This window comes from Pseudomonas sp. GW821-FHT07E12 (genome assembly GCF_058986605.1).
Window position 1 is genome coordinate 1 of sequence record NZ_JBYSVX010000027.1, and the last position, 57671, is coordinate 57671.

Consider the following 57671-nt stretch of genomic DNA (forward strand, 5'->3'; position numbering starts at 1 on the left):
GGCTTCAGCCGCGATGAGGCGTTCTCGGGAAAGCCTCATCGCGGCTGAAGCCGCTCCTACGGGGCACGGGGGCTGCAACGCAGAAGGCCGCCCGGAGGCGGCCTTCTGTGTGGGCGCGGACCGAAGCCGAAGCCCAGTCTCGCGTGCCAGGAGCTCTTAGCCGGCCTTCGCGGCCTGGCGAGCAGCCTTGGCCTGTGCGGCGGCGGCCAGGTCTTCCTTGATGCGGGCAGCCTTGCCTTCCAGACCACGCAGGTAGTACAGCTTGCCACCGCGAACCTTGCCGCGACGCTTGACTTCGACCGACTCGATGATCGCGCTGTGGGTCTGGAACACGCGCTCCACGCCGTAGCCGTGCGAGATCTTGCGCACGGTGAACGAGGAGTTCAGGCCGGCGTTCTTGGTGCCGATCACGACGCCTTCGTAGGCCTGCACGCGCTCGCGGTTGCCTTCCTTGACCTTGACGTTGACCACGACGGTGTCACCCTGGCTGAACTGCGGCAGTTCGCGGGCGATCTGGGCGGACTCGAATTCCGCGATGATGGACTTGTTCAGCTTGCTCATGGGTTATACCGATTCGTTCGGGGTGGGCGTGTCGTTTCGACAGCTCGGGCCAATGCAGTCACAGGATTGCGCTGCACGTTATTGTTGTGGGATTCGCCGGACCCAGTCGGGTCATACGAAGCCGCATATTCTAGCCGATTTCGTCAGCCCGATGCTAGGGGGCCGACGACCCGCCGTCCTCGGCCTGCCGGATCTCGTCCAGCAGCTTGCGATCGACCTTGGACAATGCCCCCTCATCCAGCAGGTCCGGGCGTCGCAGCCAGGTCCGCAGCAGCGATTGCTGCCGGCGCCAGCGCGCGATCGCGGCATGGTTGCCCGAGCGCAGGATGTCCGGCACATCGCCCCACGCATGCGCCGCCGGGTGGCTGTAATGCGGGCAGTCCAGCAACCCGCCCGGCCCCTCGAAGCTGTCCTGGGCGGCGGATTCGGCATCATTGAGCACCCCCTCCTGCAGCCGGGTCACCGCATCGACGATCACCGCCGCGCCCAGCTCGCCGCCGGACAGCACGTAGTCGCCGATCGAGATCTCCTCGTCCACCTCGGCGGCCAGGAAACGCTCGTCCACACCCTCGTAGCGGCCACACAGCAGCACCAGCCGCGGCAACGCCGCCAGCTCGCGAACCTTGGCCTGGGTCAGCGGCCGGCCCTGCGGACTGAGATAGATCACCGGTGCCGGCTGCGGATCGGCCGCGCGCACCGCATCCAGGCAGGCGCGCAGCGGCTCGATCAACATCACCATGCCGGGGCCGCCACCGAAGGGGCGGTCATCCACGCGCCGGTAGTTGCCCTCGGCGTAGTCGCGCGGATTCCAGCCATGCAGCTCCAGCAGTTCGCGCTCCTGCGCACGCCCCACCACGCCGAACGCGGCGGATTGAGCGATGAACTCGGGGAACAGGCTGATGACGTCGATGCGCATGGGGCAGGAATTGGGGATTCAGGATGATCAGCCTACGGCTGCTATGGAGCGTGTCGGGATGGAGGGCGAGGCTAACAGACGGGCTTTTCGCCTTTGCGAACCCCACCCCCGATCACCAATCCCGACCTTCAGAACTCCGGATCCCAATCGACCACAATCCGATTGGCCTCGAAATCCACGGACTTGACGAAATCCGGCTGCACGAACGGAATCAGCCGCTCGCGGTCGCCGCGCACGGCCAGCACGTCATTGGCACCGGTGGAGAACAGGTGTGAGACCTGGCCGAGTGCAACGCCCTCGACGGTCTGCACATCCAGCCCTTCCAGATCGACCCAGTAGTATTCGTCGGGCTTGGGCGGCGGCAGCGTACTGCGCAGCACGTAAACCTCGGTACCGCGCATCGCCTCGACCACGTCGCGATCGTCGACGCCCGGAAAGCTCGCCACCAGGTGCTTGCCGGTATCGCGGCCACGCGCACCGGTCAGCGTGGATTCCTGACCATTCGGCGCGCGCAGGATCCAGGGCTGGTATTTGAAGATGGCCAGCCGCGGCTCGGTCCAGGACTCGAGCTTCAGTTCGCCGCGCACACCAAAAGCGCCGGCAACCCTGCCCAGCAGGATCCGGCGCTCGGTATCTTTCATCGGATTGCGATCAATGGGCCGCACCAAGGCACGGCCCTTCAGGATCAGGCCGCGACGGCCTGAGCCTTGTTCGCTTCCTTCAGCAGGTTGCGAACCTTGTCGGTCAGCTGGGCGCCGTTCTTGACCCAATGGTCAACACGGGCCACGTCCAGCACGACGCGCTGCTCGGCACCCTGGGCGACCGGGTTGTAGTAACCCACGCGCTCAATGTTGCGGCCGTCGCGCGCACTGCGCACGTCGGTGACGATGATGTGGTAGAACGGACGCTTCTTGGCGCCGCCACGGGTCAGGCGAATCTTGACCATTGCTTTGCTTCCTGTGTTGCCCAGTCGCCAGGATGGCGAGGTAAGCCGGTGATTATAACGGGCAGGCTTGGGGATTCCAAGCGCAGCTCCCGGTGGGCTCAGTGCGCGGTCAGGCCAAACCCGCTCGGTTGAAGCATTCCCGGCACGGCCCCAGCCGAGACCTGAAAAGGGATGCAAGCACAGGCTCGGCTCTACAGGGGGTGCGAGGCTTGAGTCTGCAGAGCCTGTTCCAGCAGTTCCAGCTTGTCGCTCAAGCCGAATCCGGTCGCACCGATAGCCGAGATTGCCTGCTGGCCACGTGAGTTGCAGGCAAACGCGGCGATGAACATATCGAGTTCATCGTGATGAACCACCCTTGTCTGCTGCGGCACGCCGAGCCGATCGAGGCCGGCGCGGAGCAGGTGCTCCTGGGTGCCGCGCAGCGCCGGCGCCTGCGGCCAGGTGACGCCCTGCCCGTCCCACAGGCCCAGGTTCCAGACCGTGCCTTCGACCAGATGACCGGTTGCCGACACGAACAGCGCGTCGTCGAAGCCGGCCGCCATCGCCTCGCGCCGCAGGTGGAACAGCGGGAACGTGCCGACATGCTTGATCTGCGGCAGTTCGCGCACGAAGGTGACCGGACGCACCCGTAGCGCGGCCGCTGGCAACTGCGAGGGTGGCGATACCGAGATCAGAACGTCCGGTGCTACTTCGCGCAGGGGATCGCGGAAGTCGAACGCGCGCGCGAACACGGTCACGCGCAGCGATGCGTCGTGCTGGCCGAAGGCATCGAGTGCGGCGGCCAGCTCGGCACGCAGCTGAGTCTCGTCGAGCCGGCTGCCGAACAGCGTGGCGGTCGCGTGCTGCAGGCGCTGGAAGTGCAGGTCCAGACCACGTACTGCGCCACCGCGCACCTGCATCGAGGTGAAGTGTCCGTAATTGACCAGCGCCAAGGCCGCCAGCGTCGCCGCGTCGGCAGGTTGTCCTTGATGGAAGACCAGACTCACAGCAGCGCCTGCGCCTGCGACCACCATGCCTGCACCAGTTCGGCGGCGGGCCGCACCTGTGCCAGCGCGGCCGATTGCCCGGCCCAGGCCTGCATCGCGCCCAACCGGTTCCCGCGTGCGGCCTGCTGGCGCATGGGCGCAGTCAGGCCACGCTGCACCGGATAGGGTTGCGGATGTGGCGCTGCCGGATCGGCGGCGGCACGTACGTAATCGGTGGCGAGGGCGCGACCAAGACGCCCGGAAAAAGCGCGGGTCGGCCAGGTCGCTTCGGGTTCGGCGACGGCGAGCGCATCGGCCCAGGCCGACGGCAGTGCGGCCTCCGGCGTGCGCAGCAGGCCGGTACCGATCTGCACCGCGCTGGCACCGAGCAGCAGCGCGGCGGCGATACCGCGTCCATCGCTGATGCCACCAGCGGCGATCACCGGCACCTGCAGGCGGTCGGCCAGACGCGGCAGCAAGGCGAACAGGCCCACCAGTTGGCGCTCGGCCGCATCCGGGTCGAACGCGCCGCGATGGCCGCCTGCCTCGAAGCCCTGCGCAACCACCGCGTCGGCGCCGGCCCGCTCGGCCTCAAGCGCCTCCGTCAGCGTTGTGGCGCAGGCGAACCAGGCGATGCCGGCATCCTTCAGCCGCCGCACCTGATCCGGGCGGAATACGCCCATGATCGAAGAGGCTACGGCCGGGCGGGCCTCCAACAACGCTTCGAACTGTGTATCGAAATCGGCCGGACCCGCATCGCCCGCCTCGACCGGAACCTCCGGCCCCCACTGCGCCAGAAAGGCGCGGGTGGCCGCCTCCGCTGTGGCGTCACGTGTGGGCGGCGGATCGGGAATCCATAGATTGACCTGGGTCGGGCCATCGCTGCCGGCACGGAATTCGCCCATCCAGCGTCCGATGTCTTCCGGTGCCGAAAGCACCGCACCCATCGCGCCCATGCCGCCGGCATTGGCGACGGCAATCGAGAGCGGCGCCGGGCAGGCACCGGCCATCGGTCCGAGCAGGATGGGGAGGCGCAGGTTGAAGCGTTGGCAGAAGTCACTGATGCGCTTCTGAATTTCCTTGTTCATTGCTCTCCCCGTTGCCGGCTTTCCCGGAGCGCTTTTTTTGCAGAGGCGACTTCAGTCGCGACGGGGCTTTGCCGGTAAAGCCCTGTCGCGACTGAAGTCGCTCCTACAGGGGGCATATCGCTGGGCTCAGCGGAACGGCAAGCCGCCACGCCCCCCCATTCCGCCCATGCCACCCATCATGCCTTTCATGCCGCGCATCAGGCCCTTCATGCCGCCGCCGGAGAGCTTGGACATCATCTTCTCCATCTGCTGGTACTGCTTCATCAGCTTGTTGACGTCGGAAGGCTGCAGGCCGGCACCCTTGGCGATGCGCACGCGGCGCGAGCCGTTGAGAAGCGCCGGGTTGCGACGCTCCTTCTTGGTCATCGAGTTGATGATCGCGATCATGCGCGGCACTTCCTTGCCGGTGACCTGGTCCTTGAGGTGGTCCGGGATCTTGCCGACGCCCGGCAGCTTGTCCATCAGGCCGCTGATGCCGCCCATGTTCTGCATCTGCTCGAGCTGTTCGCGCATGTCGTTGAGGTCGAACTTCTTGCCCTTGGCGACCTTGGCGGCGAGCTTGGCGGCCTTTTCCTGGTCCACGCCCTGCTGGACCTGTTCGACCAGCGACAGCACGTCGCCCATGTCGAGGATGCGGCTGGCGACGCGGTCGGGATGGAACACGTCCAGGCCGTCGACCTTCTCGCCGGTACCGACGAACTTGATCGGCTTGCCGGTGATGTAGCGCACCGAGAGCGCAGCGCCGCCACGGGCGTCACCATCGGTCTTGGTCAGCACCACGCCGGTCAGCGGCAGTGCCTCGCCGAAGGCCTTGGCGGTGTTGGCGGCGTCCTGGCCGGTCATCGAATCGACCACAAACAGGGTTTCGGCCGGATTGACCGCGGCGTGCAGCGCCTTGATCTCGGCCATCATCGCTTCGTCGATGGCGAGACGGCCGGCGGTGTCGACCAGCAGCACGTCGACGAACGACTTGCGCGCATCCGAGATCGCGGCGCGCACGATATCGACCGGCTTCTGGTCGGCGCTGGACGCGAAGAACAGCACGCCGACCTGCTCGGCCAGGGTCTTGAGCTGTTCGATCGCGGCCGGACGGTAGACGTCGGCCGAGACCACCATCACCTTCTTCTTGCGCTTTTCCTTCAGGTGCTTGGCGAGCTTGCCGACCGTGGTGGTCTTGCCCGCGCCCTGCAGGCCGGCCATCAGGATGATCGCCGGCGCCGGCACGTTGAGGTTCAGGTCGGCGGCGGCCGCGCCCATCACCGCGGTCAGCTCGTCGCGCACGACCTTGATCAGCGCCTGGCCTGGGGTCAGCGACTTGAGCACTTCCTGGCCGACCGCACGCACCTTGATCCGCTCGATCAGCGCCTGCACCACCGGCAACGCGACATCGGCCTCCAGCAGGGCGATGCGGACCTCGCGGGTGGCCTCGCGGATGTTCTCCTCGGTCAGGCGGCCGCGGCCGCGCAGGCGCTCGATGGTGCCGGAGAGTCGCTGGGTGAGGGATTCGAACATGCGAGAACAACCGCGAAGGGAAACGGACGGCGATTATAGCGGCAGGCGATCCCCTACCCCGCCACCCCGCTGCCGGCCCGCCCGCCGGTGTGAGAAACTTCCACGATGACAATCGTTCTCATCTCTCTCGCCTTGTATCTGATCGCTGCGGCCCTGCTGGTCCGTGGCGTGGCGCGGGAGGGTGCCGCGCCGGACAAGGGCTGGCTGTTGGCGGCGCTGCCGGCGCTTGCGCTGCACGCCGGCTACCACACGCTGGTGGCGATGCGCACCGCGGGTGGGCCGGACATGCACTTCTTCGCCGCGCTGTCGCTGGTCAGCCTGGGCATGGCCGCGCTGACCACGCTGGTCGGTGCGCGCGGCCGGATGTCAGCACTGGGTGTGGTGGTGTTTCCGCTGGCAGCGCTGATGCTGGTCAGTTATCACGCCTACGGTCACGAGCCGAGCCCCACGCTCGGCTGGCAGTTGGAGACGCATGCGTGGCTGGCGCTGCTGGCCTACGCCACGCTCGGCATCTCGGCGCTGCTGGCGATCATGCTGTGGCTGCAGGAACGGGCGCTGCGCCGGCGCGATTTCCACACCTGGCTGCGGGCGCTGCCGCCGTTGACCGAACTGGAAACCCTGCTGTTCCGCACGATCGCGGTCGGTTTCGCGCTGTTGACGCTGACGCTGCTGACCGGGCTGCTGTTCGTCGGAGACTTTCTGGCGCAGCGGTTGCTGCAGAAGACGGTGCTGAGCGTGCTGTCGTGGATCGTGTTCGGCGCGCTGCTGGTCGGACGCTGGCGTTATGGCTGGCGCGGGATCAAGGCGGTGCACTGGACGCTCACCGCGATGGCGCTGTTGCTGCTGGCGTTCTTCGGCAGCAAGTTCGTGATCGAGCTGGTGCAGGGGCCGACGGCGTTCTGAAGCACCGCAGTCGCAGTGCGTTGCCGACCACGAACATCCACCCCGCCATACCGCGCGAATCGAGACCAGCACCGATGAAGGCGCGATCCGTCGCGCCGCAATCAATGCCGGGTATCCACCAAACGACTGGGGCACGGCCCCACCCAAAGAGGGGCGCTTGCGCGCCCCGAAACGGGTGGGAGGAACCCGTCAAAAAAATGCGCTATGGAAGGCCCGAAATCTGTTCCGGGGTCAATGCGCCGGCGTAAATGCGGAATTCGTCGACCGCTCCGTTCAGATAGGGGTCGGCACTGAAGGCCGAGCGGCCGATGTAATTGGCCGAGGTTATGCCCAAGTTGGTCGGCCTCAACGTCATGTTGGTATGGGTACCCACCGCCACCTTGTCCACGTAGAGCGTGGCCACCGTACCCGAGAGCGTCACCGCCACGTGATGCCAGCCTCCCGTTGGCAAGGCGGCCGTGCCGTTGATGCCCTGCTCGTTGTTGTAGCCCTGGATGGTGATGGCGAAGCGCACGGCCGAGCCGTTGCTCGTCGTCAGATACATATAGCTGCCGGCACCGGCCGATGGCGTGCCGCGACTGAAGTCGAAGATGCGGCCGTAGTTGGCGGCGGCGTTCAAGTTCACCCAGGCGGCGATGGTGTAGTCGCCGGTAAGCGCCTTGGAATTGAGCGCCAGATCGACGTACTGGCCGGAACCGCTCAGCTTCACGGCTTTGCCATGCGTACTGGAAGTCCGGGTCGCGCCGCCACTGAGCGTGCCGTTCCAGCCGTTGCCGGTTGAATCGGCCGCCAAGGTGCCGCTGGCCTCATCGAACTTCAGATAGGCCACCAGCGGCGGAATCGCCACGTCGGTTATCTTCAGGACTGCCACCGCGGTATGCGTCAGGCCACCGCCGGTACCGGTGAAGGTCAGCGTATAGCTGCCTGCCGGAGTCGCGCTGCTGGTCATGATGGTCAGCGCCGCCGTACCCGAGGTGTTGATGGTGGAGGTATCGAACGCCGCCGTGGCCCCTCCAGGCAATCCACTCACGCTGAGATCCACCATGCCGGTGAAGTTGGCCAGCGCAGCGACGTTGGCATAGACCATCGCCGTGTCGCCGGGATTGATCGATTGCGTGGCAGGCGTCGCCGTCAAGCTGAAGTTGGGCTTCGTCACCACCAGGTTGGCCGTGCCTATACGCACCTGGTTGCCGTGCTTGCCGACGACGTTCAACGGATAAGTGCCCTCCTTCGTCGCGACATTGGTGGCGATATCCAAGGTGACCTCTGCGGAGCCCTTGGCCATGTTGCTGCTCAGCCTGCCGGTCACGCCGAGGGGGAAGCCGCGGGATTCCAGCTTCACGTTGCCGTCGAATCCATACAAGCCGGTGACGGCGAAGGTGTAGCGGGTGCTCTGGCCGGGATTGACCATCTGCAATACCGGCGAAGGCGAGATCGTGTAGTCCGGACGCGGCAGTGCCGAACCCACGAAGTCAAAGGTGCTGGTTTCGGTGCGGAACTGGGTCGCGTCCGCCGAGGAAGCCGCCAGCCCGACGTAGTAGGTCGTCGCCATCGGGATTTCAGTCGTCGCCACCACATGCCAGTCCAGACCATCGTTGGACTGGTAGGCAGTGAAGACGTTGCCCGCGCGGGTCAGTTTGTACCAGGCGAAAGGACGCCACGTGTATTGGTTGCCCGTATCCCAGACCATCTGCGCGCCTGCGCTGGCGCGTGCGCCGTACCAGGTGTAACGCCAGCCGATGTCGCCATTGGTCACGGTCACCGCCGGCGCATTGTCGGCCAGGCTCTCGCGCATCATCAGGCCGGTCTTGCTCAGCACACCGCCGACGTCGGTCAACCGGGCGATGAAGGTGAAATCGCCGGTCACTTGCCGGTAAGCGTAGTGGAACGAATCGTTGGTTCCGCCGATGCCACGCCCCTGGCCGGTGACGACGAAGGTGTTGTTACCGGCCGGCGAATAGGCGGTGCTGCCGGCGGCATCGACCGTACCCACGTCCGCACTGGCCCAGCCTGTGGGCAAGACGCTGGTAGCGGCCAGTGGCGTGGCAACGTCGGATGCGGCGGATTCGGTACTCAATCCGGCCTGGTTTTCCGCCAGTACCCGGTAGTAATACGAAGTACCGTTGCTGACGCTGTAATCGGTGTACTGGTGCCAGGTCGTCTGCGACATCGCCACGATGGTCGTGTATGGCCCATCGACCGCCGTGGCGCGCTGCACCCGGTAGCCGGTCGCAGTTGGCACCGGGTTCCAGTCCAGCCACACCCTTCCCGAACCCGCCATCGCGACCACGCCGGTCGGCGCAATCGGCACAGGCGCGACCGGCCACGGCGATTTGTCCGCATCCAGGGTGAAAGTCAATGTGCCATAGCCCAAGTGATCGATGCTGCCGTGTTCGGGCCGCATCAACTCGGCCATGGCTTTCGTATTCGGAGTCGCCAGCCCCTGGCGCACGCCATAGTGGTTGTAGAGCAGTTCCCACACTGGGCGATCGTCAAGACGGCCGCGACCATTGATGGCCGGAAACATGTTCCGCACGTTGTCGCAGTTGTTGTACTCGGTGTACGGAACGTCCTTGGCCTGGTTGTAGCGCGCGACGTACTCCGCACCGGCCAGCAAGCGGTTGTTGTCGTGGCCGAACAGGTCGATACCCTGGTTCCAGGCCACCTGCGCGGCGTAACCCAGCAGGCCCACGCCAAGCTGCGCGTGCTCCTGGTCGCGGCCGGATTCCTGCCACTGGCCCAGTTCACCGTTCACACCATAGCGATAGGCCACCGCATTCTTGATCGAACCATTGCCGGCCCCGTCGTAGAAATAGGCCACACCCTCGGTGAACCAGTCGACGTTGTCGTTGAACACCCCCATTGCGATCAGCGCGCCGATGTTGGCCGCATCCCAGTTGGCCCAGTAATGGCTGATGCAATCGCCGCCATCGGTGCTGCGGTGATTGACCAGGAAATCGTGCACAACCGGATAGAGGTAATGGGTGTTCATGTCCTTGAAGCGCTGCTGATCCGCTGCGCTCCATCCTGGATAGATGCGCAGGACTTCCGCCGCCAGCGCGAAATCCTGGATCGGAATGCCACTCAGACCCGGGATATCGGTGCCGGTGGGCACCTGATTCACCGCTGCAGACCAGCCGTTGAGGATCGCCACCGCGTTGTCCGCGTAGCGGGTATCGCCGGAGATGTACCAGCGAATGGCGTTCAGGTACGCCGCATGCGCGTCTGCGTCCGCACGCTGGCGACTGGCTCCCAGATTGGCGCGCGGCGCCGCGGTGTAGGTGCTCTGCGCCTGCGAATCGGCAATGAGCAGGTTCCAGTCATCGATCCAGGGGCTCTCGCCGGCCGCAACCTTGGCCTTCATACGATCGAGATCGGCCTGCGTGTGCAGGCCACCTGGGTGAACGAACTGCGCGTGTGCCATCTGGCTGGCGAGGCCCGTCAGCAGTAACAGCGTCAGCGCGCAAAGAAACTTCACGAACTTGCCGATGCCAAACATGTTTTTGCTCTCCATGGAGCGAGGGACGAGCCTGAGAACTACAGGCCATGGTGTTCAGGCGTGACGGACCCGGCACGGGCCCACGACAAGGTCCTCCCCGGATCGGCTGATCAGAGAAAACACTGCCTGTTCCTGGCCACGGGAAAACCCGGACCCGATCCGGATTTCCCGTGGCATTGACGCAATCCTCAGTCGAACTTGAGGCGCAGGCTGAGCCCGAAACTCCGACCGTTCATGTAGTTCTGGATCGAGAAGTCCGAGGCATACCCCCCCGGTTCGCCCGCGTAGCGGTCCGGCGACTTGTTCAACAGATTCGAGGCGTTGAAGGTGACCGACAACACATCGTTGACGTTGTAGCCAAGCGAGCCATCCAGCACGCCATAGCCCTTCACGTAACGGCCCCAGCTCGGCCATGCATCGATGTTGAACAGAATGAAGTCGTCACGATAGGTGTAGACCAGACGCGCGGAGAATTTGTCGTCCTCGTACAGGCCGGTCAGGCTGTAGCTGTACTTGGACTGGAACGGCATCGGCGTATTGACCACCGGTCCGTCGCTGGTGAACCTCACCGGATTTTCGGTCTCCAAGTACGTGTACGAGGCAGACATGCCCAGATTGGACCAGTTGCCGGGCAAGAAAGTGAGGAAGGTCTGCCCCGCCAGTTCCACGCCCTTGGCGCTGCCTTTTTCAGCGGCCGCCTGGATCGACACTTCGTACTGGTTCGGGTCGCTGCAGTTGGTGGTCGTCGGCGTGGGCGCAAAATCCACATTCATGCACTGCGTACGCGCGAACGGGAAGCCGCTGATCTTCTTGTAGAACACCGCCGCCGACACGTAGCTGACCGGCGAGATGTAGTGCTCGAGCGAAAGATCGAAGCTGTCGGCCTTCAGCGGCGCCAGATTGGGGTTTCCACCCGAGCCGGTACCGGTGGCCGGATTGACCGAGATTGCCGGGTTCAACGAGGCCAGCGACGGACGGGTGATCGCTTTGGCATAGCCAAAGCGCAGCAGGGTATTCTCCTGCTCGCCGAAGAACTTGGTCACGTTAAGCGATGGCAGCACGTTGGTATACGTACGCGATTCATCATTCGCCACGATCGGGCCGTTCACGTAGCCGGTACCGCTGGAGTCCAGGACCAGACTCTGCACCATGCCTTGGGCGAACTGATCGGTCTTGACCACGCGCACGCCGATGTTGCCCTTGATCGAATCGCCGATGGCGAAATCACCAACGACGTAACCCGCAAACGTGGATTCCTGCGAATAGCGCCGCGCCAACAGGTTTTCCGGTACCGCCCCGGTCACCGGCACGCCGGCGAGTGGATAATGCCCGGCAATGTATTCGCGACTCAGGCCGGACGGGCTGTACACCACGTAGCCGCCACTGTAGCCGGCATCACCATCCATCCAGTTGTTGGGCGCGATTTGGTAATAGGCATTGGACAGCAGAATGCCGTTGGACTGGTCTGCGGCCAGCGCCTTGCCATCAGTCGTCAGATACTTCCCGCCGAAGCTGTAGCTGTTGAAGCGCGAGTTCTGCTTGGCATAGCGCGTGCCGAACTTGATGTCGCGCAGGAAACCCTCGTCGCTGACGTCATACTTGAACGACAACGCAGCGGCGTAGCCATCGTCGTCGTATACGTTGTATGTGCCGTTGTTGTAGGTCTGCAGCACGAAGTTGGAAGGATCGGACAGACTCGGGCCGGAAAGGCCCAACTGGTGCACGGTGCTGCCGGTGTCGCGCGAGATATCCCAGGTCAAGCCGTTACGCGAGGTGAAGTTCACCGAACGGTTGTCCTGGGTCTGATCGGCCTTGATGTAGGACAGATCCAGGTTGGCATGCAGTCGATCGTTGACCTGCCAGTTCGCCCCTATCGCCGCCGTCCAGGTCTGATATGGACGCTGCTCGGTGCCGCCGATACCGTTAACGGTGGACCCCAGATAGGTACCGCTGGTCATACGCTGTCCAGCCACCAGCTCGTTGCTGCCGCCGTTCGAGTTGCGGTTGAGAAAATTCTCGTCGAACGTATATGCCTCGGTCGTCAGGTTCTGCACCGAGTTGCTGTTGTTGAAGGTCAGGAAACGATAGTCCTGGTCGTACAGGTAATAGTTGTAGTTGCCTTCGGCGTACAGCTCCAAGCTGTCGTTGGGCTTCCACTGCCAGCTGCCGGACAGGCCCTTGCGCACGCGGTGGATGGTTTCCTGGAACACGTTCTTCTCGACGCCCAGCGCGCTGATCAGTGAGGAACGATCGGTGTAGTTGGTGTAGGCGGTGTCGCCCAGACGCTGCAGGTACCAAACGTCCGAACGGCCGGCGTAGGCCTGGTTGGCTCCGGCAGTCGTGGCATATTCGGCGCTATCGGCACGAATCGCATTACGCAGCTGCGGACCACGGCTGGCGGCTGGATCGGAGTCGGAGCGATTATAGGTTTCCTGATAGTTGGCCGACAGCAGCACACCCATCTCGCCATCGCCAACCTTCCACCTGTTGGTGAACATGCCAAAGATATCCGGCGCGATCTCGCCCACCATCTCGTTCTGGCGCCCGCCCAACGTCACGCTGGTGGTCATCTTCTCGAAATCCAGCGGCTTGCGCGTACGCACGTTGATCACGCCACCGATGCCGCCTTCGATGTGCTCGGCCGATGGGTTCTTGTACACGTCGATGCCCGCGATCATTCCGGGAATGGCAGCTTCGATGTTGAATTCGCGGCCACCGGCAGTGAAGTACGCACGGCCGTCCACGCGCGAAGCCGTCTGCCCGGACAGACCTCGGATGGTGAGGCCACTGCCTTCGCCGACCGGCGAAGCGCCTTCGCCGCCGTAGCGGTAGCCCTGCACACCGGGGATGCGGGTCAACGTCTCGGCGACGTTGGGGTCGGGCAGCTTGCCGATGTCCTCGGCGGTGATGGAATCCATGATTTCCATGGTTTCCTTCTTACGAGCCACCGAAGTACGCAGGCTTCCGCGAATACCGGTCACGGTAATCGCGTCCAGCGTGGTCGCCTTGGTCGAAGCCTCGGCGTCGGTCTTGACTTCGCTTTCCTGCGCCGGCGTGGCGGCGGCCTGGCTTGCGACACCGGTGTCACCAATTGCCGCATGAGCCTGCAAGACGAAACCAATCGCTAATGCCAGGCCGGTCACCGTAATGCTCTTGGCTGCTGTTGCGTGCTGCATCCTCTTCTCCCTAAAAGAATATTCGGCCTGTGCCGCCGAAGCTGATGGCTAAAAAGCTCATATGCGCAAGCACGGCAACGCAAGCGGCATTACCGTCATGAAGACTTCCCCACGAATCGGATACCGATTCCATTGATTCCAAATGAATCAATTGCCGCAAGTAAAACAATCGACATCCGGTTCGAGAAGAAACCCCATGAGTCCAGGCAATTCGCGCAATGACGCTCCTACATTGTGCGCACTTATCATATTTGTCTTACAAATGATCACAAGCTGCGCTGCAACATGCCTTTCCGGCGCAATAACGATGGAAATAGAAAATCTTTCTCAGGCCAAGACACCGTCGTGAATGCAGGCGCACAAATAGATGCCCCGGCGAATTTCGCCGGAACTTGCTGCGCCAAAGCACCGGGGGTCTGAATATCCTGCGCGTGGGAGCTCCCCCGATGCAGCGCGTCACCTGAAACAATGCGGGAGCCATTGCTCCTCTTCAAACGGCGGTGCGCTCCATCCTGCTTGCACGCAATGGATTACTTGACGATCAACCCGTCCACGAAAGAACCCACATCGATATCGGAGCGCTGCAGGCGCTTGCCGCCCACACTCACGTTCTCGATGGTCACGTTACGCACGCGACGCTCCTGCGAATACCCGCCAATCACCGGACGATTGATGTCGCCCCCCTTGAAACTGACATTCTTCAAGGTCACATCTTCGATGCCGCGCCCTGGCGCATGACTGTACTTCTCGTTGTACACCACACGGAAATTGAACAGCGAACCTTCCTCGATGTCGTCGATTCGAATGTCTTCGAACGACACGTTCCGCACCAGATTGTCATCTCCGTTTGTGATAGCCATCACGCCCTGGTAGTTGCGATCATCCTCGTCGTGGCCCAAAACGTCGATATTGCGGAAGCGAATGTTTTCCAGCATTTCTTTTCCGCCTTTGCTCCCGTGCAGCCCGATATTGATCGGATGGGCGACATCGGCCCAAAGCGTGGAATTGGCCACGGACACGTTACGCGAGTCGCCGCTGTACTCCCAGCGTCCTCCGTACACGGCGATGGTGTCGTCGGAATTTCGCATGAACACGCCATCGACCTCTACGTCCGAGCAACTCATCATGTCGATGCCATCGGACCAGCTGGACGCGCTGAACGACTTGATGTTGCGGATCTTCACGCCCGAAGACTGCCCACACAGCACGGTGTAGTGCTTAGGATTGCGGAAGATCGGGCCATCGATGCTGACATTGCGCGAGCGTTCCACCAGGATGCCGCGTTCGGCCCCATCGATGATGCCGTGACCGATGATGTGCACGTTCTCCGCGTCGCTCACCTTCAGCGTGCCCTGCACCAGCGCTCCGCCATCGATGACCACTACGGTATTCGATGGAATGCGAAAGCCATCCTCGCCTTCGGGCGGCAAGTGCACGCCGGGGCCGAAACGGATCACGCCAGGCCCCTGCTCCGGATATTGCGGCTCCATCGCGTTCGCGAAAAGATGCAGGTTGTGCAGGCGGTCACCATCGAACTCGACCGAAATGTTCACGGGTTTGTCCAAACGAAAGCGCGCGGTATTGCCATCCAGCACGGCACGAACGCCAGCCGAATCCGGACGCACCTGCACGCGACGCACATCGCCATTGTTCTTCTTCACCGACACTTCGACCGGACCGGCAATGTCGAAGAACACCATCGATGCATTCTGCGGACGGTCCAGGTCGACCATGACGTCGTATTCGTAAAGGTCACGCCACTCTCCCCCGGGCGTACGCACGCGCACGGTGAAATCGTCGTTCAACGACGTCCAGAACGCCTTTCCGGCCGGTGGCGCATGGATATGTAGCGTGTCTCCGGCCGCCCTCGCTACTGAGGAGAAGCCAGCCAACACGATGAGCACGCACACACATCCCGAAAACATTCGGATTCTGGCCATCGCTCTTCACCGCGAGAAAATTTTTTGCCCCGATGCAGCAGCGACCGGTGATGCCTCATAAGCGCCGTCGCCGCCCATTAATCATATTTGTCTTACAATTCGCCGCACGCCGCACCGCAACATGGGACTTGTGAGAGCGGCGCAGGCCAGAAGCGGCCCCTTCGCAGGAATGCCTTGTTGCAACTCCGGCCACGCCCGAGGAAAAAACGCATCGTCGGCGCCTAGCGGGTAATGCGGAACCAATCGAATTCGGCGTATCCGACCGTCGTGGCAATGCTCGCCGGAGTGCCATCCTGGGCCTGAGCGAACAGTCCGATCTGCGCGCCGACCCAGCGCCCTGGCAGACTTTGCATGGCGCTACCCAGTGCGTGGAAATGTTCTCCATCCAGGCTATAGGAGAAATGTATGCGTGCATGGGTTTCGCGCAGCATCGAGGGCCAGTACGGAGTGAAGTCGGGAGGATCGACCTGCACGGTGACCGGCTGCACCTCCATCCGCAGCCACACCGGTGTGTCGGCGACGATCTCCACGCCCTCGCTGCGCTGCTCGGGCGCAGCGGGCTCGACGCCTTCACGCATGCCTTGCACGACGAACAGTTTTTCGCCGCGTCGCTCCACGCCAATCCACCCATAACGCTGCCCAAGCATCGCCAATCCAGCACGCTCGCCCGAACGTAGCGACCGCAGGCGCATGCGCGTGGTTGCGGTGAAGGCCTGCGCCGGCAGCTTCTGCGACAACAGATTGCCCGCTTCGTAAAGGTTTCGCGAACCACTGATCGACTTCAGCCGCAGCCAGCCATCGGCCAGCGATAGCCAGTCTTCATCCGGATTGCTGTTCCACTGCCAAGCCAGCGACAAGGCATCATCGAACTCGTCGTCCGCCATGGGTGCGGTGCGCAGCGATGCAGGCAATCCGGGCTTGCGATAACCCAACACCGGTTCGCCACGACCATCACCATCGGTATCGATGCCGATCACCGGCCAGCCATCGCGCCAATGCATCGGTTGCAGATGGACGATGCGGCCGTAGCTGTCGCGATCCTGGAAATGCAGGAACCAGTCTTCTCCACGCGCCGTCGTCACCCATGCCCCCTGGTGCGGCCCGTTGACGTCGGTATGGCCCTGGTCCAGCACGTCGCGACCTTCATATGGCCCATCGATGCGTCGGCTGCGGAACACGCCCTGCCAGCCCCCCTTGACACTGCCACTGGGGGCGAACACGTAGTACCAACCATCCCGCTTGTACAGCTTTGGTCCTTCGGTGGTTTGCCACGGACGCGGACCAAGACTGGTCATCACCGGCGACAACGCATTGCCATCGATGATCGTGATGGCGTCGCCGATCGTTTCCGTGCCGTCGTCATTCATGCGCTTCAGTACGACGATATTGTTCTTGCCAGCACGACTGGCGGCGAACGCATGGACCAGCCAGGCCTTGCCATCGTCGTCCCAGAAGGGCGCGGGATCAATCGCCCCCTTTGTCGCATCGACCCGTTGTGGTCGCGACCACGGCCCGCGCGGATCGATGGCGCTCAGCACGAAAATACCGAAATCCGGATCGGCGTAATAGATCAGGAAACGGCCGCCGCGATGGCGAATCGTTGGCGCCCATACGCCACCGCCGCGCCGCGGCGTGCCGTAGTGCGCATCTGGCGGCAACGTCGGCAAAGCGTGACCGATGATCGTCCAGTTGACCAGATCGCGCGAATGCAGGATCGGCAGGCCCGGTACGTTGGCGAACGATGAGGCCGTCAGATAGAAATCGTCGCCGACGCGGACCACGTCCGGGTCCGAGTAATCACCCATCAGTACCGGATTGCGATAGGTGCCGTCACCCTGATCGGGAAACCAGCGCCCGTCAGTGGCCCGCACGCTCCCTGCCGCCAGCACCAACGCCAACAGCACCAGCCAGACATCGATCCGTTTGTTGCAATGCACCGACATGCGCTCGTTCTGATTTGTATGATTAATCATCCAATGAAGAATAATGCTTGCTGCACCGCACATGTTGCGGCCGCAGGCGAAAGAACGAGGTGGAGATGCCGATCAGCCGTCGCAGCATGATGTCAGCCACGCTCGCCGCCGCCGCGATGAGCGCTTGCAGGACCATGCCGCGCACGCGCGCCGCAGACGCCGACGCGTGGAAGGTGCGCTCGCCCGATGGCCGACTGATCGTCACGCTGACACCGCCGCAAGCCGGCACGCCGCCATGCTGGTCAGCGCAGCTCGAAGGCCGCCCCATTCTGGAAACCTCACGATTGGGCCTGCTGCTGGAGAATGGCAAAATCCTCGGCCCAGGTGCGCGCCTGCTCAACGCACGCACGCATGTACACACAGGACGCTGGCGACCGGCCTATGGCATCGCCCAGTTGTACGACAGCACCTACAACGAATTGGAAGCGCGCTTTGAAGACATCGCGCACGGCATTGAATTCGCCATCCGCATCGTCGCGCATGACGATGGCATCGCCGTTCGCTACACGCTCCTGCGCACGCCAGGCGGCACACTGCGCTTGTTTGGCGAAACCACGCACTTGCGTTTCCCCGATGGCTCGCGCGTATGGAGCAGCCGCGACGAGGGCGAGTACGCGGTATCGTCGCCAGGCGAACTGCAGCCGGTTCCGGATCCCGACCTGACCCAAAGCACCGACTCCGGCCCGCTGGCCGATCCACCGCTGTACGTAGCGACGCCACAAGGCATCGCGCTGGCCGTCTGCGAATCCGACCGTCTCCACTACCCGCGCATGATGCTACGCAGTGACGATGACGGCGACATCGTCACGTACTTGATGCACTACCCTGGCCGCGCAACCGGATATTCGGGGCCTGGAGACACGCACGCCGCGCCGACATTCACGGTCGAAGCTCCCTTCTCCACACCTTGGCGCCTGCTGCTGGTATCTCGCGAACCGGCGAAACTGCTGGAGAAAGCCGGGCTGGTGCAGACGCTGGCGACGCCGAACCGATTGGGCAACACGTCATGGATACGCCCCGGCCGCGCGATTCGCATTCGAAAACCCTACACCACCGAGCGCGCACTGGCCTGCGTGGAATTTGCGGCGAATCGGCGAATGGATTTTGTCGAATTCGATGCGCACTGGTACGGCGACGGTACCGACCCGAGCGACGCCACCGTGCCGATAGCCGGACTGGATATGGCGCGGATCATCGCCGCTGCAGGATCCAAAGGCATCGGCATGATCCTCTACGTCGATCGAGTACCGGCAATGCGCCAGCTCGAAGCCATCGTGCGGACATACCGGACGTGGGGGGTGGCCGGGATCAAATTCGGCTTCGTCTGGGAAGGCCGCCAGGAAGACACCGACTTCATCTACGGCCTCATCGAGCAATGCGGCCGCCATCGCCTGATGGTCAATCTCCACGACAACCTGCGGCCTGCCGGGCTGGAGCGCACGCTACCCAACTACATCGCGCTGGAAGGCGTGCGCGGCAACGAACACTTTCCCACCGCGCGCCACAACGTCACGCTGCCGTTTACCCGGGCACTGAGCGGGCCGATCGACTACACCATCTGCTACGCCCATGAACGCAACCAGACCACCAATGCGCACCAATTGGCAATGGCGGCGGTGTACTACAACCCGATGATCTTTTTGTACTGGTACGACGAACCGGCCAAGTACGCGGGCCGCGCCTGGCCGGAACTGAGCTGGTTCGACCAGTGTCCGACGACCTGGGACGAAACCGTCGCGCTGGGCGGCGCGATTGGCGAATACATCGCCGTTGCGCGTCGACACGGCAAGCGCTGGTTCCTCGGCGCGATGACCAACGAGCAAGGCCGAAACGTATCGGTGCCACTGAGTTTCCTGGGTACGGGCACATGGCTGGCGACGCTCTACGCCGATGGGGAACCGGCAACGCCCGCGAACCGCACGCCTGTGACCCTCGATCATCGCCGCCTGTATGCGCGGGATCGGCTGGAACTGGTGCTTGCACCGAGCGGCGGGCAGGCCGTGCTGTTCGAGATGGCCTGATTTTATTTGTAATACAATTGATAGAGACGCCACCGGAGGGAACCGGCTGTCATGACCGCAACAAAGCGCAACTACACCGCACTGAGCGCCTTTGTTTTCTGCTTCTTCTTCGCCCAGGCGATGGCGATGTCGCTGCTGTCAATCTGGCTGACCCGCTCGCTGGGCCTCAACGGCACTCAGGCCGGCACGGTGTTCGCGGCCAACTTCATTGGAGCGATGTGCGCGCAGCCACTCTACGGCTACCTGTCCGACCGCATGGGGCTGCGCAAGGCCGTACCCGCCGGCATCGCCGTGCTGGTCGTGCTGTCCGGATTCTTCTTCAGCTTCGTGTACGCGCCGCTGCTCAAGTGGAATCTCGTGGCTGGCGCCATCGTCGGCGGCATCTACCTGGGCATCACCTTCATCGCCGGCAGCTACGCGTTGGAAAGCTACGTGGATCGCGTCGGGCGGAAGTACGGTTTCGAATACAGCCGCGTGCGCCTGTGGGGTTCGCTCGGCTTTGCCGCCGCCGCCTTCTTCTCCGGCCGTTTGTACAACATCGATCCCGGCATCAATTTTTACCTGGCCAGCATCGCCGGCCTGTTGCTGCTGCCGATCCTCGCCGTGGCGCGCATCGAAGCGAGTACCGCACAGCAAACCGCATCGCGACCGCTTACCCCGCGCGACTCCGCCGCGGTTCTGATGCAGCCGAGGTTCTGGGGCTTCATGGTGCTGATTCTGGGGGTGACCAACTTATACCTGGTCTACGACCAGCAGTTCCCTACCTATTTCTCTTCGCTGTTCCCCACGCAGGAAGCAGGCAACACGATGTTCGGCTACCTGAATTCGGCGCAGATATTCGTCGAAGCAGGCGGCATGTTCCTGGCACCGGCACTGGTACGCCGCATCGGCGCCACGCGCGGGCTGATGCTGGCCACGGGCATCATGATCGTGCGCATAGCGACTTCCGGAATGGCCATCGGGCCGCTGACCATTTCCGCGTGCAAGATGCTACACGCGGTCGAACTGCCGATTCTGGTGGTTTCCATCTTCCGCTACATCGCCCACCACTTCGAAGCGCGGCATGCGGCCGTCGTCTATATGGTCGGCGTCAGCTTCGGACATTCGATAGGGCTGGCCATCCTGTCGCCATTGGTCGGCATGAGCTATGACCTGATCGGCTTCCAGCACACCTACTTCCTCATCGCCGCGTTCGCGCTGGTGTTCTGGATCGCCTCGTGGTTCGCACTTTCTCCGACGCCTGCCGAATCCAGTGCCGCCCCACCCAGCACAGGCAACGCAAAAACGCTGGAATCAGAAGCCGCATGAATACTCCTGCCAATGGAATGTCTCACCTGCCGCAACAAGCGGAACTCGATGCGCTGCTCGCACGGGCACTGGCACGCCTGGATCGCGCCATGCCGCAATTCATCGATGCGTTTCCCGCGCCATCCAGCGAAGGCGGCGTCTACGCGCCGATCGGCAACATTGAATGGACCAACGGCTTCTGGACCGGAATGCTTTGGCTGGCCTGGGAGCTTACCGGCAAGGATACCTACCGCGCGGCGGCCGAGCGCGATATGCCATCGTTCCGCGATCGCCTGCAACATCGCATCGCCGTCGATCATCACGACCTCGGCTTCCTCTACTCCTTATCTGCTTGCGCCGCGTATCGACTGACCGGCAGCGAAGTCGATCGCGTTGCAGGGCTCGAAGCAGCGCAACTACTGTTGCAGCGCTATGACCCGATCGCCGAAGTGATCCAGGCCTGGGGCGACATGCGCGACCCGGCGCAACGCGGGCGCATGATCATCGACTGCAACCTCAACCTGCCGCTGCTGTTCTGGGCCAGCCGGGAAACCGGCGACCGGGCTTACTCGAATGCCGCTACGCGCCACCTGCGCCAGGCCGCGCGCCATCTTGTCCGTCCGGACGCGACGACTTTCCACACCTTCTACATCGACACCGCCACCGGACAGCCACTCCACGGTTCCACCCACCAGGGCCACGCCGACGACAGTTGCTGGGCGCGTGGGCAGGCCTGGGGTATCTACGGTTTCGCACTGGGTGCGCTGCACACCGGCGATGATGGGTATATCGAGCTGGCCGCACGGCTGGCCGACTATTTCCTCGACCACCTGCCGGCGGACGGGATCTGTTGCTGGGATCTGGTCTTCGCCGATAGCACCGTTCCGCGTGACAGCTCCGCCTCGGCGATCACCGCTTGCGGCCTGCTGGAATTGGCCAAGCTGTTGCCCCTCTCGGATCCACGCCGCGAGAAGTACAGTACCGCCGCGTGGCGCATGGTGCGCGAACTCGACGCGAATTACCTGGCCCCGCTGGAAGGATCCAACGCACTGTTGCTGCACGCGGTTTACCACATGCCCAATGGCATCGGCGTGGACGAGGCATGCATCTGGGGAGACTACTTCTATCTGGAAGCGCTGATGCGCCTCAGACGATTCTGGACCTCATACTGGAGCTAGCACGCTCCACGCGATGTCGAACGCCGCTGCCTTCAGGTTTTTTTGCGTCGATCGCGTTTCGATGTCGGCTTCAGCTCACCTTTGGCGATCAGTTTCAGGATGTCGTTGATCACCGCGGACATCGCGGCATGCGCGCCTGAATCGTCGCCTTTCCTGATCGCGTCGAGCACTTTGCGGTGCGCCGGGATGCTGGCCGTGTGCCCGCCGATCCTGTTGGTGAACTTGATCGAGAAGCTGAGTACCGTGTTGATCAGTTCATGCAACTGGATATAGAACGGGTTGCCGGTCGCGTCCAGGATGGCCACATGGAAGGCGACGTCGGATGCCAGGCTGTCATCGTCCCCGCTCTCGGCCGCGATCATGCGCTGCAGGCCACGCTCTATCCCCGCGATGGTATCAGGCGTCGCATTACGCGCTGCCAGCATCGCCGCGGTGGGTTCAATGCCCAGGCGCATTTCGGTCAGCGACTGGAACAACTCCAGTGAGAACTTGCGCTCCAGCAGCCAACGCAGCACATCCGCATCCAACATGCTCCAGTTGCGCTCCGGCTGCACAACGATGCCGCTGCGCGGACGTGCCGAGATCATGCCCTTTGCCGCCAGCATTTTGGTCGCCTCGCGGGTGATGCTGCGGCTGGTCCGGTACATCACGGAGATTTCAGCTTCGGTGGGGAAGTGCCCGGAACCGTACTTCCCGACCACGATCTCGCGTCCCAGCGCATCCAGCAATTGCCGCGTGAGCGTGCCATGAGCGGCCATCTGCAGTCGTTTGTTGGGTTCGCCTGTACTGATCAATCCGGTGCTCCGCAATTCATCGGGCAACGATAGCACAGCGTCTTTTGCCGCAATCCGGCACCCTGCCGAGACCGCAAGGTCGCGGGCCGCAACGAAACTGGCTGCCTCAGCTGGCTGTTCTGCTCACTCCGCCCGCACCGATCCGGCACCGATCGACCGGCTTCGCATCAGCGGGTGATTGTGGAAGGGACTTCCGTCCCGACAGGGCTCTACCGGCCAAGCGTCGGGACGGAAGCCCGTCCCACAACGATGCGCTTCAAATTGCGCCTATCTGCTGGCCCTGGCCGAGAGGAAATGGCTGACCCGGTTGCTGAAATTTCCGTGGAACACCCATGGCAATCCGTTGCAGCGGCTTCACCCAAGTGAAGCGATCGCCTGTTCCCAATCGCTGCCCGGGGCGACCGTGGCAAACCGGTAGGCGATGTGGCGTTCGAAGCGCCGGCCGGGGCGCAGGAAAGTGTCGGGAAAATTCACGCGATTGGGGGCATCGGGATAGCCCTGCGGTTCCAGGCACAGACCATGGCCCAAACCCGGATGATGCGCTTCGATGATCTGGCCGCCAAAGAAAATCACCGCCGGCGCATTGCTGTCGATGCGCATGACCACACCGCTGTGAGGCGAGTACAGCTCGGCGACGCGATCGGCGCCTTCGGCGAGTACCAGGCAGTGATCGTAACCACCGGCGGTAACGATCTGCTCATGTGCCGGATCGATGTTGCGCAACGGCGTCACCGCCTGGCGGAAGTCGAATGGCGTGTCCTGAACCGCAGCGATGCCGCCAAGCGGCAGCAGTTCGGCGTCCACCGGCAGATAACGGTCGGCCGCTACCCGCAGCCATTGTTCCGATGCGGGAATGGATGGATCACCGGACAGGTTGAAGTACGGGTGGTGGGTCGGATTGAATGGCGTGTCGGCATCACTGGTGGCGCTGAAATTCACATGCAGGGTGCGCCCCTGCACGCGGAGATCGGCGAACACTTCGACTCGGCCTGGATAACCGTTGTCGCCGTCTTCGGACACAAGGGTCAGCAGCACGCGGTCCGTGTCCTGTTCCAGTACCGTCCACAAACTCCAGCCAAAGCCCTCCTTGCCGCCGTGCAGATGGTTTTTTCCATCGTTGATGTCGAGCTGCTGTGTCTTGCCTTCGTGCGTGTATCGTCCGTTCGCGATCCGGCCGCCGAAACGCCCCACCAACACGCCCAGGCTGATCCGGTCGGCCAGATAGGCGGGCAGGTCTTGCAAGCCCAGCACCAGCGGTACGCAGCGGCCATCGACGTCCAGTCGCAACGAGCGAAGGATGCCGCCGTAGGTCAGTACTTCGGCTTCCAGCCCCGCATCACCGCGCAGGGTGAGCAGGTGTACGTCGCGGCCGTCGGGCAATTGGCCGAAAGGAACTTTCATCGGGTTTTCGATCATCTTTCCATATCTGATCAAGGGCGCGAATCTCGACTGCTTAAACTGCGAAAGCGGCCAAGTCAAGGCGCTGGGGGTCCGTCTCCACTTTCGTGCGAGTTCGTGATCGCGCTGGTGCCGGGCGCTTCGGCGGACTGAGGTTCACCCACCAACGGGGGCACGGTCGAGCGCGTCCGCCACTTCGTCCCAGCCCGCGTTGCGGCCGAGCACGCCGAAGCGGTATTCGATGCGGTGCAGGTAATCCTCGCCGGGACGCAGGATGGTGTTCGGGAATTCGGCGTGGTTGGGCGCGTCCGGGAACTGCTGTGGCTCCAGGCATACCCCGCGCCCGAGTTCGGGATGGCTGTTGTCGAGCATCTGCCCTTCGTACAGCTGCACCGCCGGCATCGAGCTGGTGAGCCGCATCGCCACGCCGCTGTGCGCTGAATACAGCTCAGCGGTGCAGGCTGCATATTCGGGATTGAGCACGAGACAGTGGTCGTAGCCCTTGCCCAGTGCGAGCTGCGGATCGTCGGCCATCCGCTTCGCATCCAGCGTGCGCGGGATGCGGAAATCGAACGGCGTGGCGTACACGTCGGCGATCTGACCGGTCGGAATAAGCGCCGCGTCCACCGGCAGGTAATGGTCGGCCTGTATGCGCAGCACCTGCGCGGCCGCCGGCACGAGCCTGTCCCCGGCCAGGTTGAAGTAGGGATGGTGGGTCAGGTTGATCGGGGTGGAAGCATCGGTGCGTGCCCGGTAGATCAGCTCCAGACGCTGGCCCTGCAGCCGGAACTCGGCAGTGACTTCGAGCGTGCCCGGATAACCCTCTTCGCCCGCCGGCGATACATAGCCGAGCAGCACGCGGTCGCGCGCCTGCTCCTGTACCTGCCACACCCTGTGCCCGAAGCCGCGAATGCCGCCATGCAGGTGGTTGGCGCCTTCGTTGCGACTCAATTGATGCTCGACACCATCGAGTACGAAGCGACCGCCGGCAATGCGGTTGCCGAAACGACCGACGAGGATGCCGAGGCTGTCGTGGTCGTCGAGGTAGGCAGGCAGATCCGGCAATCCGAGCACCACATCGAGATGCGCATCGCCGACCGGTATCTGCAACCGGCGCAGGATGCCGCCGTAGGTCAGCACCTCGGCGCGTAATCCATGGTCGTTTTCCAGCGTGATCGCATGGATCTGGGTGCCGTCCGGCAGTGTTCCGAAGTTACGCAGCATGGTTCCCGGCAGAGGTCTGTTCGCAACCACGCAGCATAGCCAGCCTGGCCGCCCCCATGCCATCCCAATGCGCGTATCGCGCGGCGACGAAAGTGCATCGCGAAGCGTGTCGAGGCGATGCGTCTGCGGACAAGAACATGGCGCATTGCACCATTGCAATACACATATGCATTGCCTGATTTAAATCATTAGTCGGTTATCTGTGCCTCCACTATTCTCCGTCCGCCGTCACATGACGGCCGTGGCAAACGGAAACACAAACCGGCCGTCCAGTGCGCCAACTCCGCACGGATACACAGACCGGCCCCGGATGCCGTGCGGCCGGCGCACCCCGCGCCGTTCCAGGCAACACAGCGGCCCGAGCAATTGCGCCCTGGCATCAACGAGACTCTGGGAGGGGTTCTACGCGATGAATATCGTGAGCAACAAGCGGCATGCGCCGCGCCTGATCGTGGCCGCCCTGCCGGCCGCCCTTGCCTTGGCACTGTCGCCCGGCGCATTCGCACAGCAGGCCGCCACATCCAGCAACGACGCCCGCTGCGCCGATGCGGGCAACACCGATCCCACGTGCCAGGCGCAGGCCGCCCAGCAATTGGACACGGTGGAAGTGCGCGGCGTGCGCGCCAGCATCGCCAGCGCGATCGCACTCAAGCAGAACAACCTCCAGATCACGGATTCGATCGTCGCCGAGGATATCGGCAAGCTGCCGGACAACAGCGTGGCGGCGGCCCTGCAGCGCGTCACCGGCGTGCAGGTCGCACGCGGTGCCGGCGAGGTCAACACGGTGCTGGTGCGCGGCCTGCCGGACGTGGTCACCACGCTCAACGGCCGCAACGTGTTCACCACCACCGGCCGCAGCATGGCGTTGGCGGACATCCCCGCCGACCTGCTGCAACGCGTGGACGTCTACAAGACCAGCGGTGCGGACAACATCGAAGGCGGCATCGGCGGGTTGATCGACGTGCGCCTGCGCCGCCCGTTCGACTTCGATGACGATTGGACCCTGGCCGGCAGCGCACGCGCGATCTACAGCCGCAACTCGGGCAAGTCCGATCCCAACGGCAGCCTCACCGGCAACAAGATCTGGAACACCGACGCCGGCAAGTTCGGGGTGATGGCGAGCGTGTCCTACCAGTCGCAGCGGTATCAGGAAAGCAATACGTTCGACGGCATCTACACACTGAAGGACAACCCGCTCGGCACCGGCGACCAGGTCTACATCCCCGACACGATCGGCTCGATCTACACCATCGGCGATCGCGACCGCCGCTCGGCGAACCTGACCTTCCAGTGGGCGCCGAACGAGAACACCGAGCTGTACTTCGAGAATTTCTACGTCGGCTACCGCAACGACAACCAGGTCAACTTCTGGATCCCGCTGCCGGTGCTGGTGAACTCCGACAACGTGGTCAGCCTGACCACCAAGCCGGGCACCAACGTCGCGCAGAGCATCGTCGCGCGCGATCTGTTCACGCTGACCAGCAACCAGGCCTACCGCAACACCTCGGATACCTACCAGAGCGCGATCGGCGGTAGCTGGAAGGGCGAACGGGTCAAGCTGTCCACCGACCTGGCCTACACCTACAGCAAGGCCTACACCCGCTATTTCATCCTCGACACTGCGTTCATCGCGCCGTTGACGACGATGACGTTCGACAACAACGGCTCCTCCAATGCCTCGGTGACGAACTACGACGGCAGCGCGTTCGACGTCGGCGATTCGTCCAAGTACTGGCTGCATCAGTACTACGACGGCTGGAGCCGCCAGGTCGGCAAGGACTGGTCGTGGAAGGGCGATGCCAACATCCAGGTCGATGCCGGTCCGTTCACCTTCATCGACGCGGGCTTCCGTGCGAGCCGGCGTGAAGCGGAGAACATTGCCGCCGATACCGGCGGGCGCACCAACATCAGCGGCACCACCGCGTTCGTCGATGACTTCCCCGGGCTGGCTTCGCTGACGCCCAACAATTTCCTCAACGGCAACCGCGCCACCTCGACCAACCAGTGGATGGTGGCCGATCGCGGCTACCTGCTCGCCAACTCGGCGGCGATCCGCGCGGCGATGGGCTATGACCCGGCTGAGCCGGCCGCCAACCCGACCTTGTACTTCAACGACAAGGAAGACACCTACGCCGCCTATCTGCAGGGCCGCTACTCGCTGCACATCGGCGACATGCCGCTGGACGGCGCGATCGGCGTGCGCGCGGTGAAGCTGGATTCCAAGCTGGCGGGCACCGAGGTGCTGGATGGCGTGCAGTCGCCGGTCAACATCGACAAGAGCGACAACGAGCTGCTGCCGAGCTTCAGCGCCAACCTCGGCATCCGCGACGATCTGCTGCTGCGGCTGTCCTACGGCAAGTCGATCACGCGTCCCGCGTTCGCCGCGCTCAATCCGCAGCTGACGCTGTTCCAGGCCACCGCGACAGTGGCGGCCAACGGCAGCGGCGGCAATCCGAACCTGGACTCGGTCAAGTCGGACAACGCGGACCTGTCTCTGGAGTGGTACTTCCACCCCGGTTCGCTGCTGTCGCTGGCGGCGTTCCATCGCAGCATCGACGGCTACATCCAGACCTACGCCAGTGACGAGGTCATCGATGGCGTGACCTATTCGGTCAGCCGCCCGCGCAACACCGGTCACGGCAAGCTCAAGGGCGTGGAAGTGGCCTACACCCAGTTCTATGACTTCCTGCCCGGCTGGCTGTCCGGTTTCGGCACGCAGCTCAACGCCACCTTCATCGATGCGGCCACGCAATCGCCGACCGGCGAGATGCAGGATCTGGTCAACGTGTCCAAGCGTGCCTACAACGCGGTGCTGATCTATCAGAACGGCCCGTTCTCCAGCCGCCTGGCCTACAACTGGCGCAGCAAGTACGCGCTCAGCTACACCGCCAGCGGTGACCAGCCGCAATCGATCTACGTCGCGCCGATCGATTCGCTCGATTTCGCGATGAGCTACGACCTCGACAGGAACCTGACGGTTTCGGTGGAAGCCACCAACCTGCTCGACACCGTCACCCGCAATTATTTCGGCAATCAATCGCTGTTCCCGCGCGATGTCGGGGTCATGGAACGGACGTTCTCGATCGGTCTGCGGTTCCGCTTCTGATACCAGGGTGGCCGGCCACAGCGCCGGCCACCGGTAGCCACCACACATCCCCCGCACCACGCTTGCTGCTCGACACCCAGGAGAGAGGGTTTGACGCAATGAAGAGTGCATCACCGGCGCACCCGCGCCTTTCGCGCGCCGTGCTTCCCGCGGCGCTGGCCATCGCACTGGCCGCTTCCGCCTCCATCGCCCATGCACAACAGGCCTCCACGAGCGACGAAGCGCTGATCTGTCCCACCACCGAAAATCCGCAGGCGCCTTGCCCCGCCAAACCCGCCGAGGATGCGGTCGAGCTGGACAAGGTCGAGGTCCGTGGCGTGCGCGGCAGCCTGATCAGCGCGCAGGCGATCAAGCAGAGCACACGCCAGGTGGTCGACGCGATCGTCGCCGAAGACATCGGCAAGTTCCCGGACAACAATGTGGTCGAGGCCCTGCAGCGCGTCACCGGCGTGCAGACCACCGGCCGTGGCGGCGGCGAGGTATCCACGGTCACGATCCGTGGCCTCGGCGATGTGTCCACCACCATCAACGGCCGCCAGATGTTCACCTCGACCGGGCGTTCGGTGGCACTGGCGGACATTCCCGCCACGCTGCTGTCGGAAGTCATCGTCTACAAGACCCGTTCGGCCGATCTGGTCGAAGGCGGCATCGCCGGGCAGATCGATGTGCGCACCCATCGCCCGTTCGATTTCGAGGGCGCCAAGGTGTCGGTGGCGGCGCGTGGCATCTACGCCACCCATGCCGAGAAGACCGATCCGAATCTCAGCGCCTTGTTCAGTGACCGCTGGAACACCGATGCCGGCGAGTTCGGCGCGCTGCTCAACGTGTCGTGGGCCAAGACCCACTATCGCGACGAGAACATCTGGAACGGCTCGTCCGATCCGTACTACGCCAGCAACTACCAGCGCATCCCGGAGTTCAACGCCGATGGCAGCGTGATCGTCGATCGCGGCACGCCGATTTCCACTGCCGCCGGATCGACGGTGAACGTCGGCGGCGTGCCGACCGAGTACGTGCTGCTGCGCGATGCGATGGGCGGCTGGAACCGCTTCGGCGTGCGTGAGCGGCCGGCCGCGAACCTGGCCCTGCAGTTCCGTCCCAACGACTGGTCGGAGTATTTCTTCGAGGCGTTCTACAACGGCTATCGCAACACCGACTCCAACTCGCTGCTGTTCGCCTTCGTCAACAATCCGGACCGCTACCAGGACTCGGTGCTGTATCCAGGCACCAACGTGGTGAAGGAAAACTACGTCAACAACCCGTACATCTTCTCCAGCACCCAGGCGCGTACCGGCAAGACAGATACCTTCCATTACGCGCTGGGCGGCAAGTGGCAGTTCACCGATCGTTTCAAGGTGAACTCGGAAGTGGTGTACCAGACCTCCAAGTACGAGTGGTTCAACCAGATCCAGGACATGGGCAGCGTGCGCTACCGGTTGGCGGTGGATTTCAACCACAACGGCACCGGTACGCCGTCGCTGCTGTTCCCGGACAATCCGGCCACCGCCGACATCGACGAGAGCGACCTGACCAACCCGCAGGGCTGGAATCTGGCATGGCACTTCGACCAGCACGGCGTGGACAAGGGGGATGCGCTGACCTGGCAGACCGATGCGGAATACTCGCTCGACAGCGGCTTCTTCGAGAACCTGAAGTTCGGCATCCGCCTGGATCGGCGCACCGCCACCTCGCAAGCCGGCGACCGCTCCGCCGATTGCTTCGCGGTACCGAGCTGCGCGGCCAGTGCGGCGGTGTCCGATCACAGCGAGCTGTATCGCACCACGCCGTTCCAGTTCTTCAGCGGCAATGCGACCTTCCCGCGCCAGTGGATCGTCGCCGACTACGACTACCTGTTGTCGCATCCGGATGAAATGCGGGCGCTGTACGGCTTCTCCTCCGGCATGCCGGCCTACGATCCGGCACGCTACTTCGATATCGAGGAGCGTACCTACGCCGGTTATCTGCAGACCGATTTCAGCCAGGATCTGCCGGTCGGCACGCTCGACGGCCAGGTCGGTGTGCGCGTGGTGCGCACCGAAACCGAACTCGGCTACAACACGCTGGTGACCGACTGGCAGGCCAGCAACCTGAGCAAATCGCGTACCGACGTGCTGCCCAGTGCGGTGGTGCGCTGGCATCCCAACGACAAGCTGATGCTGCGCCTGGCCTATGGCGAGACCATCAGCCGCCCGTCGTTCGGCCAGCTCAATCCTGCGATGGTGCTGACCCCGCCCTCCTCCACCAACGCCACCTTCGGCTACGCCAGCAGCGGCAACCCGAACCTGAAACCGGTGGAAGCCAAGACGCTGGATCTGGCGCTGGAGTACTACTTCAACGAGAGCAACAGCATCTACGGCGTGGTGTTCAAGCGCGACGTGGACGGTTTCATCTTCAATGCCGACCGCACTATCCAGGTCACCGACCGCACGCCGGCGCTCAACGGCAACTACGTGCTGACCTCGCCGCAGAACGCGGGTTCGGGCCAGTTGAACGGCGTGGAGCTGGGCTTCCAGTATTTCCTCGGCGATACGCTGCCGGACTGGATGCATGGCTTCGGCATCCAGGGCAACTACACCTGGATCGATGCCGACTCCAAGGACCCGATCTACGACGAAGCCGACTCCACCCGGTTGCTTGGCTACCGCACCAATCCGGTGGTGGGCGTGTCCGACTGGTCCTACAGCGTGGTGCTGATGTACGAACGCGGCAAGTTCGGTTCGCGGCTGTCGTATGTCGATCGCGACAAGTTCCTGACCGGCTACAACTATTGCTGCTCGATGCCGACCCAGGTGTGGTCGCGCGGCGAGGCCTCGATGGATTTCCAGCTCAGCTATCAAGTGACGCCGTCGTTGATGCTGACCTTCGATGCCACCAACATCACCAACGAGAAATACCAGGACTACTACGGCAATTCGACGTTGTTCAACCTCGGCACCAATATCTACAGCCGTACCTACGCGCTCGGATTGCGCTACCAGTTCTGATCCGGCACGGTGGCGGTCCCGGCCGCCACGCTTTCCAGCCTTCGCTAACGGCGGGCCACCACCCGCCACGCATTTACAGGAGACATGCGCATGCACCTTCCAGGACAGACACTTCTTCGCAAACCCCGACGACTGTCGCTGCTGCTGAGCGCCCTGGCCCTGGCCAGCGGCGTGGCTTCCGCCGCCGACGTCAGCGTGCAAGGCACGCTGCGTGCCGATCAGCCCGGCCCTGAGGTATCGCGCCAGTTGTTCGGCCAGTTCGCCGAGCATCTGGGCACCGGCATCTATGGCGGTGTCTGGGTCGGCCCGGATTCGAAGATCCCCAACACACGTGGCTACCGCAACGACGTGGTGGCCGCACTGAAGGCGATCGCGGTGCCCAACGTGCGCTGGCCCGGCGGCTGCTTCGCCGATGAATACCACTGGCGCGACGGCATCGGCCCGCGCGAGCAGCGCCCGACCAGCGTCAACACGCACTGGGGCGGCGTTGAGGAACCCAACAGCTTCGGCACGAATGAGTTCATGGATTTCACCGAGCTGCTCGGCACCGATGCGTATGTAGCCGGCAACGTGGGCGACGCCTCGCCGGACGAGATGGCGCAGTGGGTCGAGTACATGACCGCGCCGACCCGTTCGACCCTCGCCAACGAGCGTCGCAAGAACGGACGCCAACAGCCGTGGAAGGTGCCGTACTTCGGCGTCGGCAACGAGCTGTGGGGCTGCGGCGGCAACATGCGCCCGGAATACGCTGCGGACCTGTACCGCCGCTACCAGACCTTCGTGAAGGCACCGGCCGACCAGAAGATCCTCAAGATCGCGCCCGGCGCCAACAGCGACGACTACAACTGGACCGAAGTGATGATGCGCGAGGCCGGCAAGTACATGGACGGCCTGAGCATGCATTACTACACCGTCCCGGGTGGTTGGCCGCCGAAGGCGTCCTCGACCGATTTCGACGAGGCCGCGTGGATCCAGACGCTCTCCGGTGCACTGCATATGGATGAGCTGATCCGCAAGCACAGCGCGATCATGGACAAGTACGACCCGGACAAGAAGGTCGCACTGGTGGTCGACGAATGGGGCACCTGGTACGGCGGTCTGCCGGGGGTGAATCCGGGCTTCCTGCACCAGCAGAACACGCTGCGCGACGCGCTGGTGGCCTCGCTGACGCTGGATGTGTTCGTCCAGCATGCCGATCGCGTGCGCATGGCCAACATCGCGCAGATGGTCAACGTGCTGCAGGCCATGATCCTGACCGATGGGTCAAAGATGCTGTTGACGCCGACCTATCACGTGTTTGCGATGTACAAGCCGTTCCAGGATGCGACCTTCCTGCCGTTGCAGATCCAGTCACCCGAGTATCGGCACGCCGACCTCACGGTGCCGGCGGTGCATGGCTCAGCGGTGAAGGCCAAGGACGGGCACGTCTATGTCGCGCTGACCAACCTCGACCCGAATCGCTCCGCACAGGTGAAGGTCAAGGTGGACGGCGACGGCCAGGCGCGCAGCGTCAGCGGCCAGATCCTGACCGCACCGGCGATCACCTCGCTCAACACCTACGACAAGCCCGATGCCGTGAAGCCGCAGCCGTTCAGCGGTGCCACGCTCAACGGCGGCACGCTGCAGGTCGCGTTGCCGGCCAAGGCGATCGTGGTGTTGCAACTGCAATAACGCCACAGGACCGGGCGCCGCACGCGGCGGTGCCCGGTCCCCAGGCGGTGCGGCTTCTGCAATGGACGCCGCACACTGTTTCGCTCCTCCCCCTGTCATCGCCGCGTAGATCGTTACCTGTGTGCCCTGCTTGGGCGCCACACTCCGGGAGAGAGCCACCTTGTCCAGATCCGTCCTCGCGATCGGCGCTGCTGCGCTGTTCGCGTTCGTTCCCCTGCTCGCCAGCGCGGCGTCCGCCAACACCTCGAACGTACGGCCGACACCGCCACAGCAGGTCGATGACACCGTCCACACCGGCGCCACCGCGCCGTGGCTGCGCACGTGGAACCGGCCGCCGCCGGGCAGACCGCTGCCGCCCTATTTCGAGGATGTCTCGGTCCACGACCCGGCGATCATCAAGGCCGATGGCCATTACTACATCTTCGGCTCACACCTGGCTGCCGCGCGCAGTGACGATCTGATGAGCTGGCAATCGATCGCCGATGGCGTCAGCGCGCAGAACCCGCTGTTCGACAATGTGCTCACCGAACTTGCGGACACCTTCGCCTGGGCGCAGAGCAACACGCTTTGGGCGCCGGACGTGATCCGCCTCGGCGATGGTCGCTATTACATGTACTACAACGCCTGCAGGGGCGATTCGCCGCGTTCGGCACTGGGTGTGGCGGTTGCCGACAAGCCGGAAGGCCCGTATCGCAATCTCGGCATCCTGCTGCGCTCGGGCATGTGGGGTCAGCCCAGTGAGGATGGCCGCATCTACGATGCGCTGATTCATCCCAATACGGTCGATCCGGCCGTGTTCTTCGATACGCAGGGCAGGCTGTGGATGGTCTACGGCTCGTACTCCGGCGGCATTTTCATCCTGCAGATGGACGCACAGACCGGTCGGCCGCTGCCCGGCCAGGGTTACGGCAAGCACCTGATGGGCGGCAACCACAGCCGCATCGAAGGCGCGACGGTGAAGTACAGCCCGGAGACCGGTTGGTACTACCTGTTCACCTCGTTCGGCGGTCTTGCCTCGGACGGTGGCTACAACGTCCGCGTGGCGCGCTCGCGCACCCCTGACGGCCCCTATCTCGATGGCCGCGGCAACGACATGGCCGAGGTCAAATCCAATCCCGCGCTGCCACTGTTCGACGACGTCAGCATCGCGCCGTACGCGCAGAAGGTGATCGGCAATTTCCTGTTCGACCGCAAGCTCGGCGAACCCGGAACAGGCACCGGCCAGGGCTACGTATCGCCCGGCCATAACAGCGTCTATCGCGATCCGCACACCGGCCGCTGGTTCCTGGTGTTCCACACCCGCTTCCCCGGACGTGGCGAGGCCCATCAAGTGCGCGTGCACGAGATGTTCCTCAATGACGACGGCTGGCCGGTGGTGGCGCCCTACCGCTATGCCGGACAGACGGCACGCCCGGTGCAACGACAGGAAATCCCCGGCGACTACAAGCTGGTCGTACATGAAAAGCCCATCAGCGCGGCGTTGCCGACCTCACGCGATGTGACGCTGAACGTGGACGGACGCATCACCGGTGCAATCACTGGACGCTGGCGCCTGCACGGCCATGACCGGCTCACACTCGAACTGGATGGCAGTCGCCAGGAAGGCGTGTTGTCATGGCAATGGAACGAGACCGCACAAGAGTACGCACTGACCTTCACCACCATCTCGCTCGACGGCATCTCGCTCTGGGGCAGCCGCCTGCCACCGCGCACTACGGCGCAAGCGTTGAACGACATCCTGGCCGACATCGATCTGCCGGCACCCACCGTCATCAACCTGGATCTACCGACACAGGCGATGCGCGGCGCAAGCGTGAGCTGGCACTCCTCGGACTCGCGCTGGATCGACGACAGCGGCCACGTCACCCGTCCCGAACCCGGACAGAGCGATCGCACCGTTCAGTTGTCGGCCACCGCGCAGTTACGCGGTGCCAGCGCCACCCGCGTGATCCCGGTGACAGTGCGAGCACGCCGCAGCGATGGCTTGGTCGCGCATTACCGCTTCGACGGCAACCTGTCCGACGCCAGCGGCCAGCGCGAAGCCGGCACCATCGCCGGCGCCCTGATCGACGCACCCGGTGGCAAGATCGACTACCTGCCAGGCATCTCGGGCAAAGCCGCACATTTCGACGGCGCCAGCGGCATACGCCTGCCACCCGGCCTGATCCAGGGCAACCACTACAGCGTGGCGTTCTGGTTCAACGCCGAAGCACTGGACACCTTCACCCCGACTTTCTTCGGCGCACGCGATGCCGATCACTGGATCAGCTTCCTGCCGATGGGGCATGCCGGCGTTGGCGGCGACGCGATGCTGTGGTCAGGCACTGCCTGGTACGACGCAGGCCTGGGCATGAAGGCACAGACCGGCCGTTGGACGCATGTCGCTTTCAGTGTCGATGCGGGACAGGTACGCATCTACGTTGATGGCCAACTTCGCTATTCCGGCAGCAACTTCCCGGATGTTTTCGACGCCACGAACGGCGCGTTCAGCCTGGGAACGAACTGGTGGGATGCGCCGTATCGCGGATCGATCGACGAACTACGTGTGTATGACGTAGCGCTGGATGCGGCGCAGGTACAGGTCCTGGCGCAACCGTAGGTTCTCAGTTCGTTACACAGCCCCATTGCCACCTCGGTAATGGGGGGGTTGCGGTTGCGGTTGCGGTTGCGGTTGCGGTTGCCGTTGCCGTTGCCGTTGCCGTTGCCGTTGCTCGTGATTTTGCCTTTGCAGTTGCCCTGGACTTTGACTTACCCGGGGCCCCCATCCGCAGCGACGGAGCCAGCGGGAAAAACCCGAAGGGCGACGTGCATGGATGCACGTCGTTTTCTGCCGCGGCATGGATGCCGCGTCAGAAAATCCCGCTGGCGCAGTGCACCCGTAGCGCAGCGAAGGGCGCGAGGACTGGGGCGTGTTTCTTTGGGTTACGTTTCTTTGCACGAGCAAAGAAAGGTGACTCGCTCCGTAGGAGCGAAAGCCTTGGCTGTTGCTGTTGCTGTTGCTGTTGCTTTCAACAAAAAATCAAACGCAAGAGCAGCGGAGCCCCGAAAAATGGATGCAAGGACAAGCTCCGTTCTACGAGGTCACCGCCATCTGCACGAACGTCCATGGATCCCCGCGTTCGCGGGGATGACGGTAGATAGATGGCGTGAACAACGCTCGATCGTTTCGAAGGGGATTCCGGGTAAAGCTCCTCGCGACTGAAGTCGCTCCTACAAAAAACAACTCGAACAAAATCACCCAAGCCGCGCGCGAAAACTCCGCAACCGCAACGCATTCCCCACCACAAACACACTAGACAAAGCCATCGCCCCCGCCGCAATCATCGGCGACAACAACATCCCATTGAACGGATACAACACCCCCGCCGCCACCGGAATCAACGCAACGTTGTAGCCAAACGCCCAGAACAGGTTCTGGCGAATATTGCGCAACGTCGCCTGCGAAATCGCGATCGCATTGACCACCCCACGCAGATCGCCCGACATCAGCACCACATCCGCCGACTCGATCGCGATATCGGTGCCGGTGCCAATCGCGATACCGACATCCGCCTGCGCCAACGCAGGGGCATCGTTGATGCCATCGCCCACATAGGCAATACGTCCACCGGCCCCCAGCTGCCGCAATGCCTCGACCTTGCCCGCCGGCAACATCTCGGCACGCACCTCATCGATACCCAACTGGCGAGCGACCGCTTCGGCAGTGGCACGCTGGTCGCCGCTGATCATCGCCACGCGCAGGCCCAGCGCATGCAGCGCCGCGATCGCTTCCGGCGTACCCGGCTTGATCGGGTCCGCCACCGCCAATAGCGCCGCGAGGCGGCCGTCGATGGCAGCGAACAACGGCGTGCGGGCTTGCATGCCCAGCGCTTCCACCTCATCGGCGAAAGCATCGGTTTCGAAGCCCAAGCGATGCATGTAGCGATCCGCACCGACCTCGACACGTCGCCCCTGCACCCACGCACGAACGCCGTAACCGGGCTCGGCGACAAAGTCGCCGGGCGGCGCCAGTGTCAGCCCCCGCTCTCCCGCCTCCGTCACGATCGCGTGCGCGATCGGATGTTCGGAGCCGGATTCGACCGCCGCGACCAACGCCAGCACATCGTTCTCGACGAAACCCGGCGTCACGCGCAGATCGGTGAGCGTCGGCTTGCCGCGCGTCAGCGTGCCGGTCTTGTCGAACGCGATCACGCGCACCTCGCGCAGGCGCTGCAACGCATCGCCACGTCGGAACAACACACCCAGTTCTGCCGCGCGACCAGTACCGACCATGATCGACACCGGCGTCGCCAGCCCCATCGCGCAGGGGCAGGCAATGATCAGTACCGCAACTGCGTTGACCAGTGCCAAGCCGAGCGATGGCGCCGGTCCGAGCAGCAGCCACACCACGAAGGTCAACAGCGCCGCCACCATCACCGCCGGCACGAACACGCCAGTGACGCGGTCCAGCTGTGTCTGGATCGCCAGCTTGGCGCCCTGCGCCTGCTCGACCATCCGCACGATCTGCGCCAGCACCGTATCGGCGCCCACGCCGGTCGCGCGCACGCGCAGCACACCGTTGCCGTTGACCGTGCCACCGATCACACGCTCGCCAGGCCGTTTTGCAACCGGCGCCGGCTCGCCACTGAGCATCGATTCGTCGAGGTACGACTCGCCTTCGATCACCTCGCCGTCGACCGGCATGCGTTCACCCGGTCGCACCTGTACCTCGTCGCCAGCCTGCACCTGCATCAGTGACAACTCGACGAAAGCCCCCTCGTGCAGTACCCGTGCGGTGCGTGGTTGCAGCCCGGTGAGACGCCGGATCGCGTCGGAGGTACGCCCGCGTGCGCGCGCCTCCAGCCAACGCCCGAGCAGTACCAGCGTCACGATCACCGCCGCCGCTTCGAAATAAACGTGGTCGGTCCCAGCCGGCAGCACACCGGGCGTGAAAGTCGCCACGCTCGAATACACCCAGGCCGCACCGGCACCGACCATCACCAATGTGTTCATGTCCGGCGCGCGATGTCGCAATGAAGCCATGCCGCGGCGGAAGAAACTGCGCCCCGGCCACGCCAGCACCAACGTCGCCAACACGAACTGCAACAACCGCAGCGGCTGTTCGCCGAACACATGCAACTGCCAGTGATGGAACGCCGGCAGCAGATGCCCGCCCATTTCCAGCACCGCCAGCGGTGCCGCCAGCAAAGCTGCGAGCAGCAGTGCACGTCGCAATCCATCGGTCTCACGCTGGCGCGCCTGCGCCTCGCGATCGGGCATAGCGCCGGTCTCGTCAAGGCGATGGCTCGAATAACCCGCCTCGCTCACGGCCGCCTCCAGGTCGCCCAAGCTGGCGACGCCTTCACGCAACCGCACCTGCGCCCGACCGGTAGCCAGGTTCACCGAGGCCGAGACCACACCCGGCACGCTGTTCAGCGCCTTCTCGACATGCGCCACACAGGAAGCGCAGGTCATGCCATCTACGCCCAGCCCGACCTCGCCCAGCGGCACCTCGTAACCGGCTTCCTCAACCGCCGCGACCACCGCGTCCGGATCCGGACGGCCGGAAAACTGCACGTCGGCGCGGCCGGTAGCCAGGTTCACCTGCACCGCATCCACGCCCGGCACCCGGCCGATCGCCTTCTCGACGTGACTGACGCACGAGGCACAGGTCATGCCCTCCACCGCCAGATGCAGGGCGGAGGACGCGCCACGCGCGTGCGCCGGACTGGGTGGGGTCATTACTTGCGGATCCTCGTTCATGGTGTGCGCATGATGAACCTTCCCCCTGCCGATGAGGTCAACTTCGAACCGGCCGATCTTGACCTCGCCATCCCCGCGGAGGCCAACTTACCGCCATCCCAGAGGAACATCCCCCGATGATCACCTACACCATCGACAACATGACCTGCGGCAACTGTGTCCGCCACATCACTCGTGCCGTACACACCATCGCCCCGGAAGCGAAGGTCGATGCCGACCTGCCAAGCCACACCGTGCGCATCGAGACCAACGCGGATGAAGTTGCGATCCGCCAAGCGGTTACTGAGGCCGGATACGCACCGCGCTGAGATCGGCAAGGTTCAAGGCAGAAGCGCAGGTGGAGGTAATGCCTTTGCCTTTGCCTTTGCCTTTGCCGTTGCCGTTGCCTTTGCCGTTGCCGTTGCCGTTGCTGTTGCTGTTGCTGTTGCTCGTGATTTTGCCTTCGCCTTTGGCTCTACCGGGGCCCCTGCCGCAGCGGCGGAGACGGCGGGAATAACCCGAAGGGCGACGCACATGGATGTGCGTCATTTTCTGCCGCGGCATGGATGCCGCGTCAGAAAATCCCGCCGGCTCCGCGAACCCGTAGCGCAGCGAAGGGCGCGTAGGCGGGGTGTGCTTTCTTTTGGTTACTTTTCTTTGCACAAGCAAAGAACAAGTGACTCGCTCCGAAGGAGCGAAAGCCTTGGCTTTTGCCGTTGCCGTTGCCGTTGCTTTTGCCGTTGCCGTTGCAGCCACTGCAACGTCAAACGCAAGAAGCAACGTCCCTGGATGATCAGCCTTCGGCTGCTGAAAAGCGCTTCCCGCTTTCGCGGGAATGACGGTAGAGAGAGTGCGCGGGAAGTGAGATGCGCAGGAAGTGAGAGATGCCTCCCATGGTGCAGCCCCCACCTTCTCCGGGCGACTTGAAGTTCAAGCAATACAGCCCACCGGGAAAACCAGCCCGCCCACAGCCCCCGACTCCCAGCCCCGAACAAGCCAACCATCGCCTGCCCCCATCCCAACGCCTCCACCTCAGCCACTGCACGAATTTGCACGATAAATCACGATTGCGTTTAATATCGTCCAATGAACCAGGAAACCAAGCATGACCCGGCAACAGTGGCGATCCCCCAAACCACCACCGCCGCCATCCACTCCACCCGCACCATGTTCCTGCTCTCCGGCATCGCCATGTCGGCCTGGGCCCCGATGGTCCCCTACATCAAGGCCAGGTTCGCCCTGGACGCCGGGCAACTCGGCCTGATCCTGCTCGCATTCGGTGCCGGCTCGATGCTCGCCATGCCGTTGGCCGGCCTGCTCAGCCACCGCTTCGGCAACCGCCGCGTGATCGTGACCAGCGCATTGGCGCTGTGCCTGGCGCTACCGGCGCTGGCACTCGCACCGACCGTGCCGACGCTGGTGCTGGCCCTGCTCTATTTCAGCGGGGCACTCGGCGCGCTCAACGTGGCGATGAACGCACACGGGGTCGAAGTCGAGAAACACGCCGGGCGCGCGGTGATGTCCAGTTTCCATGGCGCCTTCAGCATCGGCGGACTGCTCGGGGCCAGCGCCATGAGCGGCCTGTTGCTGATGCACCTGTCATTGCCGCCGAGCGCGCTGTTGATGTCGGCCCTGCTGCTGGTCCTGCTGCTGTGGCAGCGCGGCGGCCTGCTGGTGCAGGCGCCACCGGCGGCCGATTCGGTACCGCTGCGGCTGCCACACGGCCCGGTGCTGGTGCTGGCTGCGTTCTGTTTCATCGTGCTGATGGCCGAGGGCGCGATGCTGGACTGGAGCGCGCTGCTGCTCAACGAGCATCACGGTGTGCCTGCCACCACCGCCGGGCTCGGCTACGCCGCGTTCTCGGTGGCGATGGCGGCCGGCCGGCTCACCGGTGACCACCTGGTCAGCCGGTTGGGGCCGGTGCGCATCGTGACGATCGGAGCCGGTATAGCCGGTGCCGGCCTGCTGCTGGCCACACTGACCACCGCACCGCTGGCCGGGCTGCTCGGTTGCGTGCTGACCGGTCTAGGCGCCTCCAACCTGATCCCGGTGATCTTCGGCAGCGCCGGTCGCCTGCCGGGTACCTCGCCGGCGGTCGCGCTGGCTACCCTTACCACCCTCGGCTACGCCGGCCTGCTGGCAGGACCGGCCCTGATCGGCCTGCTCGCCCACGCCAGCAGCCTGCCGATCGCGCTGACCGCAGTGGCGGCACTGCTGTTGCTGGTAATGACCGGCGCGCGCCTGGTCCGCCGCTGAAACCCGCACTGGAACCCATCGATGAACACACGCTCCGAACCCACTGCCCCGGCCTCCGCGATCGACACCGTCGTATTCGATCTCGGCGGCGTGCTGGTCGATTGGGATCCGCGCCATCTCTATCGGCAACTGTTCGACGACAGCGACGCGATGGAACACTTCCTCGCCGAGATCTGCAGCCCGCAATGGAACCTGCAGCAGGATGCCGGCCGCCCCTGGCATGAAGCGGTGGCCGAACTCAGCGCGCGACATCCCGAGCACGCCGCGCTGATTGGCGCTTTCCACAGCCGTTGGCCGGAGATGCTCGCCGGCGAGATTCCCGACAGCGTGGCGATCCTGCACGAACTGCGCGAACAAGGCCTGCGCCTGTACGCGCTCACCAACTGGTCGCACGAGACGTTCCCGATCGCACGCGAGCGCTTTCCGTTCCTGCAATGGTTCGAGGGCATTCTGGTCTCGGGCGAAGAACGCTTGATCAAACCGGACCCGGCGATCTTCCAGTTGTTGCTGTCGCGTTTCGAGATCGTGCCGGAACGCGCGGTGTTCATCGACGACGCCCCGCGAAACGTCACCGCTGCCGCCACCGAAGGCCTGCACGCCGTGCGTTTCAACGATGCTGCGCAGCTGCGTCGTGACCTGATCGCACTCGGCCTGCCACTGCAGCCCACCGGAGCAGCACCATGAACACGCCGATCGACACCCTCCCGCAGGAACGCCAGCACGCCATCCTGCAACGCCTGCGCGAACAAGGCCGCGTGGTGGCGGTCGAACTGGCCGCGATCTTCGGGGTTTCCGAGGATTCGATCCGGCGCGACCTGCGCGAACTGGCCGCACAAGGCCTGTGCCGCCGCGTCTACGGCGGCGCGCTGCCACCGACACCGACATTCGCCCCACTGCCGCAGCGCCAGAACGAACATCCCGCCCGCAAGCGCGCGCTCGCGCAGGCGGCCGTGACGCTGGTGCGGCCGGGCCAGGTGCTGCTGCTCGACGCCAGCTCGACCAACAGCGCGATCGCCACCGCCTTGCCGGAGCGGCAACGGCTGACCGTGGTGACCAACGCCCCCGACATCGCCGAGCGCCTGATGACGCGCGAAGGTTTCGAGATCCTGCTGATCGGCGGCCGCATCGACCCGCACATCGGCGGCGCGGTCGGTGCGCAGGCCATGGAGCAACTGGCGCGGGTGCGGGCCGACCTGTGCTTCCCCGGTGCCTGTGCGGTCGATGCCGAGCGCGGCCTATGGGGCGTGGACAGCGAGGAGAGCCTGTTCAAGCGCGCGATGATCGCCGCCAGCAGCGAGAGCGTGGTGGTCACGATGAGTGACAAGCTCGGTGCGCAGGCGAGCTATCAGGTCGCCGGACCGGAAGCGATCGATCATCTGGTCGTGGAGCACGACACCCCCGCCATGCAACTCGATGCGTTCCGTGCCCGCACGATGCAGGTCCACATTGCCGCACCCGCCGAAGACGCTGACTGAAATCGCGCAGGCCGAACACCGGCGCCCATGAACACCGGCCCAAATGCGAAGGGCGGCCATCGCCGCCCTTCGCCTCCCAACGTAATGCAGCCATCAACCCAGCTGCTTGGGATCGGGTCCGTACATGTTCTCGCCCGGCGTCCCTTCAAGGCACATGAAGACCAGCACGATGAGCCCGCCGACATAAGGAATCAGGCTGAGCAGATAAAACCATCCCGACTTGCCCTGGTCGTGGAAGCGACGTACCGCCACGGCGATCGAGGGCACGATCATCGCCAGCGCGAACAGCCCCAACACCACGAAAAAAACGATACCCAGCGGCCCCATCCTGCCCTCGCTGCGCCCGATCATGCTGCCGATCACGCCAAGGGTACCGAGCACCAGTATCACCAGGGTGTAGAACAGCATGAACATCCAGTATTCCTTGCGACGCGAGCGCCCATTGAAATCGGCATAGCGCTTCAACGGCATCAACATCCAATCCATTTCAAAAGTCCTTCTTGAGTGGGCTGCGCGATTGCAGCCGGGCGGGATAGTGCCACACGGATACGGCAGTTGCCGGGCTGCATGGCGCTAAATCAGCATGATTCCGCCGACCTGCCTTCCCCCATATCCCCGGGCAAGAAGATCGCCCGCTGTCATATTGAAGTCGACTCATTCCGCCGCGACTTCCAGCGCCTGCGACAACCGCTCCACCGCGAAGATTTCCATGCCCTTCACCGCACCGGCCTTCGGCGCGTTCGCGCGCGGCACGATCGCGCGCTTGAAACCATGCGTGGCCGCCTCGCGCAGCCGTTCCTCGCCATTCGGCACCGGCCGGATCTCGCCGGACAGGCCGATCTCGCCGAACGCAATGGTCTTCTCCGCCAACGGCCGGTCGCGCAACGATGACAGGATCGCCAGCAGCGCCGGCAGATCCGCCGCCGTTTCCTGCACACGAATGCCGCCGACCACGTTGATGAAGACATCCTGGTCGCCGACCATCACCCCGCCGTGCCGGTGCAGCACCGCCAGCAACATCGCCAGCCGGTTCTGCTCCAGACCGACTGCAACCCGGCGCGGGTTGGACAGCGGCGAGGTATCCACCAGTGCCTGCACCTCGACCAACAGCGGTCGCGTGCCCTCGCGGGTGACCATCACGCAGCTGCCAGGCTGGTTCGCACTGCCGCCGGAGAGGAAGATCGCCGACGGATTCGGCACCTCCTTCAAGCCCTTCTCGCCCATCGCGAACACGCCCAGCTCGTTGACTGCGCCGAAGCGGTTCTTGAACGCGCGCAGCACCCGGAACCGGCTGCCGCTGTCGCCCTCGAAATACAGCACCGCATCGACCATGTGTTCGAGCACGCGCGGCCCGGCGATACCGCCCTCCTTGGTGACGTGGCCGACCAGGAACACGGCGGTGCCGGTCTCCTTCGCATAGCGCACCAACCGCGCCGCGCTCTCGCGCACCTGGCTGACCGAGCCGGGTGCCGCGGTCAGTGATTCGCTCCACAGCGTCTGCACCGAATCGGCGACGATCAAGCGCGGCTTGGCGATGCTGGCGTGCTTCAGGATCTGCTCGATGCTGGTTTCCGACAGCGCGTTGAGGCCCTCAAGCGGCAGGTCCAACCGTACCGCGCGCCCGGCCACCTGCCCCAGCGACTCCTCACCGGTGACGTACAGCACCGGCAACTGCGCCGCCATCCGCGCCAGCGCCTGCAACAGCAGCGTCGACTTGCCGATGCCCGGATCGCCGCCAACCAGCACCACCGCGCCCTCGACCAAGCCGCCGCCGAGCACCCGATCCAGCTCGCCGATGCCGGTCGACACGCGCGCATGCTCGTTGTGCTGCACGTCCTTGAGCGGGGTGATCTTCGGCGCCTCGACCGTACCGGCCCAACTGCTGCGACGCGACGCCGCCGGCGTCTTGCCGGCCTCATCCGCACTCTCCAACACGATCTGGCTCAGCGTGTTCCAGACCCCGCAGTCGCCGCACTGCCCCTGCCACTTGCTGTACTCGGCACCGCACTCGTTGCAGACGTAGGCGATACGCGCCTTTCCGGAAGCTTTTGCCATGACGATCGCAGAGAGGGAACCAGCGACTACTTTAGCCCGCAGCCGTCTCGCCCGCCGAGACAGCTCCTTTCTCCCCCGTAGGAGCGGCTCTGGGTGGCCTCGGGCCATTAGCCGCGATGGGGCTTTCATGCAGATTCCTCTGCAAGAGCCCGCACATCCATGTGCGGGATTTCAAAGGGAAGTCCCCATCGCGGCTGAAGCCGCTCCTACAAAGGGCCCCGCAGCCCAATGCCAACACACGCCGCATTCCACCGACCCAAAAAAACGGCCCGGCGGAATATCCACCGGGCCGCTCCATATCACGCTGCCTACCGCTCAACGCGCCTTGTACAACTCCGCCAGTCGATCCGGCTTGCCGGCGATGCGCTCCAGATTCGGATACAACAGGCCGCCGTGGTAGTCGATCTTGATCGTCTGGTAGCGGTCGAACTGCTTGACCAGCAACTCGATCGGCGCCTTCGAGCCCTTGGCCGCGGTCACCGCATCCTTGATCGTGTCCGCGCTGAACTCCTTGCCGTTGACCGCGACGATGGTCATGCCGCTGCCGATGCCGGCATTGAACGCCGGGCTGTCCCACAGCACATCGGAGATGTCGCCCTTCTCACCGGTCGACAGGCCCAACGAATAGGTCAGGTTGACGCCCTTGCTGCGCTGCTCGCCGGCCTTGAACGCCTCGCTCGGCTTGTCGTTGTAGACCAGTTTCCAGCCACTCGCCTCGATGCCATCGATGATCGGGCCATGCCCGTCGATGCGTGTGCGCAGGAAGCTTGCCCAGTCGTACGCAGCGATACCGTTGAGCGTGGCGACGATGTCGTCGAAGGTGTACGGATTGACGTCCCAATCACCGTTCTTCATACCGAAGAACGCCTTGGCGAAATCGTCGATCGAACGCTTGTCGCCGCTCAGTTCGCGCAGCTTGCCGTCCACCGCCAGCCACACCATCTGGCCGCCCGAGTAGTAGTCCTCGCTCATCTGCCAGTTGCGGAACGAGCGCGACGAGCGCTGGGCGATGGTCGGGTCGTTGGTGGTGTCCTGGATCGTGCGCCAGGCCAGGCCCGGACGCCCGCGATCGTAGGTCGCCGCGACGTTGGCGAGCATGTCGCGCGCCTGCTGCTGGTTCCACAGGCCCGAACGCGCAGCCACGACATGACCGAAGAACTGGGTCTGTCCTTCATACAGCCACAGCAGCGAATCGCCCATCGGCACGTTGAAGTTCGGCGTGGCCAGATCGGCGCCGCGACGATACTTGCCGTTCCAGGAGTGATTGAACTCGTGCGCCAGCAGATCGCGGCCGGCCCAGGTCTTGTCCCACTCGGTGAAGTAACCGACCGCGCCACTGTTCTCGCTGGAACGATGGTGCTCCAGGCCGATACCGCCGAGCTTGTCGGTCAGCGCCAGCAGGAAATCGTAGTGGTCGAAATGGCGCGCGCCGTAGAGCTTGTCCATCTGCTGCACCAACGCCTGGTGCGCCTTCACCTGCTCGGGCTTGGCTTCCAGGTACTTGGCTTCATCGGCGAACACGTTGAGATAGACCGGCTGCTTGCCTGCCGCGTCCAGCGCGATGCGCTTGTGATACTTGCCGGCGAAGATCGGCGAATCCACCAGGTCGTCGTAATCGATCGGCTTGAAGGTCACCTTGTTGCCGCTGCGGCTGTCGGTCTCCAGCGCGGTCGCATACTCCCAGCCCTGCGGCAGGGTCACGCTGGCCACGGTCTTGATGTTGCGCGCGTAGTAACCGGCCGGATACAGCGAGGTGCTGTTCCACTGCAGGTTGAGCATCTCCGGCGTCATCGTCACGCGGCCCTGTCCGCTGCCCTGCGAGGACAGGAACTGGAATTCCGCGCTGATCTCGCGCGTGCCTTCCGGCACCTCGACCTTGAAGGCATACACGTCGTACTGATCGCGCGTCCACTTCAACACCTGGCCGGTATCGCTCTTCACCACCAGCCCGGCGACCTTGTCGATCGTGCCGCTCGGCGAGTGATGACCCGGGATCCACTCCGGATACAACAGCGTCATCGTGCCCGGCGTGGCCGGCATCGTGGCATGGACGCGGAAGATGCGGCGCTCGATATCGGTGGCATCGACATCGATGCGCAGCACGCCGTCGTACGGCACATCGCGCGGCGGTGCGGTCTGGGCCTGCGCCGATGGCAGCGACAGGACGGCAAGCAGTGAAAGCGCCAGTACGGCGAGGGTCTTCATCAAAACTCCAGGAGGTGAGCAGGGCGAGTGCGGCCGAATCGGCGATGCTATCGCTCGCCTGCCCGGCTCCCCTATGCCATAGGTCATGCCCCCGCCCGGCGCTACAACCACGCATGACCAGACTCCTGCGGCGGCGCCCGTATGTGTCATCCGCCGCCACATACGGCCCACTTATCCACCGGGAAAACCCCATGAAAAAGGCCGCCAATCGCTTGGCGGCCTTCAGTAACGCGAGGGCGTCGCGCCTCAATGCATCATGTTGATGTTGAGGTTGTGCATGACCCACAGCGAGCCGATGACCACGATCCCGATGATCAGGATCGAGAACACGCCCACCTGGATGTTGGAGCGCTGTTCCGGCGAACGGTCCATGTGCAGGAAGTAGACGATGTGCACCAGCATCTGCGCCGCCGCCAGCACCGAGATGACGGTGATGGTCACGCCCTTGGAGAACGCACCGCTCATCACCATCGCGAACGGGATGACGGTGAGCACCACCGCCATCACGAAGCCGATCAGGTAGGACTTCAGACCACCGCCGTGCGAATCGGCGGCATGTGCATCGGAATGATTGTCGTGGTGGGCCATTACAGCGCTCCCAGCAGGTAGACGATGGTGAACACACCGATCCAGATGATGTCCAGGAAGTGCCAGAACAGGCTCAGGCACGCCAGGCGCGTGGTGTTGCGGGGGGTCAGGCCGTTCCTGGCGATCTGGATCACCAGCACCAGCATCCACAACAGGCCCGAGGTCACGTGCAGACCGTGCGTGCCGACCAGCGTGAAGAACGCCGACAGGAACGCGCTGCGGCCCGGACCGGCGCCTTCATGGATCAGGTGGTGGAACTCGTAGACCTCCATGCACAGGAAGCCGATGCCGAACAGCGCGGTCACCGCGAGCCAGCCGTACAGGCCGGCCATGTTGCGCTTGGCCGCCGACAGCGTCGCGAAACCGAACGTCAAGCTGCTGAACAGCAGCAGGAAGGTTTCCACCAGCACGAACTTCAGATCGAACAGCTCCTTCGCCGTCGGCCCGTCCACCGTCGCGCCGGAAAGCACGGCGTAGGTGGCGAACAGACCGGCGAACAGGATGCAGTCGCTCATCAGGTACACCCAGAAGCCGTAGACGGTGTTGCCGCCGGCGTCGTGGTGCCCGTGATCGTGGTCGTCGTGGTGGCCGCCCGCGTGGGCGGCCCCGTGATGGTCAATCGTCGTGGACATGGGTCTTATCCTGCCTTCGCGGCGTGGGCCGCCTGGTGCTTCTCAAGCTGGGCAAAGCGCTCGTTCTCGATGCGCTCGACCTCGGCTGCAGGCACGTAGTAGTCGATGTCGTTGTCGAAGCTGCGGGCGATGAAGCTGCCGATCATGCCGACCAGGCCGACCACCGCCATCCACCAGATGTGCCAGATCAGGCCGAAACCCAGCGCGATGCTGAACATGCCGATCCAGAACCCCGCCGCCGTGTTGCGCGGCATGTGGATGTCCTCGTACCTGGTCGCCTTGACCCAGCCCTTGCCGCGCTGCTTGTCTTCCCAGAACTGGTCGATGCTGTCGACCTGCGGCAGGTGCGCGAAGTTGTAGAACGGCGCCGGCGAGGAGGTCGCCCACTCCAGCGTACGGCCGTCCCACGGATCGCCGGTGACGTCCAGGTTCTGCTTGCGCTGGAAGAAGCTGACGAACAGCTGCGCCAGGTTGAAGAAGATGCCCAGCGCGACGATCGCGGCACCGCCGGCGGCCACGTGCAGCCACGGAATCCACTCCGGGTTGCTGTAGGTGTTCAGGCGACGGGTCATGCCCATGAAGCCCAGCACGTACAGCGGGGTGAACGCCACGAAGAAGCCGATGATCCAGCACCAGAACGAGGCCTTGCCCAGCTTCTCGTTGAGCTTGAAGCCGAACGCCTTCGGGAACCAGTAGGCCAGGCCCGCCAGGTAACCGAACACCACGCCGCCGATGATGGCGTTATGGAAGTGCGCGATCAGGAACAGGCTGTTGTGCAGCACGAACGACACCGCCGGGATCGCCATCATCACGCCGGTCATGCCGCCGATGGTGAAGGTGATCATCGCGCCCAGCGTCCACATCACCGGCGAGGTGAAGTGCACGCGGCCGCGGAACATCGTGAACAGCCAGTTGAACAGCTTCACGCCGGTCGGGATCGAAATGATCATCGTCATGATGCCGAAGAAGGCATTGACGTTGGCACCCGCGCCCATCGTGAAGAAGTGGTGCAACCACACCAGGAACGACAGCACGCCGATACAGCCGGTCGCGTAGACCATCGAGCTGTAGCCGAACAGTTTCTTGCGGCTGAAGGTGGCGATCACTTCCGAGTAGATGCCGAACGCCGGCAGCACCAGGATGTACACCTCCGGGTGGCCCCAGATCCAGATCAGGTTGACGTACATCATGGCGTTGCCGCCACCGTCATTGGTGAAGAAGTGCGTGCCCAGGTAACGGTCCGCACCCAGCAGCGCCAGCACCACGGTCAGGATCGGGAACGCGGCGATGATCAGGATGTTGGTGACCAGCGCGGTCCAGGTGAAGATCGGCATCTTCATCAGCGTCATGCCCGGCGCACGCATGCGCATGATCGTGACGAAGAAGTTGATGCCGGTCAGCAACGTGCCCAGACCCGATATCTGCAAGGCCCAGATGTAGTAGTCCACGCCGACGCCCGGACTGTATTCCAGGCCCGACAGCGGCGGGTACGCCAGCCAGCCGGTCTGCGCGAACTCACCCACGCCCAGCGAGATGTTGACCAGCGCCACGCCGGCCACGAACAGCCAGAAGCTCAGCGAGTTCAGGAACGGATACGCCACGTCGCGCGCACCGATCTGCAGCGGCACCACGAGGTTGATCAGGCCGGTCATGAACGGCATGGCCATGAAGAAAATCATGATCACGCCGTGCGCGGTGAAGATCTGGTCGTAGTGGTGCGGCGGGAAGATGCCGGGATTGCCGTCGTGGGCGATCGCCAGCTGGGTGCGCATCATCGCCGCATCGGCGAAGCCGCGCAGCAGCATGACCAGCGCCACGATGATGTACATCACGCCGATCTTCTTGTGGTCCACCGAGGTGAACCACTCGCGCCACAGGTAGCCCCACAGCTTGAACTTGGTGATGGCGGCCATCAGCACCAGACCCATCAGACCGGCGCCACCCAGGGCGCCCATGATGATCGGCTCGTGGTACGGGACCGCCTCAAGCGTAAGTTTGCCTAACATCACTTGCCTCCGGAGGTGCACATGGCGACCGGCTCGGCAGCCGATGCCTGATGGTCGTCATGGCCGTCCATACGGTGGCCCTTGCCCATCATGTATTTGTCGATCAGCGACTTGAACATGCCGTCCTGCACCGACGAGTAGTAGGTGACCGGATAGTCGGCCTTGTCGTTGCGGTTGGTGACCAGCGCCTCGTATTCGGCCGCCTGCAGCGCCTGCGGCGCGGCCTTGACCTTGGCCACCCAGGCGTCGAAACCGGCCTGGTCGGTCGTGGCATGGGCGATGAAGTTCATCTTCGAGAAACCGTGGCCGCTGTAGTTCGCCGAAATGCCGGGGAAGTCACCGGCTTCGTTGGCGATCAGGTGGACCTTGGTTTCCATGCCGGCCATCGCGTAGATCTGCGTGCCCAGCTGCGGGATGAAGAACGAGTTCATCACCGTGTCGGAGGTAATCTTGAAATTGATCGGCGTGTTGGCCGGGAAGGCGATCTCGTTGACCGTCGCGATGCCCTGGTCCGGATAGATGAACAGCCACTTCCAGTCCATCGCCACCGCTTCGATGGTGATCGGCTTGACGTCCGATTGCAGCGGCTTGTACGGATCCAGCGCATGCGAGGAGCGCCAGGTCAGCACCGCCAGCACCAGGATGATCAGGCACGGGATCGACCAGACCACCACCTCGATGGCCGTGGAGTGCGACCAGTTCGGCTCGTAGCGCGCCTTGGTGTTGGAAGCGCGGTACTTCCAGGCAAAGATGATCGTCATCGCGATCACCGGGATGACGACCAGCAGCATCAGCACCACGGCGGTGATCAGCAGGGTCTTCTCATCCTGGCCAACCTGGCCCTTGGGGTTGAGGATGGCCGAGTTGCAGCCCGTCAGCAGCAGAAGCAGCAACGGCAGCAGCAGGCCTGGACGAAATACACGCCCTGGAAGTTTCAACGGAATCATCGGTCGATCCATTTGCGGGGGGGGCGTCAACCCATCCGGCCACGAGAAACACGCGCCGGATACCGCATCCGTTCGCAACGGATGGCCCGACTTCGGGACGTGGGTTAACACGCCAATTTTATTGCGTGCTGCACCCGCACGAAAGCCGTTGACAATGATTCATTGCAACAAAGCCGCACATGCGGCTGCGACATATTGCCGCATATGAATGGGCACGCCCGAAGCGGGCGTGACGCAGGTCATCCATCCGCCTGCCGCACATAGCAAACGGGCCATCCGCGAAGCGGACGGCCCGATGCCGAAAACAGGTGGTGCCGGAAATAGGAATCGAACCTACGACCTACGCATTACGAATGCGCCGCTCTACCAACTGAGCTATTCCGGCGGAGCCGCGCATTCTAGGGTTTGTGACGGCTGCCGGTCAATCGCGACTGGCCGATCATCGCCTCGCCTCGGGCAACCAACTCAGCCCACCAGCCGCAGGCGCAATTCCTTCGGCAGCGCGAACACCATCGACTCCGGCTCGCCGGAAAGCTCGGACACGCCGCCCGCACCCAGCTCGCGCAGGCGGGCGATCACGCCATCCACCAGCACCTGCGGCGCCGAGGCGCCGGCGGTCAGCCCGATCCGCTGCTTGCCCACGACCCAGGCCGGGTCGATCTCGCCGGCATTGTCGATCAGGTAGGACTCCACGCCCTCGCGTCGCGCCAGTTCACTGAGCCGGTTGGAATTGGAGCTGTTGGGTGACCCCACCACCAGCACCAGATCGCACTGCTGGGCCAGCTCGCGCACCGCATCCTGACGGTTCTGGGTGGCATAGCAGATGTCGTCGTTCTTCGGCCCCTGCATCGCCGGGAACCGCGCCCGCAGCGCGTCGATGATGCCTACCGTATCGTCCACCGACAGCGTGGTCTGGGTGGTGTAGGCGAAGTTCTCCGGCTGATCGAGCTCAAGCGTAGCGACATCGCCGATGTCCTCCACCAGATAGATCCGCCCGGTGCCGCGTTCGCGATCCCACTGCCCCATCGTGCCTTCCACCTCGGGGTGGCCGGCGTGGCCGATCAGCACCACGTCGCGCCCGGCGCGGCAGTGGCGTGCGACCTCGAAATGGACCTTGGTCACCAGCGGACAGGTCGCATCGAACACCTTCAGCCCACGCCGTTCGGCCTCGGCGCGAACCGCCTGCGAGACGCCGTGTGCGCTGAAGATCACCGTGTTGTTGTCCGGCACCTCGTCGAGTTCCTCGACGAAGATCGCCCCGCGCTGCTTGAGGTCATCGACCACGAAACGGTTGTGCACCACCTCGTGGCGCACATAGATCGGTGCACCGAGCGTCTCGATCGCACGCTTGACGATCTCGATCGCGCGGTCGACACCGGCACAGAAACCACGGGGATTGGCTAGCAGGACATCCATGGCGGGCATTCTACGGGAATGGGGGTTGGGGGATCGGGAATGGGTTCCGGCGACGCCGGTCCGGACCTCGGAAAGCCTCAGCGCCGATTCTCGATTGCCTATTCCCGTTTCCCGGCCTTGTCGAACAACCCGAACAGGGCAATCCCGACCGCGCCCGCGACGATCGCCGAATCGGCGATGTTGAAGGACGGCCAGTAGTGATCGCCTACGTACCACTGGATGAAATCCACCACGTGACCATGCACCAGGCGGTCGATCACGTTGCCGATCGCCCCACCGATCACCAGCGAATACGGCAACGCGCTGCGCCACTCACCGCGCGGCGCGCGCGCCAGCCAGAACGCCAACAGCCCGCTGATGCCTACCGCCAGCGCGGTGAAGAACCACAGCTGCCAACCGCCGGCATCGCTGAGAAAGCTGAACGCCGCGCCGGTGTTGTAGGTGCGGAACCAGTTCCAGAAACCGTCGATCACCGGCACCGGCGTGAACTCGGGCAGGCTGGACAGCACCCAGGCCTTGCTCCACTGGTCCAGGCCGATGATCGCCGCCGACAGCAGCAGCCAGATCAGGGCGTTGGGTTTGGGACGTGCACTCATGGAATCACCTTAGCTTTCCCTTCTCCCGCCTGCGGGAGAAGGTGCCCGAAGGGCGGATGAGGATAGCCAGCACCGGATGCGCCATCGCCGGCCCTCATCCGGCGCTTTGCGCCACCTTCTCCCGCAAGCGGGAGAAGGGAAAAAAGCCAGACTCCCGCACGCGGGAGACAGCCTCCAACAATCAGAACCAGCGCCGATCCTCGCCCGGACCGTCGACGTTGCTCGCGCAACGGCCGCACAGCTCCGGATGCTTCGGATCGGCACCGACATCGGCGCGGTAGTGCCAGCAACGCACGCACTTCGGCTTGGAGGTCGGCTGCGCGCTGACGAAGATGTCGTCGGTGCTGGCCGGGGTCACCACCACGTCGCCGCTGATGAACAGGAAGCGCAGTTCGTCGGCCAGCGGCTGCCAGCGCGCGGCACTGACCGCGTCGGCGGCGACGGTGATCTCCGCCTCCAGCGCCGCGCCGATCGCGCCATTGGCACGCATCGGCTCCAGCACCTTGGCGACCTGCTCGCGCAGCGCCAACAGCTTGTCGAAGTCGGCCGCGGTCAGTTCCGCATCGGTCGGCAGCGGCGCCAGGCCCTCGTACCAGGTGGCAAACAGCACGTTGCCCTTGCGTTCGCCCGGCAGGTAGCCCCACAGCTCGTCGGCGGTGAAGCTCAGCACCGGTGCGATCCAGCGCACGAACGCCTCGATCACCTGATACATCGCGCTCTGCGCCGAGCGGCGGCCGCGCGAGTCCTCGCCCATCGTGTACAGGCGGTCCTTGGTGACGTCCAGGTACAACGACCCCAGATCGACGCTGCAGAAGTTCAGCAATGCCTGCACGATCGTGGCGAAGTCGTAGCGCTCGTAGGCGGCCTTGATCTTCTCCTGCACTTCCCAGGCGCGATGCACGATCCAGCGATCCAGCGCGACCATCTCATCGAGTGCAACCAGGTTCACAGCCGGATCGAAGCCGGCCAGATTGCCGAGCAGGAAGCGCGCGGTATTGCGGATGCGTCGGTAAGCGTCGGCGTTGCGCTTGAGGATCTCCTGCGACAGCGACATCTCGTTGCTGTAGTCGGCCGAGGCGATCCACAGGCGCAGGATGTCCGCGCCCAGCGTCTTCATGATGTCCTGCGGCTCGATGCCGTTGCCGAGCGACTTGGACATCTTGCGGCCGTGCTCGTCCACGGTGAAACCGTGGGTCAGGCACTGCCGGTAAGGCGCGGCCTTGTCGATCGCCACACCGGTCAGCAGCGAGGACTGGAACCAGCCGCGGTGCTGGTCCGAGCCCTCCAGGTACAGGTCGGCCGGCTTGGGCAAGCCGCGATCGGGCAGCACCGCTTCATGGGTGACGCCGGAATCGAACCAGACATCGAGGATGTCGGTGATCTTGTCGTAGTCACCGGCCTCGGCGCCGAGCAGTTCGGCCGAGTCCAGCGCATACCAGACATCGACGCCGCCCTGCTCCACCCGGTCGGCGACCTGGCGCATCAGCTCGACGCTGCGCGGGTGCGGATCACCGGTTTCGCGATGCACGAACAACGCGATCGGCACGCCCCAGGTGCGCTGGCGCGAGATCGTCCAGTCCGGACGGCCATCGACCATGCCGGCGATGCGCGCCTGGCCCCACTCGGGATACCACTTCACACCTTCGATCGCCTTGAGCGCATCGGCGCGCAGGTTGGCCTGCTCCATCGAGATGAACCACTGCGGGGTGGCGCGGAACGCGATCGGGGTCTTGTGGCGCCAGCAATGCGGATAGCTGTGCTCCATCTTGCCGGCAGCCAGCAGCGTGCCGTTGCCGCGCAGCGCTTCGATGATGACGTCGTTGGCCTTCCAGATATGCAGGCCGGCCAGTTCGACGCCATTGAACACCGGCGTCGAAGGCAGATACACGCCGCGTCCATCGACCGGATTGATCTGCGCGGCGGTGTAACGATCGATCAGCCCGTACTGCTTGGCGACCTGATAGTCCTCCTGACCGTGGCCGGGCGCGGTGTGCACGGCGCCGGTGCCGTCCTCGTCGGAGACGTGCGCACCCAGGATCAGCGGGATGTCGCGCTCGGCATAGGCCGGATGTGCCAGCAGCAGGTTTTCCAGCGCCGCGCCCTTGGCATGACCATGCACCACCACGTCTTCGACGCCGTAGCGCTGCAGCGCCTTGGCCGCCAGCGCGCTGGCCAGCACCAGCCAGCGCGGCTTGCCGTCGCGGGCCGGGCCCTCGACCAGCGCGTAGTCCAGCTCCGCACCCAGCGTCACCGCCAGCGAGGCCGGCAGCGTCCACGGCGTGGTGGTCCAGATCGGCACCGCGACCTCGACGCCTTCCGGCAACACCGCGCCGAACTTCGCCGCCAGTGCCGCCGGATCACGCGCCGGATAAGCGATGTCGACCGTCGGCGAAACCTTGTCGGCGTATTCGATCTCGGCCTCGGCCAGCGCCGAGCCGCAATCGAAGCACCAGTGCACCGGCTTCACGCCGCGGGTCAGGTGTCCGTTGTCGATCACCTTGGCCAGCGCGCGGATCTCGTTGGCTTCGAAATGGAAATCCAGCGTGCGGTACGGCCTGTCCCAGTCGCCGATCACGCCCAGGCGCTTGAAGTCGCGGCGCTGCAGATCGATCTGCTCGGTGGCGTACTCGCGGCACTTCTGGCGGAACTCGGTGGCGTCCAGCTTGACCCCGACCTTGCCGTACTTCTTCTCGATCGCGATCTCGATCGGCAGACCGTGGCAGTCCCAACCCGGGATGTACGGCGCATCGAAGCCGGCCAGGTACTTCGACTTGACGATGATGTCCTTGAGGATCTTGTTGACCGCGTGGCCGAGGTGGATCGCACCGTTCGCATACGGCGGACCGTCATGCAGCACGAACAGCGGCCGGCCCTTGGCATTCTCGCGCAGTTGCGCGTACAGGCCCTCGCCCTCCCAGCGCTCCAGGATGCCCGGCTCGCGCTTGGGCAGATCGCCGCGCATCGGGAATTCCGTTGCCGGCAGGTGGAGGGTGGCTTTGTAGTCCTGGCTCACGCGGTCGCTCGCAGTCGTTGTTCGTTGAGTAAACGACGCGCTTCTTGCGCGTCGCGGTGCATCTGTTCGGTCAGGGCATCAAGCCCGGAGAATTTTTCTTCATCGCGCAGCTTGGCGACGAACTCGACTTCGATGTGGCGCCCGTACAGGTCGCCGTGGAAGTCGAACAGGTGGGCTTCCAGCAGCGGCTCCACGCCGGCCACGGTCGGCCGGGTGCCGAAGCTGGACACCGACGGCCAGGGTTGCTCGAACACGCCGTGCACCCAGGTCGCGTAGATACCCGCCAGCGCCGGCGTGTGCGGGAAGCGCAGGTTCGCGGTCGGGAATCCAAGCGTGCGACCGAGCTGCTGCCCGCGCACCACGCGTCCGCCGATCGCGTACGGCCGCCCCAGCAGATCGGCGGCATGCGCGAACTCGCCCGCCACCAGCAACTCGCGGATGCGGGTACTGGAAATGCGCTCGCCGTGCAGATGCACCGACTCGATCTCACCGGCGACAAAGCCCAGCGTTTCGCCCATCCGCCGCAGCAGTTCGATATCGCCGCCACGCTTGTGGCCGAAGCGGAACTCCGGCCCGATCCACACTTCCTTCGCCCGCAAGCGCTCAACCAGCGCACGCTGCACGAAATCCTCGGCGCTCATCGCCGACAGCCTGCCGTCGAAACGGATCAGGCCAACGCCGTCGGCACCGAAGCTGCGCAGCCCCTCGACCTTGGCGCGCGCCAGCGTCAACCGCGGCGGCGGCTCGCCCTTGGCGAAGAACTCGCGCGGTAGCGGCTCGAAACTGACCGCCACCGCAGGCACGTCCAGCGCGCGGGCACGCGCGACCGCATGGCGCACCAGCGCGCGATGACCCAGGTGCAGGCCATCAAAGGCGCCGATGCAGACCACGCTTCCGTGCGGGAACAGGGCCCCGCCCTCGACGTCTCTAAAAAGCCTGTTCATTCCGATCGGACATTCGGCCCATCACGGGCCGACTCACTTTCGTTAGATAATCATTGCAGTATAGCCGGCCGGCCGCCTACTCACTTTCGTTGGACAATCATGCAGTGTGGCCGGCGGCCCCCGAGATCAATGCTCGCGGAGGTGGCGCAGGCGAAACCCCATCGCCAGCTGCACCAGCGCATAGCTCGCGCCGCCGGCCGCCACCAGCCCCAGCAGCCCGCCGATGCGATGCCACTTGTCCATCGCGGTGAAGTCCGGCAACCAGTGCAGACCGGCCCCGACCACCGCCGCCATCGCCAGGCAGGACGCCAGCAGCCGCAGCAGGAACCGCGTCCAACCGGGCTTGCGCTGGTACACGCCGGACTTGCCCAGCCAGTACCACAGCAGCCCCAGGTTGATGTAGCTGGCCAGCGCGCTGGCCAGACCCAGCGCCAGATGCAGGCCCGGGGTGCGCTTGAGCGCTTCCATCACGCCCAGCGCGCGCACTTCCGGCGTCACCATGACCTGGTAGACCAGCGCCAGGAAGGCGATGTTGAGCACCATGTTGGCGACCAGCGCGACCACGCCCGCACGCACCGGCGTGCGCGTGTCCTGGCGCGCATAGAACGCCGGCAACACCACCTTGACCAGCGCGAACGCCGGCAGGCCGAAGCTCAGTCCCAGCACCGACAACGC

40 protein-coding genes and 1 tRNA gene (1 of these 41 running past the window's edge) are annotated in these 57671 nt (G+C 64.1%); 12 read left to right on the plus strand and 29 right to left on the minus strand.

Features of this window, described 5'->3' with window-relative positions:
* Positions 1–156: 156 nt before the first annotated feature.
* The 7 genes from rplS to ffh form a co-directional block, all read right to left on the minus strand.
* Positions 157–561 carry a 50S ribosomal protein L19 gene (gene rplS, locus AC3WJE_RS14510; RefSeq protein ID WP_493731525.1) on the minus strand — a complete coding sequence of 135 codons (405 nt, stop codon included), beginning with the start codon at positions 559–561 and terminating at the stop codon, positions 157–159.
* 154 nt (positions 562–715) lie between these two features.
* Complete coding sequence (trmD, locus tag AC3WJE_RS14515; RefSeq protein ID WP_493731526.1) at positions 716–1477, minus strand: tRNA (guanosine(37)-N1)-methyltransferase TrmD; 762 nt, start codon at positions 1475–1477, stop codon at positions 716–718.
* 128 nt (positions 1478–1605) lie between these two features.
* Complete coding sequence (gene rimM / locus AC3WJE_RS14520; protein WP_493731527.1) at positions 1606–2118, minus strand: ribosome maturation factor RimM; 513 nt, start codon at positions 2116–2118, stop codon at positions 1606–1608.
* Positions 2119–2162: 44 nt separating this feature from the next.
* The gene (gene rpsP, locus AC3WJE_RS14525) at positions 2163–2423 is read right to left on the minus strand and encodes a 30S ribosomal protein S16 (RefSeq protein ID WP_493731528.1); all 261 of its coding nucleotides are present in this window, start codon (positions 2421–2423) and stop codon (positions 2163–2165) included.
* A 191-nt stretch (positions 2424–2614) separates the two neighbouring features.
* Positions 2615–3409: an aminotransferase class IV family protein gene (locus AC3WJE_RS14530; RefSeq protein WP_493731529.1), complete on the minus strand. Its 795-nt coding sequence runs from the start codon at positions 3407–3409 to the stop codon at positions 2615–2617.
* Positions 3406–4476, minus strand: coding sequence for an NAD(P)H-dependent flavin oxidoreductase (locus AC3WJE_RS14535; protein ID WP_493731530.1), 1071 nt, complete (start codon positions 4474–4476; stop codon positions 3406–3408). Before AC3WJE_RS14535 ends, AC3WJE_RS14530 begins: the two co-directional genes overlap by 4 nt.
* 126 nt (positions 4477–4602) lie before the next feature.
* Positions 4603–5988, minus strand: coding sequence for a signal recognition particle protein (gene ffh / locus AC3WJE_RS14540; protein WP_493731531.1), 1386 nt, complete (start codon positions 5986–5988; stop codon positions 4603–4605).
* Positions 5989–6093: 105 nt separating this feature from the next.
* On the opposite strand from ffh, the gene AC3WJE_RS14545 reads away from it, so the two are divergent.
* On the plus strand, positions 6094–6891 hold the full coding sequence (locus tag AC3WJE_RS14545; protein ID WP_493731532.1) for a cytochrome C assembly family protein: 798 nt from the start codon (positions 6094–6096) through the stop codon (positions 6889–6891).
* Positions 6892–7093: 202 nt separating this feature from the next.
* Here the strand turns inward: AC3WJE_RS14545 and AC3WJE_RS14550 are convergent, their stop codons facing one another.
* The 4 genes from AC3WJE_RS14550 to AC3WJE_RS14565 all read right to left on the minus strand — a co-directional run bounded on the left by AC3WJE_RS14550 (position 7094) and on the right by AC3WJE_RS14565 (position 17449).
* Positions 7094–10390, minus strand: a complete 3297-nt coding sequence (locus tag AC3WJE_RS14550) for a LamG-like jellyroll fold domain-containing protein (RefSeq protein WP_493731533.1) — start codon at positions 10388–10390, stop codon at positions 7094–7096.
* 188 nt (positions 10391–10578) lie between these two features.
* The gene (locus AC3WJE_RS14555) at positions 10579–13566 is read right to left on the minus strand and encodes a TonB-dependent receptor (RefSeq protein ID WP_493731534.1); all 2988 of its coding nucleotides are present in this window, start codon (positions 13564–13566) and stop codon (positions 10579–10581) included.
* Between the two features lie 530 nt (positions 13567–14096).
* Positions 14097–15470, minus strand: coding sequence for a glycosyl hydrolase family 28 protein (locus AC3WJE_RS14560; RefSeq protein ID WP_493731535.1), 1374 nt, complete (start codon positions 15468–15470; stop codon positions 14097–14099).
* Between the two features lie 257 nt (positions 15471–15727).
* On the minus strand, positions 15728–17449 hold the full coding sequence (locus tag AC3WJE_RS14565) for a glycoside hydrolase family 43 protein (RefSeq protein ID WP_493731536.1): 1722 nt from the start codon (positions 17447–17449) through the stop codon (positions 15728–15730).
* A gap of 95 nt (positions 17450–17544) precedes the next feature.
* Between AC3WJE_RS14565 and AC3WJE_RS14570 the strand changes: the two genes are divergently transcribed.
* Genes AC3WJE_RS14570 through AC3WJE_RS14580 form a run of 3 tightly spaced genes read left to right on the plus strand, consistent with a single transcriptional unit; the run spans position 17545 to position 21965 of the window.
* The gene (locus AC3WJE_RS14570) at positions 17545–19500 is read left to right on the plus strand and encodes a glycoside hydrolase family 97 protein (RefSeq protein ID WP_493731537.1); all 1956 of its coding nucleotides are present in this window, start codon (positions 17545–17547) and stop codon (positions 19498–19500) included.
* Between the two features lie 51 nt (positions 19501–19551).
* Positions 19552–20808, plus strand: a complete 1257-nt coding sequence (locus AC3WJE_RS14575; protein ID WP_493731538.1) for an oligosaccharide MFS transporter — start codon at positions 19552–19554, stop codon at positions 20806–20808.
* Positions 20805–21965, plus strand: coding sequence for a glycoside hydrolase family 88 protein (locus tag AC3WJE_RS14580; RefSeq protein ID WP_493731539.1), 1161 nt, complete (start codon positions 20805–20807; stop codon positions 21963–21965). Before AC3WJE_RS14575 ends, AC3WJE_RS14580 begins: the two co-directional genes overlap by 4 nt.
* 32 nt (positions 21966–21997) lie before the next feature.
* On the opposite strand, the gene AC3WJE_RS14585 is transcribed toward AC3WJE_RS14580, so the two are convergent.
* From AC3WJE_RS14585 to AC3WJE_RS14595, 3 genes are all read right to left on the minus strand, one after another.
* Positions 21998–22759, minus strand: a complete 762-nt coding sequence (locus AC3WJE_RS14585) for a FadR/GntR family transcriptional regulator (protein WP_493731540.1) — start codon at positions 22757–22759, stop codon at positions 21998–22000.
* Between the two features lie 354 nt (positions 22760–23113).
* On the minus strand, positions 23114–24238 hold the full coding sequence (locus AC3WJE_RS14590; protein ID WP_493731541.1) for an aldose epimerase family protein: 1125 nt from the start codon (positions 24236–24238) through the stop codon (positions 23114–23116).
* A 75-nt stretch (positions 24239–24313) separates the two neighbouring features.
* On the minus strand, positions 24314–25381 hold the full coding sequence (locus AC3WJE_RS14595) for an aldose epimerase family protein (protein ID WP_493731542.1): 1068 nt from the start codon (positions 25379–25381) through the stop codon (positions 24314–24316).
* Between the two features lie 409 nt (positions 25382–25790).
* Here AC3WJE_RS14595 and AC3WJE_RS14600 point away from each other — a divergent pair, with 409 nt between their 5' ends.
* From AC3WJE_RS14600 to AC3WJE_RS14615, 4 genes are all read left to right on the plus strand, one after another.
* Positions 25791–28487: a TonB-dependent receptor gene (locus AC3WJE_RS14600; RefSeq protein ID WP_493731543.1), complete on the plus strand. Its 2697-nt coding sequence runs from the start codon at positions 25791–25793 to the stop codon at positions 28485–28487.
* Between the two features lie 98 nt (positions 28488–28585).
* Positions 28586–31471 carry a TonB-dependent receptor gene (locus AC3WJE_RS14605; protein WP_493731544.1) on the plus strand — a complete coding sequence of 962 codons (2886 nt, stop codon included), beginning with the start codon at positions 28586–28588 and terminating at the stop codon, positions 31469–31471.
* 90 nt (positions 31472–31561) lie between these two features.
* Complete coding sequence (locus tag AC3WJE_RS14610; RefSeq protein WP_493731545.1) at positions 31562–33142, plus strand: alpha-N-arabinofuranosidase; 1581 nt, start codon at positions 31562–31564, stop codon at positions 33140–33142.
* A gap of 160 nt (positions 33143–33302) precedes the next feature.
* Entirely contained in the window at positions 33303–35741 is a 2439-nt protein-coding gene (locus AC3WJE_RS14615; RefSeq protein WP_493731546.1) for a family 43 glycosylhydrolase, read from the plus strand.
* A gap of 635 nt (positions 35742–36376) precedes the next feature.
* Here AC3WJE_RS14615 and AC3WJE_RS14620 read toward each other — a convergent pair.
* Positions 36377–38863: a heavy metal translocating P-type ATPase gene (locus AC3WJE_RS14620; protein WP_493731547.1), complete on the minus strand. Its 2487-nt coding sequence runs from the start codon at positions 38861–38863 to the stop codon at positions 36377–36379.
* A gap of 137 nt (positions 38864–39000) precedes the next feature.
* Between AC3WJE_RS14620 and AC3WJE_RS14625 the strand changes: the two genes are divergently transcribed.
* Positions 39001–39192, plus strand: a complete 192-nt coding sequence (locus AC3WJE_RS14625) for a heavy-metal-associated domain-containing protein (RefSeq protein ID WP_493731548.1) — start codon at positions 39001–39003, stop codon at positions 39190–39192.
* Here the strand turns inward: AC3WJE_RS14625 and AC3WJE_RS14630 are convergent.
* On the minus strand, positions 39164–39619 hold the full coding sequence (locus AC3WJE_RS14630; protein ID WP_493731549.1) for a hypothetical protein: 456 nt from the start codon (positions 39617–39619) through the stop codon (positions 39164–39166). The two genes, AC3WJE_RS14625 and AC3WJE_RS14630, sit on opposite strands and share 29 nt — an antisense overlap.
* Before the next feature lie 330 nt (positions 39620–39949).
* Here AC3WJE_RS14630 and AC3WJE_RS14635 point away from each other — a divergent pair, with 330 nt between their 5' ends.
* Genes AC3WJE_RS14635 through AC3WJE_RS14645 form a run of 3 tightly spaced genes read left to right on the plus strand, consistent with a single transcriptional unit; the run spans position 39950 to position 42594 of the window.
* Positions 39950–41119: an MFS transporter gene (locus tag AC3WJE_RS14635; protein ID WP_493731550.1), complete on the plus strand. Its 1170-nt coding sequence runs from the start codon at positions 39950–39952 to the stop codon at positions 41117–41119.
* A 21-nt stretch (positions 41120–41140) separates the two neighbouring features.
* Positions 41141–41803, plus strand: coding sequence for an HAD family hydrolase (locus AC3WJE_RS14640; RefSeq protein ID WP_493731551.1), 663 nt, complete (start codon positions 41141–41143; stop codon positions 41801–41803).
* Positions 41800–42594 carry a DeoR/GlpR family DNA-binding transcription regulator gene (locus AC3WJE_RS14645; protein ID WP_493731552.1) on the plus strand — a complete coding sequence of 265 codons (795 nt, stop codon included), beginning with the start codon at positions 41800–41802 and terminating at the stop codon, positions 42592–42594. Before AC3WJE_RS14640 ends, AC3WJE_RS14645 begins: the two co-directional genes overlap by 4 nt.
* A 93-nt stretch (positions 42595–42687) precedes the next feature.
* On the opposite strand, the gene AC3WJE_RS14650 is transcribed toward AC3WJE_RS14645, so the two are convergent.
* The 13 genes from AC3WJE_RS14650 to murJ form a co-directional block, all read right to left on the minus strand.
* Positions 42688–43059, minus strand: coding sequence for a DUF805 domain-containing protein (locus AC3WJE_RS14650; RefSeq protein ID WP_493731553.1), 372 nt, complete (start codon positions 43057–43059; stop codon positions 42688–42690).
* A 189-nt stretch (positions 43060–43248) separates the two neighbouring features.
* Positions 43249–44649, minus strand: coding sequence for a DNA repair protein RadA (gene radA, locus AC3WJE_RS14655; protein ID WP_493731554.1), 1401 nt, complete (start codon positions 44647–44649; stop codon positions 43249–43251).
* 315 nt (positions 44650–44964) lie between these two features.
* Positions 44965–46854 carry a M61 family metallopeptidase gene (locus AC3WJE_RS14660; protein ID WP_493731555.1) on the minus strand — a complete coding sequence of 630 codons (1890 nt, stop codon included), beginning with the start codon at positions 46852–46854 and terminating at the stop codon, positions 44965–44967.
* Positions 46855–47100: 246 nt separating this feature from the next.
* Positions 47101–47442, minus strand: a complete 342-nt coding sequence (gene cyoD, locus AC3WJE_RS14665) for a cytochrome o ubiquinol oxidase subunit IV (RefSeq protein WP_493731556.1) — start codon at positions 47440–47442, stop codon at positions 47101–47103.
* Positions 47442–48074: a cytochrome o ubiquinol oxidase subunit III gene (gene cyoC, locus AC3WJE_RS14670; RefSeq protein ID WP_493731557.1), complete on the minus strand. Its 633-nt coding sequence runs from the start codon at positions 48072–48074 to the stop codon at positions 47442–47444. The genes cyoD and cyoC overlap by 1 nt, the downstream gene beginning before the upstream one ends.
* 5 nt (positions 48075–48079) lie before the next feature.
* Complete coding sequence (gene cyoB / locus AC3WJE_RS14675; protein WP_493731558.1) at positions 48080–50080, minus strand: cytochrome o ubiquinol oxidase subunit I; 2001 nt, start codon at positions 50078–50080, stop codon at positions 48080–48082.
* Positions 50080–51027: a ubiquinol oxidase subunit II gene (gene cyoA, locus AC3WJE_RS14680; protein WP_493731559.1), complete on the minus strand. Its 948-nt coding sequence runs from the start codon at positions 51025–51027 to the stop codon at positions 50080–50082. Before cyoA ends, cyoB begins: the two co-directional genes overlap by 1 nt.
* Positions 51028–51336: 309 nt before the next feature.
* Positions 51337–51412 (minus strand) — tRNA-Thr (locus AC3WJE_RS14685).
* Between the two features lie 80 nt (positions 51413–51492).
* Positions 51493–52443, minus strand: a complete 951-nt coding sequence (gene ispH, locus AC3WJE_RS14690; RefSeq protein WP_493731560.1) for a 4-hydroxy-3-methylbut-2-enyl diphosphate reductase — start codon at positions 52441–52443, stop codon at positions 51493–51495.
* Between the two features lie 98 nt (positions 52444–52541).
* Complete coding sequence (lspA, locus tag AC3WJE_RS14695) at positions 52542–53039, minus strand: signal peptidase II (RefSeq protein ID WP_493731561.1); 498 nt, start codon at positions 53037–53039, stop codon at positions 52542–52544.
* A 181-nt stretch (positions 53040–53220) separates the two neighbouring features.
* Positions 53221–56001: an isoleucine--tRNA ligase gene (gene ileS / locus AC3WJE_RS14700; RefSeq protein WP_493731573.1), complete on the minus strand. Its 2781-nt coding sequence runs from the start codon at positions 55999–56001 to the stop codon at positions 53221–53223.
* 47 nt (positions 56002–56048) lie between these two features.
* On the minus strand, positions 56049–56996 hold the full coding sequence (locus AC3WJE_RS14705; protein ID WP_493731562.1) for a bifunctional riboflavin kinase/FAD synthetase: 948 nt from the start codon (positions 56994–56996) through the stop codon (positions 56049–56051).
* 126 nt (positions 56997–57122) lie between these two features.
* Positions 57123–57671, minus strand: partial view of a murein biosynthesis integral membrane protein MurJ gene (gene murJ, locus AC3WJE_RS14710; protein ID WP_493731563.1) — the 3' portion only. Its footprint extends 1044 nt past the window's final position; only the last 549 of its 1593 coding nucleotides appear in the window; the start codon falls outside the window, past its right edge; its stop codon occupies positions 57123–57125.

What these genes read in the sequence shown, in the direction of transcription:
- ffh (WP_493731531.1), bottom strand. Translation starts at nt 5,988, where the DNA reads ATGTTCGAATCCCTCACCCAGCGACTCTCCGGCACCATCGAGCGCCTG.
- ileS (WP_493731573.1), bottom strand. Translation starts at nt 56,001, where the DNA reads ATGCGCGGCGATCTGCCCAAGCGCGAGCCGGGCATCCTGGAGCGCTGG.
- AC3WJE_RS14610 (WP_493731545.1), top strand. Translation starts at nt 31,562, where the DNA reads ATGCACCTTCCAGGACAGACACTTCTTCGCAAACCCCGACGACTGTCG.
- lspA (WP_493731561.1), bottom strand. Translation starts at nt 53,039, where the DNA reads ATGAGTGCACGTCCCAAACCCAACGCCCTGATCTGGCTGCTGCTGTCG.
- AC3WJE_RS14705 (WP_493731562.1), bottom strand. Translation starts at nt 56,996, where the DNA reads ATGAACAGGCTTTTTAGAGACGTCGAGGGCGGGGCCCTGTTCCCGCAC.
- AC3WJE_RS14640 (WP_493731551.1), top strand. Translation starts at nt 41,141, where the DNA reads ATGAACACACGCTCCGAACCCACTGCCCCGGCCTCCGCGATCGACACC.
- AC3WJE_RS14575 (WP_493731538.1), top strand. Translation starts at nt 19,552, where the DNA reads ATGACCGCAACAAAGCGCAACTACACCGCACTGAGCGCCTTTGTTTTC.
- AC3WJE_RS14565 (WP_493731536.1), bottom strand. Translation starts at nt 17,449, where the DNA reads ATGTCGGTGCATTGCAACAAACGGATCGATGTCTGGCTGGTGCTGTTG.
- cyoC (WP_493731557.1), bottom strand. Translation starts at nt 48,074, where the DNA reads ATGTCCACGACGATTGACCATCACGGGGCCGCCCACGCGGGCGGCCAC.
- AC3WJE_RS14555 (WP_493731534.1), bottom strand. Translation starts at nt 13,566, where the DNA reads ATGCAGCACGCAACAGCAGCCAAGAGCATTACGGTGACCGGCCTGGCA.
- rplS (WP_493731525.1), bottom strand. Translation starts at nt 561, where the DNA reads ATGAGCAAGCTGAACAAGTCCATCATCGCGGAATTCGAGTCCGCCCAG.
- AC3WJE_RS14645 (WP_493731552.1), top strand. Translation starts at nt 41,800, where the DNA reads ATGAACACGCCGATCGACACCCTCCCGCAGGAACGCCAGCACGCCATC.
- cyoB (WP_493731558.1), bottom strand. Translation starts at nt 50,080, where the DNA reads ATGTTAGGCAAACTTACGCTTGAGGCGGTCCCGTACCACGAGCCGATC.
- AC3WJE_RS14535 (WP_493731530.1), bottom strand. Translation starts at nt 4,476, where the DNA reads ATGAACAAGGAAATTCAGAAGCGCATCAGTGACTTCTGCCAACGCTTC.
- ispH (WP_493731560.1), bottom strand. Translation starts at nt 52,443, where the DNA reads ATGGATGTCCTGCTAGCCAATCCCCGTGGTTTCTGTGCCGGTGTCGAC.
- AC3WJE_RS14570 (WP_493731537.1), top strand. Translation starts at nt 17,545, where the DNA reads ATGCCGATCAGCCGTCGCAGCATGATGTCAGCCACGCTCGCCGCCGCC.
- rpsP (WP_493731528.1), bottom strand. Translation starts at nt 2,423, where the DNA reads ATGGTCAAGATTCGCCTGACCCGTGGCGGCGCCAAGAAGCGTCCGTTC.
- AC3WJE_RS14580 (WP_493731539.1), top strand. Translation starts at nt 20,805, where the DNA reads ATGAATACTCCTGCCAATGGAATGTCTCACCTGCCGCAACAAGCGGAA.
- cyoA (WP_493731559.1), bottom strand. Translation starts at nt 51,027, where the DNA reads ATGATTCCGTTGAAACTTCCAGGGCGTGTATTTCGTCCAGGCCTGCTG.
- AC3WJE_RS14660 (WP_493731555.1), bottom strand. Translation starts at nt 46,854, where the DNA reads ATGAAGACCCTCGCCGTACTGGCGCTTTCACTGCTTGCCGTCCTGTCG.
- AC3WJE_RS14620 (WP_493731547.1), bottom strand. Translation starts at nt 38,863, where the DNA reads ATGACCCCACCCAGTCCGGCGCACGCGCGTGGCGCGTCCTCCGCCCTG.
- AC3WJE_RS14595 (WP_493731542.1), bottom strand. Translation starts at nt 25,381, where the DNA reads ATGCTGCGTAACTTCGGAACACTGCCGGACGGCACCCAGATCCATGCG.
- AC3WJE_RS14550 (WP_493731533.1), bottom strand. Translation starts at nt 10,390, where the DNA reads ATGTTTGGCATCGGCAAGTTCGTGAAGTTTCTTTGCGCGCTGACGCTG.
- AC3WJE_RS14600 (WP_493731543.1), top strand. Translation starts at nt 25,791, where the DNA reads ATGAATATCGTGAGCAACAAGCGGCATGCGCCGCGCCTGATCGTGGCC.
- cyoD (WP_493731556.1), bottom strand. Translation starts at nt 47,442, where the DNA reads ATGGCCCACCACGACAATCATTCCGATGCACATGCCGCCGATTCGCAC.
- AC3WJE_RS14545 (WP_493731532.1), top strand. Translation starts at nt 6,094, where the DNA reads ATGACAATCGTTCTCATCTCTCTCGCCTTGTATCTGATCGCTGCGGCC.
- radA (WP_493731554.1), bottom strand. Translation starts at nt 44,649, where the DNA reads ATGGCAAAAGCTTCCGGAAAGGCGCGTATCGCCTACGTCTGCAACGAG.
- AC3WJE_RS14605 (WP_493731544.1), top strand. Translation starts at nt 28,586, where the DNA reads ATGAAGAGTGCATCACCGGCGCACCCGCGCCTTTCGCGCGCCGTGCTT.
- trmD (WP_493731526.1), bottom strand. Translation starts at nt 1,477, where the DNA reads ATGCGCATCGACGTCATCAGCCTGTTCCCCGAGTTCATCGCTCAATCC.
- rimM (WP_493731527.1), bottom strand. Translation starts at nt 2,118, where the DNA reads ATGAAAGATACCGAGCGCCGGATCCTGCTGGGCAGGGTTGCCGGCGCT.
- AC3WJE_RS14625 (WP_493731548.1), top strand. Translation starts at nt 39,001, where the DNA reads ATGATCACCTACACCATCGACAACATGACCTGCGGCAACTGTGTCCGC.
- AC3WJE_RS14635 (WP_493731550.1), top strand. Translation starts at nt 39,950, where the DNA reads ATGAACCAGGAAACCAAGCATGACCCGGCAACAGTGGCGATCCCCCAA.